The 56,798-nt window shown below is 67.5% G+C and carries 53 protein-coding genes (1 of these 53 running past the window's edge); 17 read left to right on the top strand and 36 right to left on the bottom strand.

Translation table 11 applies throughout. The features are described from left to right. From treY to CQY20_RS18195, 3 genes are all read left to right on the top strand, one after another. On the top strand, positions 1-2,039 hold the 3' portion of the coding sequence (treY, locus tag CQY20_RS18205) for a malto-oligosyltrehalose synthase (protein WP_097941484.1). The gene continues 259 nt to the left of window position 1, outside the view; 2,039 of the gene's 2,298 nt are visible here — the last part of the coding sequence; its start codon lies off the left edge, out of view; it ends in the stop codon at positions 2,037-2,039. Next, the gene (gene treZ / locus CQY20_RS18200) at positions 2,032-3,762 is read left to right on the top strand and encodes a malto-oligosyltrehalose trehalohydrolase (protein WP_097941483.1); all 1,731 of its coding nucleotides are present in this window, start codon (positions 2,032-2,034) and stop codon (positions 3,760-3,762) included. Before treY ends, treZ begins: the two co-directional genes overlap by 8 nt. A gap of 68 nt (positions 3,763-3,830) precedes the next feature. Further along, positions 3,831-4,280, top strand: coding sequence for a hypothetical protein (locus tag CQY20_RS18195; protein WP_097941482.1), 450 nt, complete (start codon positions 3,831-3,833; stop codon positions 4,278-4,280). Here the strand turns inward: CQY20_RS18195 and ilvA are convergent. Beyond that, positions 4,268-5,551: a threonine ammonia-lyase IlvA gene (ilvA, locus tag CQY20_RS18190; protein WP_097941481.1), complete on the bottom strand. Its 1,284-nt coding sequence runs from the start codon at positions 5,549-5,551 to the stop codon at positions 4,268-4,270. The two genes, CQY20_RS18195 and ilvA, sit on opposite strands and share 13 nt — an antisense overlap. Before the next feature lie 41 nt (positions 5,552-5,592). After that, positions 5,593-6,027, bottom strand: a complete 435-nt coding sequence (locus tag CQY20_RS18185) for a nitroreductase family deazaflavin-dependent oxidoreductase (RefSeq protein WP_097941480.1) — start codon at positions 6,025-6,027, stop codon at positions 5,593-5,595. A gap of 92 nt (positions 6,028-6,119) precedes the next feature. Between CQY20_RS18185 and CQY20_RS18180 the strand changes: the two genes are divergently transcribed. Beyond that, on the top strand, positions 6,120-6,314 hold the full coding sequence (locus CQY20_RS18180; RefSeq protein WP_097941479.1) for a hypothetical protein: 195 nt from the start codon (positions 6,120-6,122) through the stop codon (positions 6,312-6,314). On the opposite strand, the gene CQY20_RS18175 is transcribed toward CQY20_RS18180, so the two are convergent. Both CQY20_RS18175 and fadD11 read right to left on the bottom strand, forming a co-directional pair. After that, entirely contained in the window at positions 6,311-6,712 is a 402-nt protein-coding gene (locus tag CQY20_RS18175; RefSeq protein ID WP_097941478.1) for an SRPBCC family protein, read from the bottom strand. The two genes, CQY20_RS18180 and CQY20_RS18175, sit on opposite strands and share 4 nt — an antisense overlap. Next, a complete protein-coding gene (fadD11, locus tag CQY20_RS18170) occupies positions 6,709-8,532 on the bottom strand; it encodes a fatty acid--CoA ligase FadD11 (RefSeq protein WP_097941477.1) in 1,824 nt (607 codons plus the stop codon). Before fadD11 ends, CQY20_RS18175 begins: the two co-directional genes overlap by 4 nt. A 111-nt stretch (positions 8,533-8,643) precedes the next feature. On the opposite strand from fadD11, the gene CQY20_RS18165 reads away from it, so the two are divergent. After that, entirely contained in the window at positions 8,644-9,477 is an 834-nt protein-coding gene (locus CQY20_RS18165) for a class I SAM-dependent methyltransferase (protein ID WP_097941476.1), read from the top strand. Positions 9,478-9,609: 132 nt separating this feature from the next. Here the strand turns inward: CQY20_RS18165 and dnaE are convergent, their stop codons facing one another. The 7 genes from dnaE to lspA all read right to left on the bottom strand — a co-directional run bounded on the left by dnaE (position 9,610) and on the right by lspA (position 17,755). Beyond that, complete coding sequence (gene dnaE / locus CQY20_RS18160) at positions 9,610-13,140, bottom strand: DNA polymerase III subunit alpha (RefSeq protein WP_097941475.1); 3,531 nt, start codon at positions 13,138-13,140, stop codon at positions 9,610-9,612. 65 nt (positions 13,141-13,205) lie between these two features. Beyond that, positions 13,206-14,411 (bottom strand): RNA polymerase sigma factor, encoded by a 1,206-nt coding sequence (locus tag CQY20_RS18155; RefSeq protein WP_234816301.1) that lies wholly within the window; start codon positions 14,409-14,411, stop codon positions 13,206-13,208. Then, on the bottom strand, positions 14,411-14,899 hold the full coding sequence (locus CQY20_RS18150; protein ID WP_308494410.1) for a YciI family protein: 489 nt from the start codon (positions 14,897-14,899) through the stop codon (positions 14,411-14,413). Before CQY20_RS18150 ends, CQY20_RS18155 begins: the two co-directional genes overlap by 1 nt. Continuing rightward, the gene (locus CQY20_RS18145) at positions 14,899-15,255 is read right to left on the bottom strand and encodes a hypothetical protein (protein ID WP_097941473.1); all 357 of its coding nucleotides are present in this window, start codon (positions 15,253-15,255) and stop codon (positions 14,899-14,901) included. Before CQY20_RS18145 ends, CQY20_RS18150 begins: the two co-directional genes overlap by 1 nt. Positions 15,256-15,306: 51 nt before the next feature. Further along, positions 15,307-16,242: an EamA family transporter RarD gene (rarD, locus tag CQY20_RS18140; RefSeq protein WP_097941504.1), complete on the bottom strand. Its 936-nt coding sequence runs from the start codon at positions 16,240-16,242 to the stop codon at positions 15,307-15,309. Between the two features lie 23 nt (positions 16,243-16,265). Further along, complete coding sequence (locus CQY20_RS18135; protein WP_097941472.1) at positions 16,266-17,195, bottom strand: RluA family pseudouridine synthase; 930 nt, start codon at positions 17,193-17,195, stop codon at positions 16,266-16,268. Next, a complete protein-coding gene (gene lspA, locus CQY20_RS18130; protein WP_097941471.1) occupies positions 17,195-17,755 on the bottom strand; it encodes a signal peptidase II in 561 nt (186 codons plus the stop codon). The genes CQY20_RS18135 and lspA overlap by 1 nt, the downstream gene beginning before the upstream one ends. Positions 17,756-17,796: 41 nt before the next feature. Between lspA and CQY20_RS18125 the strand changes: the two genes are divergently transcribed. Beyond that, positions 17,797-18,738 (top strand): asparaginase, encoded by a 942-nt coding sequence (locus CQY20_RS18125; protein ID WP_234816300.1) that lies wholly within the window; start codon positions 17,797-17,799, stop codon positions 18,736-18,738. A gap of 88 nt (positions 18,739-18,826) precedes the next feature. Continuing rightward, a complete protein-coding gene (locus CQY20_RS18120; RefSeq protein ID WP_097941469.1) occupies positions 18,827-19,285 on the top strand; it encodes a hypothetical protein in 459 nt (152 codons plus the stop codon). On the opposite strand, the gene CQY20_RS18115 is transcribed toward CQY20_RS18120, so the two are convergent. Then, entirely contained in the window at positions 19,267-20,631 is a 1,365-nt protein-coding gene (locus CQY20_RS18115) for a DNA polymerase IV (RefSeq protein WP_097941468.1), read from the bottom strand. The two genes, CQY20_RS18120 and CQY20_RS18115, sit on opposite strands and share 19 nt — an antisense overlap. A gap of 33 nt (positions 20,632-20,664) precedes the next feature. On the opposite strand from CQY20_RS18115, the gene CQY20_RS18110 reads away from it, so the two are divergent. Next, the gene (locus CQY20_RS18110; RefSeq protein WP_133119084.1) at positions 20,665-21,387 is read left to right on the top strand and encodes a ferritin-like domain-containing protein; all 723 of its coding nucleotides are present in this window, start codon (positions 20,665-20,667) and stop codon (positions 21,385-21,387) included. A 4-nt stretch (positions 21,388-21,391) separates the two neighbouring features. Here the strand turns inward: CQY20_RS18110 and ileS are convergent, their stop codons facing one another. Together ileS and CQY20_RS18100 are read right to left on the bottom strand one after the other, a co-directional pair. Next, positions 21,392-24,544: an isoleucine--tRNA ligase gene (ileS, locus tag CQY20_RS18105; RefSeq protein ID WP_097941466.1), complete on the bottom strand. Its 3,153-nt coding sequence runs from the start codon at positions 24,542-24,544 to the stop codon at positions 21,392-21,394. A gap of 237 nt (positions 24,545-24,781) precedes the next feature. Next, entirely contained in the window at positions 24,782-25,375 is a 594-nt protein-coding gene (locus CQY20_RS18100; RefSeq protein ID WP_234816299.1) for a hypothetical protein, read from the bottom strand. Positions 25,376-25,510: 135 nt separating this feature from the next. On the opposite strand from CQY20_RS18100, the gene CQY20_RS18095 reads away from it, so the two are divergent. The 3 genes from CQY20_RS18095 to CQY20_RS18085 are packed head-to-tail and all read left to right on the top strand — an operon-like array spanning position 25,511 to position 28,042. Continuing rightward, complete coding sequence (locus tag CQY20_RS18095; RefSeq protein WP_234816298.1) at positions 25,511-25,861, top strand: helix-turn-helix domain-containing protein; 351 nt, start codon at positions 25,511-25,513, stop codon at positions 25,859-25,861. Between the two features lie 37 nt (positions 25,862-25,898). Further along, entirely contained in the window at positions 25,899-26,633 is a 735-nt protein-coding gene (locus CQY20_RS18090; protein WP_097941465.1) for a hypothetical protein, read from the top strand. Next, positions 26,609-28,042, top strand: a complete 1,434-nt coding sequence (locus CQY20_RS18085) for a type II NADH:quinone oxidoreductase NdhA (protein WP_097941464.1) — start codon at positions 26,609-26,611, stop codon at positions 28,040-28,042. Before CQY20_RS18090 ends, CQY20_RS18085 begins: the two co-directional genes overlap by 25 nt. Here the strand turns inward: CQY20_RS18085 and lipL are convergent. From lipL to mutA, 4 genes are all read right to left on the bottom strand, one after another. Further along, the gene (gene lipL / locus CQY20_RS18080) at positions 28,039-29,313 is read right to left on the bottom strand and encodes an esterase/beta-lactamase LipL (protein WP_234816297.1); all 1,275 of its coding nucleotides are present in this window, start codon (positions 29,311-29,313) and stop codon (positions 28,039-28,041) included. The genes CQY20_RS18085 and lipL overlap by 4 nt on opposite strands. A gap of 108 nt (positions 29,314-29,421) precedes the next feature. After that, positions 29,422-30,396: a methylmalonyl Co-A mutase-associated GTPase MeaB gene (meaB, locus tag CQY20_RS18075; protein WP_097941463.1), complete on the bottom strand. Its 975-nt coding sequence runs from the start codon at positions 30,394-30,396 to the stop codon at positions 29,422-29,424. A gap of 11 nt (positions 30,397-30,407) precedes the next feature. Continuing rightward, a complete protein-coding gene (gene scpA, locus CQY20_RS18070; RefSeq protein ID WP_097941462.1) occupies positions 30,408-32,660 on the bottom strand; it encodes a methylmalonyl-CoA mutase in 2,253 nt (750 codons plus the stop codon). Next, positions 32,660-34,510, bottom strand: a complete 1,851-nt coding sequence (gene mutA, locus CQY20_RS18065; protein ID WP_097941461.1) for a methylmalonyl-CoA mutase small subunit — start codon at positions 34,508-34,510, stop codon at positions 32,660-32,662. Before mutA ends, scpA begins: the two co-directional genes overlap by 1 nt. Positions 34,511-34,609: 99 nt before the next feature. On the opposite strand from mutA, the gene CQY20_RS18060 reads away from it, so the two are divergent. Beyond that, on the top strand, positions 34,610-35,356 hold the full coding sequence (locus CQY20_RS18060; RefSeq protein ID WP_097941460.1) for a TVP38/TMEM64 family protein: 747 nt from the start codon (positions 34,610-34,612) through the stop codon (positions 35,354-35,356). On the opposite strand, the gene CQY20_RS18055 is transcribed toward CQY20_RS18060, so the two are convergent. Beyond that, a complete protein-coding gene (locus CQY20_RS18055) occupies positions 35,353-36,576 on the bottom strand; it encodes an SPFH domain-containing protein (protein ID WP_097941459.1) in 1,224 nt (407 codons plus the stop codon). The two genes, CQY20_RS18060 and CQY20_RS18055, sit on opposite strands and share 4 nt — an antisense overlap. Positions 36,577-36,603: 27 nt before the next feature. After that, positions 36,604-37,035, bottom strand: coding sequence for an NfeD family protein (locus CQY20_RS18050; RefSeq protein WP_097941458.1), 432 nt, complete (start codon positions 37,033-37,035; stop codon positions 36,604-36,606). 59 nt (positions 37,036-37,094) lie between these two features. On the opposite strand from CQY20_RS18050, the gene CQY20_RS18045 reads away from it, so the two are divergent. Continuing rightward, positions 37,095-37,946 (top strand): Rv1486c family protein, encoded by an 852-nt coding sequence (locus CQY20_RS18045; protein WP_097941457.1) that lies wholly within the window; start codon positions 37,095-37,097, stop codon positions 37,944-37,946. Here CQY20_RS18045 and CQY20_RS18040 read toward each other — a convergent pair. The 9 genes from CQY20_RS18040 to CQY20_RS18000 form a co-directional block, all read right to left on the bottom strand. Then, entirely contained in the window at positions 37,943-38,947 is a 1,005-nt protein-coding gene (locus CQY20_RS18040; protein WP_097941456.1) for a ferrochelatase, read from the bottom strand. The genes CQY20_RS18045 and CQY20_RS18040 overlap by 4 nt on opposite strands. Next, on the bottom strand, positions 38,948-39,757 hold the full coding sequence (inhA, locus tag CQY20_RS18035) for an NADH-dependent enoyl-ACP reductase InhA (RefSeq protein WP_097941455.1): 810 nt from the start codon (positions 39,755-39,757) through the stop codon (positions 38,948-38,950). A 27-nt stretch (positions 39,758-39,784) separates the two neighbouring features. Next, positions 39,785-40,549, bottom strand: coding sequence for a 3-oxoacyl-ACP reductase FabG1 (gene fabG1, locus CQY20_RS18030; protein ID WP_097941454.1), 765 nt, complete (start codon positions 40,547-40,549; stop codon positions 39,785-39,787). A gap of 43 nt (positions 40,550-40,592) precedes the next feature. Beyond that, complete coding sequence (locus tag CQY20_RS18025) at positions 40,593-41,600, bottom strand: VWA domain-containing protein (RefSeq protein WP_097941453.1); 1,008 nt, start codon at positions 41,598-41,600, stop codon at positions 40,593-40,595. 34 nt (positions 41,601-41,634) lie between these two features. Beyond that, on the bottom strand, positions 41,635-42,585 hold the full coding sequence (locus CQY20_RS18020) for a DUF58 domain-containing protein (RefSeq protein WP_097941452.1): 951 nt from the start codon (positions 42,583-42,585) through the stop codon (positions 41,635-41,637). After that, positions 42,582-43,703 (bottom strand): chaperone MoxR1, encoded by a 1,122-nt coding sequence (moxR1, locus tag CQY20_RS18015; protein ID WP_097941451.1) that lies wholly within the window; start codon positions 43,701-43,703, stop codon positions 42,582-42,584. Before moxR1 ends, CQY20_RS18020 begins: the two co-directional genes overlap by 4 nt. Before the next feature lie 135 nt (positions 43,704-43,838). Beyond that, positions 43,839-44,555, bottom strand: coding sequence for an NlpC/P60 family peptidoglycan endopeptidase RipB (gene ripB, locus CQY20_RS18010; protein WP_371871082.1), 717 nt, complete (start codon positions 44,553-44,555; stop codon positions 43,839-43,841). Positions 44,556-44,568: 13 nt separating this feature from the next. Then, positions 44,569-45,990, bottom strand: a complete 1,422-nt coding sequence (gene ripA / locus CQY20_RS18005; RefSeq protein ID WP_097941450.1) for an NlpC/P60 family peptidoglycan endopeptidase RipA — start codon at positions 45,988-45,990, stop codon at positions 44,569-44,571. Between the two features lie 188 nt (positions 45,991-46,178). Continuing rightward, the gene (locus CQY20_RS18000; RefSeq protein WP_097941449.1) at positions 46,179-46,715 is read right to left on the bottom strand and encodes an Rv1476 family membrane protein; all 537 of its coding nucleotides are present in this window, start codon (positions 46,713-46,715) and stop codon (positions 46,179-46,181) included. Between the two features lie 161 nt (positions 46,716-46,876). On the opposite strand from CQY20_RS18000, the gene CQY20_RS17995 reads away from it, so the two are divergent. Together CQY20_RS17995 and CQY20_RS17990 are read left to right on the top strand one after the other, a co-directional pair. Beyond that, positions 46,877-49,687, top strand: a complete 2,811-nt coding sequence (locus CQY20_RS17995) for an aconitate hydratase (protein WP_097941448.1) — start codon at positions 46,877-46,879, stop codon at positions 49,685-49,687. 34 nt (positions 49,688-49,721) lie between these two features. After that, a complete protein-coding gene (locus CQY20_RS17990) occupies positions 49,722-50,285 on the top strand; it encodes a TetR/AcrR family transcriptional regulator (protein ID WP_097941447.1) in 564 nt (187 codons plus the stop codon). Here CQY20_RS17990 and CQY20_RS17985 read toward each other — a convergent pair whose 3' ends face one another. The 5 genes from CQY20_RS17985 to CQY20_RS17965 form a co-directional block, all read right to left on the bottom strand. Continuing rightward, complete coding sequence (locus CQY20_RS17985) at positions 50,286-50,483, bottom strand: helix-turn-helix domain-containing protein (RefSeq protein WP_097941499.1); 198 nt, start codon at positions 50,481-50,483, stop codon at positions 50,286-50,288. Between the two features lie 59 nt (positions 50,484-50,542). Next, positions 50,543-52,171: an ABC-F family ATP-binding cassette domain-containing protein gene (locus CQY20_RS17980; RefSeq protein WP_097941446.1), complete on the bottom strand. Its 1,629-nt coding sequence runs from the start codon at positions 52,169-52,171 to the stop codon at positions 50,543-50,545. A gap of 28 nt (positions 52,172-52,199) precedes the next feature. Further along, complete coding sequence (locus CQY20_RS17975; RefSeq protein ID WP_163700291.1) at positions 52,200-53,030, bottom strand: enoyl-CoA hydratase; 831 nt, start codon at positions 53,028-53,030, stop codon at positions 52,200-52,202. 48 nt (positions 53,031-53,078) lie between these two features. Further along, positions 53,079-53,447 carry a thioredoxin gene (gene trxA, locus CQY20_RS17970; protein ID WP_097941445.1) on the bottom strand — a complete coding sequence of 123 codons (369 nt, stop codon included), beginning with the start codon at positions 53,445-53,447 and terminating at the stop codon, positions 53,079-53,081. A 104-nt stretch (positions 53,448-53,551) separates the two neighbouring features. After that, positions 53,552-54,082 carry a CGNR zinc finger domain-containing protein gene (locus CQY20_RS17965; protein WP_097941444.1) on the bottom strand — a complete coding sequence of 177 codons (531 nt, stop codon included), beginning with the start codon at positions 54,080-54,082 and terminating at the stop codon, positions 53,552-53,554. 88 nt (positions 54,083-54,170) lie between these two features. On the opposite strand from CQY20_RS17965, the gene CQY20_RS17960 reads away from it, so the two are divergent. Beyond that, on the top strand, positions 54,171-55,058 hold the full coding sequence (locus CQY20_RS17960) for an alpha/beta fold hydrolase (RefSeq protein WP_097941443.1): 888 nt from the start codon (positions 54,171-54,173) through the stop codon (positions 55,056-55,058). Between the two features lie 21 nt (positions 55,059-55,079). After that, positions 55,080-55,757, top strand: a complete 678-nt coding sequence (locus tag CQY20_RS17955; RefSeq protein WP_097941497.1) for a haloacid dehalogenase type II — start codon at positions 55,080-55,082, stop codon at positions 55,755-55,757. Positions 55,758-55,763: 6 nt separating this feature from the next. Here CQY20_RS17955 and CQY20_RS17950 read toward each other — a convergent pair whose 3' ends face one another. Then, entirely contained in the window at positions 55,764-56,309 is a 546-nt protein-coding gene (locus CQY20_RS17950) for a hypothetical protein (protein WP_097941442.1), read from the bottom strand. 57 nt (positions 56,310-56,366) lie between these two features. Further along, positions 56,367-56,714, bottom strand: coding sequence for a metal-sulfur cluster assembly factor (locus tag CQY20_RS17945; protein ID WP_097941441.1), 348 nt, complete (start codon positions 56,712-56,714; stop codon positions 56,367-56,369). Positions 56,715-56,798: the final 84 nt, after the last annotated feature.

The following is a 56,798-nucleotide window of genomic DNA, read 5'->3' as shown; positions in this document are numbered from 1 at the left end:
TCGTCGACATCGTCCCCAACCACGTCGGTGTCGACCAGCCCGAGCAGAACCCGTGGTGGTGGGACGTCCTCAAACACGGCCGCGACTCGGCCTACGCGTCGTACTTCGACATCGACTGGGATCTGGACGGCGGCCGAATCGTGTTGCCGGTCCTCGGATCCGACGACGACGTCGACGACCTCGTGGTCGACGGCAGCGGGGCCGAACCGGTGTTGCGGCTCGGCGACCTCGCCTATCCCGTCGCGCCGGGAACGGGGTCGGGCACCGGCCGCGACGTGCACGACCGGCAGCACTACCGGCTGATCGGCTGGCGCAACGGCGTCTGCGGATATCGGCGGTTCTTCTCGATCACGTCGCTGGCCGGCCTGCGACAGGAGGACCGCGCGGTGTTCGACGCTACCCACGTCGAGGTGAAGCGCTGGTTCGACGAGGGCCTTGTCGACGGCGTGCGCATCGACCACCCCGACGGGTTGTCCGACCCGGCGGGCTATCTGACGTGGCTGCGCGAGATCACCGGGCCCGACGCCTGGATCGTGATCGAGAAGATCCTCGCCGTCGACGAACCGCTCGACCCGACCCTGCCGGTCGCGGGCACCACCGGCTACGACGCGCTGCGCGAAATCGGCGGCGTGTTCATCGACCAGAGCGGTGCGGGCCCGCTCACCGAACTCGTCAACTCGAGCGGCACCGACTACCACGCGATGCCCGAGCTGGCCCGCAGCCTCAAGGTGCATGCCGTCACCGACACGCTGGCCAGCGAGCTGAAGCGGCTGTGCCGAACCGTCACCGCCGCAACGGGTTTCGACGATCCACGGCTGCCTGACGCGGTGGGTGCGCTGCTGAGCCGGGTCAAGGTGTACCGGTCGGACTACCTCAACCTGTCCTCGGTGCTGCCGGTCGCGCTGGCGGAGACCGTCGCCGAGCAGCCGGACCTGGCCGAACCGCTGGCGGTGGTGTCCACCGCGGTGGCGAAGGACCGCGCCGCCGGTGTTCGTCTGCAGCAGTTGTGCGGCGCCGCGACCGCGAAGTCCATGGAGGACTGCCTGTTCTACCGCGACGCCCGGCTGGTGTCGCTGAACGAGGTCGGCGGCGAGCCTGACCGCTTCGGAGTGAGCGTGGCGGAGTTCCACCAGCGGGCCGCCGTGCGCGCGGCGCTGTGGCCGCAGGCGATGACGGCGCTGAGCACACACGACACCAAACGCGGTGAGGACGTCCGCGCGCGGATCGGGGTGCTGTCCCAGGTTCCGTCGCTGTGGGCCGAGTTCGTCGACGCATGGGAGAAGCGCACCCCGTCCCCGGACCCGATGACGGGAATATTCCTGTGGCAGAACATCTTCGGCGTATGGCCGCTCGACGGCAAGGTCACCGACGAGCTGCGCTCGCGGCTGCATGCCTACGCCGAGAAGGCGATACGGGAAGCCGCCGTGCACACCACGTGGAATGAGCCCGACAGCGACTTCGAATCCGCCGTCCACAGCTGGATCGACACGCTGATCGACGGCCCGATCGCCACCGAATTGACCTCGCTGGTGGGTCGGCTCGACGAACACGCCCGCAACGACAGCCTCGGCCAGAAGCTCATCGCGCTGACCGCGCCCGGGGTTCCCGACATCTACCAGGGCACCGAACTGGCCGACGACAGCCTTGTCGACCCGGACAACCGTCGGCCGGTGGACTATCAGGCCCGCCGTGACGCCCTGACCGCGGGACGAGAGCCCAAGATGCGCGCCGTGGCGGCCGCGCTGCGGCTGCGTCGGGAGAAGCCGGACACGTTTATCGCGGGCGGCCACACGCCCGTCCTCCCCGAAGGCCCTGCGGCCGAGCATGTCGTGGCGTTCGCTCGCGGTTCGGATGTGCTGACCGCGGCGACGCGCCACTCGGTCCGGCTGGCCGAAACGGGTTGGGGCGACACTCTGTTGACGCTGCCCTCTGGAACCTGGACAGACCGCATCTCCGGTGCGCAGTTCAGCGGGCGGGTGCCGGCCGCCGAACTGTTCGCCGAACTTCCCGTCGCCCTGCTGGAGCGTGTCCATGACTGAGTTCAAGGTGTGGGCGCCGCGACCGCAGAAAGTGCGGTTGGACGTCGACGGCACGGTGTATCCGATGACCCGATCCGACGACGGGTGGTGGAGCGCCGACGTCGACGCGCGCCCCGATGCCCGGTATGGCTTCATCCTCGACGACGACGCGAAGGCGCTGCCCGACCCACGCTCGCCGCGCCAGCCCGATGGCGTGCATGAGCGCTCCCAGCTGTGGCAGCCTGACCCTGGCGCATGGACCGACGACGACTGGCCCGGCCGGTCGATCGAAGGGCGCGCCATCTATGAACTCCATGTCGGCACGTTCACGCCGGAGGGGACGTTCGACTCGGCGATCGAAAAGCTGGACTACCTCGTCGATCTCGGCATCGACTTCGTCGAGCTGATGCCCGTCAACGCCTTCGGCGGCACGCACGGGTGGGGCTATGACGGCGTGCTCTGGTACGCCGTACACGAGCCCTACGGTGGGCCTGACGGGTTGGTGCGGCTCATCGACGCGTGTCACCGCCGCGGCCTCGGCGTGCTGATCGACGCGGTGTTCAACCACCTCGGCCCGTCAGGCAACTACCTGCCGAAGTTCGGGCCCTATCTGTCGACGGGCAGCAACCCGTGGGGCGAGTCGATCAACATTGCCGACGCGGACGCCGACGAGGTGCGCCGCTACATCATCGACTGCGCGCTGCGATGGATGCGCGACTTCCACGCAGACGGGCTGCGCCTTGATGCGGTGCATGCGCTCGTCGACACCACCGCGATTCACATACTCGAAGAGCTGGCCACCGAAACCGACGCGCTGGCGCAGCAATTGGGGCGGCCGCTGTCGTTGATCGCCGAAAGCGACAAGAATGACCCGCGTCTGATCACACCGCGTGACCGCGGCGGCTACGGGATGACCGCGCAGTGGGACGACGACATCCATCACGCGATTCACGCCGCGGTGTCGGGCGAACGTCAAGGCTACTACGACGATTTCGGATCGCTGGAGGCGTTGGCGAACACCCTCAAACACGGCTACTACCACGCGGGCACCTACTCGTCGTTTCGGCACCGGCGCCACGGCAGGCCGCTGGACACCGCGACCATCCCGGCCACCCGGCTGCTGGCCTACACGCTGACCCACGACCAGGTCGGCAACCGCGCCGTCGGCGACCGCCCGTCGCAGAACCTGACTTTCGGGCAGCTGGCGGTGAAGGCCGCGCTCGCGCTCGGATCGCCTTACACGGCAATGCTGTTCATGGGCGAAGAGTGGGGATCGTCGAGTCCGTTCCAGTTCTTCAGCAGCCATCCCGAGCCCGAACTGGCCAGGGCGACAGCCGAGGGCCGCAAGCGGGAATTCGCCGAACACGGTTGGGACGCCGACGCAATCCCCGATCCGCAGGATCCCGAGACGTTTCTGCGGTCGAAGCTGAACTGGGGCGAACTCGACGACGGAGACCACGCGCGGCTGCTGCGCACCTACCGCGAGCTGCTGGCGTTGCGGCGCAACGAGCCCGACATGGCCGACCCGTGGCTGGACCACCTGAAGATCGACTACGACGAGGAACAGCGCTGGATCGTCATGCACCGCGGGGCGCTGGCGATCGCCTGCAATCTCAACGCCGACGAGGTGACCGTGCCGGTGAGCGGCGAGGTCGTGCTGGCGTGGGGCGAGCCGGTCGTGTCCGGAGACGCGACGCGGCTGGAGGGGCATTCTTTCGCGATTCTGCGCGCAGTCAACTCCTGATCCACAGCGGGGCCGCGGCTGTGGATGAGTGACAACGGGCCCGCCCCTTCTGCGTCGATGATTCGTGGATGACTCATCAAGAGCTGCTTCCGATTCCACCCATTGAGACGGCGACGGATCCCGTGTACTCGCCCGCCGATCTGCGGCAGCGCTGGCGGGCGCTGATGGAGCCGCTCGGTTTTGCCGAACGTCTGCTCTGGGTCGGCTTCATCGGAGCCGACCGGCGGCTTTACAAGACGATGACGCAGATCCCGATGCCGGCACGGCCCCGGAAGGACTACGTCACCGACGTCGTCATCCGTCTGTACTGGGTTTTGTACAAATTCGAACCGGGCACCACCGCGGCCCTCTTGCTGACACGACCCGGCGTCGGCGGAATCTCGAAGCTGGACCGACAATGGGCAGCCATGTTGACAGACGTTGCCGCCGAGCGAGAGCTTGCGCTGGCGCCGCTCTTTCGGGCCAACGACGAATGCATCGTCGAACTCAAACCGGCGCCGCCGGATCAGAGCAGATAGCGATACGCCGGCGAGTCGGGTTCGAGCTTTTCGACGTGAATGTCGGATGCCTTCATCCGCTCGAGCAGGCCGTCCAGATCGGCGGCCGAACCCAGCTCGATGCCCACCAACGCCTCGCCGGTCTCGCGGTTGTTGCGTTTGACGTACTCGAACAGCGTGATGTCGTCATTCGGGCCGAGAACGGTGTCGAGGAAGCGGCGCAACGCGCCGGGTTCCTGCGGAAAGTCAACCAGGAAATAGTGTTTCAGCCCGAGGTGCACCAGCGAGCGTTCGAGGATCTCCCCGTACCGCGACACGTCGTTGTTCCCGCCGGAGATCAGGCACACCACCGTCGACCCCGGTTCGATGTCGGCCTCCAGCAACGCGGTCACCGACAGAGCGCCCGCCGGCTCGGCAATGATGCCCTCGTTCTGGTACAGGTCGAGCATCGCGGTGCACACCGCGCCCTCGTCGACCGTCGTGATCGACACCATGTCCCCCGCCGCGGCCAGCGCCGCGTAGGTCAGGTCGCCGGCGCGATTTACGGCGGCGCCGTCGACGAACTGATCGACGTGGTCCAGCGTGACCGGCTGACCGGCGGCCAGCGCCGCGATCATCGCTGCGGCTCCGGCCGGTTCGACGCCGAGCACCGACGTGCGGGTCGTCCGCTCGGCCAGATAGGTGGTGATGCCCGCGATGCAGCCACCGCCGCCGACCGGGACGATCACCAGGTCCGGCTCGTCGTCGAGTTGGTCGAGCAGTTCGACCGCGATGGTGCCCTGTCCGGCCATCGTGCGAACGTCGTCATAGGGCGGGACCAGGGTGGCGCCGGTGCGGGCGACGTCCTCGAGCGCGGCGGCGGCGGCCTCGTCGTAGGTCTTGCCGACGGGGATCAGCTCGATGAACTCGCGGCCGTGGTAGCGGATGCGGTCACGCTTCTGCTTGGGCGTCTTGGCCGGGACGTAGACGCGGCCGTGAATGCCCATCGAGCGGCACGCCATCGCGAAGCCCTGGGCGTGGTTGCCCGCCGACGAGCACACCACCCCTGCGGCGATCTCGGCCTGCGACAGCTGCCGCAGCAGGTTGTTGGCCCCGCGCAGCTTGTACGAGCGCACGGACTGGAGGTCTTCACGCTTCAGGTAGACCGTCGCCCCGGTGGCCTGCGACAGCCGCTCGCTGAACTCCAGCGGCGTCTGCGTCACCACGTCGGAAATTCGCTGAGCCGCGGCTTCGATGTCCGCCGCGGTCAGCGGCGGTGACGTGCGAGTGGGCCGGCTCAGTTCAGTGGTCACCGATCAATGGTGCCATCTGCGCGTTTTCCCGCCAAAACGGATTAGCTGACGGGCGTCAACACGAAGACCGGGATTTCACGGTCGGTCTTCTTCTGGTACTCGGCGTAGTCGGGCCAGACCTCGACGGCGCGTTTCCACCAGGTCGCCTTCTCGTCGCCGAAGACCTCGCGGGCGATGTATTCGCGGGTGGTGTCACCATCGCGCAGTTCGACGCGCGGGTTCTTCTTGACGTTGTAGTACCACACCGGGTTCTTGGGCGCGCCGCCCAGCGAGGCCACGACTGCGTACTCGCCGTTGTGCTCGACCCGCATCAGCGGGGTCTTGCGCAGCTTGCCGGTCTTGGCGCCGATGGTGGTCAGCACGACGACTGGCTTGCCATTGAGCTCAGCGGCGGCGGCGCCGGTTTGCTCGATCTTCTCGACGTGCTCGCGTGCCCAGTCCGACGTGCTCGGTTCGTATTCCCCTGTAAGTGGCATGCCCACACAATAGGCCGACACGCTGGGAAACCGAGCGGCCGGATTCAGTGTTTCGGCTGGCCGAAACTTGGCTTACGAGCTATCGTGAAACTATGACGGTAAGGGACGAAGTGCTCATTGCGGGCGTGCCCTGGCCGGCGTACAAGCTGGTGGCGCTGCTCGTCGGCGCCGTGGTACTGCTCGGCGTCGGCATCGTCACCATGAGCGCGGCACCGGCCGTGCTGACCGGCGCCGCAGCCGCCACCGGCGCGTGGGTGGGCCTGCGCGCGAAGGTCGAGCGCCGCTAGCGCTCCAGGAGCCGACGCAGCCGGTCCAGGTCGGCGGCGACCGTCGCCGCGTCGGACTCGAACTCCTCTTCGCTCATGCCGGGGCGCTGGCGGACGCTGAACACCACTTCGCAGCGGGCCTGCTCCTCGCCGGCAGGCACCACCCGCATCGGGTTGTAGACGGCCTCGCCGTTCGGCAGCCGCACGACGTGGTCGAGCACCCCGTACTCATTCGGCGGCGCGAACTCGATCGTCACTTCACCCATCGGCGAATCGGCGACCCAGCCGTCGGCGGTCTTGCGTAGGTCGCCCGCCGCGAGTCCCGACGCCCATTTGGGCAACTGCTCGGGGTCGCCGGCCACGGCGTAGGCGATATCGGGCGCGACGTCGATCCACACGCTGACATGCCGTGAGTTCATGTCGCCGCTCCCGCCGCTGCCTTGGGCTCATGGACGCCGTCTCTGATCTCCTGGGCGTAGAGGTCCTCGATCTCGGCGGCGTACTTCTCGTGGATCGGCTTGCGTTTGAGCTTCATCGTCAGCGTGATCTCGTCGCCGCCGGGCTCCCAGAACGTCGGCAGCACCCGGAACCGCTTGATCTGCTCCACCTTCGCCAGTTTCGTGTTGCCCTCGGCGACGCCTGCGGCGATCTCGGCGATGACGTCCGGGTGGCTGGCCAGCGCTTCGGGCGAGGCATCGGCGAGTCCTCGCTGCGTGGCGTAGGGCACCGCGGACTCGGCGTCGAGGACGATCAGCGCCGTGTTGTACGGGCGGGCGTCGCCGACCACGAGCACGACGCCGATCAGCGGGCACGCGGCCTTGATGGTGTTCTCGATGTTGGCGGGCGACATGTTTTTGCCCGCGGCGTTGATGATGAGTTCCTTCTTGCGGTCGACCACCGTGAGATAGCCGTCTTCATCCATCTCGAGGATGTCGCCGGTGTGCAGCCAGCCGTCCTCGTCGATGGCCTCCGCCGTCTTCTGCGGCTCCTTGCGGTACCCCTTCATCACCAGCGGGCCGCGGATCAGGAACTCGCCGTCGTCGGCGATGCGGCACTCCATGCCGGGCACCAGCTTGCCGACCGTGCCCAGCTTCGCCTCAGACGGGTGGCTGACGGCGGCGATGCAGCTGAGTTCCGACATGCCCCACACCTCGGAGATCGAAATGCCAAGCCCGGCAAAGAAAGCCAGCGTCTCCTTCGGAATCGGCGCGGCGCCCGACACCGCATGTCTGGTCTGGTCCAGGCCGATCTTCTCGCGGACCTTCGACAGCACCAGTTCGTCGGCCTGCACCCATTCCGCGGCGACGTCGTCGGGCACGGGTCCGCCGGCGAGCAGGGCGTCGGCTTTCTTGGCGGCCACCGACAGCCCCCACTGCAGGCCCATCCGCTTGGTCTCGTCAGGCTCGTTGGCGGCGGCGAATTCTATTGCGGCCTTGAGCTTTTCCCACACCCGTGGCACGGCGCCCCAAATCGTCGGGCGGACATCGGGCAGCGCTGCGGCGATCGCGCGGGGGTCGGCGACCGTGGTGATCTGCGTGCCGAAGACCTCCTGCAGGTACAGCGCACCCATCCGGTCGGCGATGTGGGCGGACGGCAGAAACGACGTGCTGCGGTCACCGAACCGCACGCCGAGCACGTCGTCGATGGCGTGCGCCTGAAACAGCAGATTGGCGTGCGTGGTCTCGACGCCTTTGGGGTTGCCGGTCGTTCCGGATGTGTAGATCAGCGTCGCTACGTCGTCGGGTTGCACAGCCCGCCAAGAGGATTCGAAATCGAAGTCGTCGACGCCAGCGGCAATGAGGTCGTCGACGCTCAGTGTGCCCTTCGGTGTTCCGTCGAGGCACACGATGTGCTCGATTTCGGCGCCGCTGGCGCGGATCCGGTCCACGTACTGCGCCTCGCAGATCACCACCTTGGTGTCGGCGTTGTCGAACACGTACACCAGCTGCTCGGCGGGCAGCGTGTTGTAGACGGAGAACGAGGTGGCGCCGACGTGCTGGGCGCCCACCTCGAGCGGATAGAACTCGACGCGGTTGGCCATCATCAGCGACACCGTGTCGCCGCGACGCACGCCGAGGCCGGCCAGCCCGGCCGCGACCCGCCGGACCTGCTCGGCGTACTCGCGCCAGGTCAGGGTCTGGGTGTCGCCGGGTGTGCGCAGCGCGATCGCATCCGGGTCGATCGCGGCGGTGCGTTGGAAGGCCTCGCACAGCGTGGCGGGCAGATCGGAGGTGCTCATGATGACAACTTAGAGACTCACCCTGTGAGGGTGGGCCGTTCTCGTAAGCTCAACGCGCTGAACGTCTTGGGGCCGATCGTTCAGCCAGGAAGCAGGAGTACGTTCGCCGCTATGGGCATCGCCACCACCGGCCTGTCGCCGGTCGAGCAGACCGCATTTCTCACCGTGTACGCCAGGGCGCTGGACAGCCGATGGCCCAAGCCGATCCTGGGCGACACCCTCGCCGACGAAGTGGTGGGCAAGATCGACTACGACTTCGCGGGGCTGGGCGTTCAGACCAGCGTGGTGTGCCAGACGGCGCTGCGCGCGAAAATGCTCGACGACCGAGTGCGCGACTTCGTGCGCAGGCATACCGATGCCGTCGTCGTCGACCTCGGCGCCGGGCTCGACAGCGGCTACTACCGGGTGGCTCCCCCGCCGACCGTGGACTGGTACAGCGTCGACCTGCCGGGCATCGCCGCGGTCCGCGACGAGGTGTTGCCTGCGGCGCCGCAATCGCACACGGTCGCGGCGTCATTGACCGACCGCGGCTGGCCCGACGGCATTCCCGCGGATCGCCCCACCATGCTGATCGCCGACGGGTTATTCGCTTTTCTCACCGAACCCGCGATCGTGGGCATCTTCAGGCGCATCACCGAGCATTTCGCTTCCGGTGAGCTTGCCTTCAACGACTACGGGCGGATCGGTTGGGTCAGCCGGGTGGCGATCAAGCTCTACCCGCAGAAGATGTTCAAGGACGTCGGCAGCCAGTTCGGCTATCCGGGGTTCAAGGACGCCCACTACCCGGAGACATGGAATCCTCGCATGCGGTTGATCGAAGAGGCCAGCCTCACTTACGCCCCTGAAGTGGATTTGTTCCCCGGCTGGATCAGGGTGATGTCGAAAATGGCGCGCTACAGCAAGACCGGACGCCGCAAGGCACGAATCCTGCGATACGCGTTCTAGTTTCGCCCGACCTCCCCTTGCCTGCCCCAGCCTCGTCGCCCCTATGCGCCGAACGTGAAGCATTTGCGAGTTTCAGGCCGATTTCCCACCAATTCTTCACGTTCGGCGCCGAAGAGCAGGCGGCCGCGGGTATCAGCCCAGGCAGCCGGGGCCCAGCAGCGCCTTGAGATCACCCATCAGCGCCGACGACGGCGACACCCGTAGCGACTGATCCAGCTCGAGTGTGGTGATGCGCTCGCCGCTGATCAGCCGCAGGTGCACCTGCGACGTTCCGGGGTGGCGCGCCAGCACCTGCTTGAGCGCGGTGACCTTCTCGATGGTGCATTGCCGTGTCGGCAGGCTGACCGCCAGCGGCCGATCCACCGAGGCGTTCGAAAAGTCCGGCACGATGAGGTCGTTGGCGATCAGGCAGATCCGGTCGTCCTGGATGCGGACCTTGGCGCTGATCAGCACCACCGCGTCGTCGACGACCTCGGCGCCGTAGCTGGAGTAGGTGTGCGGGAAGAACATCACCTCGACGCCGCCGGTGAGATCCTCCAATTGGGCTGAGGCCCACGGCATCCCATTCTTGTTGACGCGACGGTTCACGCCGGTGAGGATCCCGCCGACACGCACCTGGGCGTCGTTGGGCACATCGCCGTCGAGGATCGCCGGGATCTGCGTGTCGACCTGCGTGGCCAGCAGGTGCGCGACGCCGTTGAGCGGATGGCCCGACACGTACAGCCCGAGCATCTCGCGTTCCAGCGCGAGCTTGTGCTTGTCGTCCCACTCCTCGTCGGGGACTTTGATGGTGAACACCGCGTCGGTGGCGGTGTCGGCGCCGCCGAACAGGTCGAACTGCCCCATCGCCTCGGCCTTTTTGGTGCCGAGCACCGATTCGACGGCGTCGGAGTGCACCAAGAACAGCCCCTTGCGCGGATGCCCGAGCGAGTCGAACGCGCCCGCCTTGATCAGCGACTCGGTCACCTTCTTGTTGCACGGGCCGATGTCGATCTTGTTGAGGTAGTCGGAGAAGTCGACGAACTTGCCCTTGTCGGTGCGCGACTGAATCAGCGACGCAACGACATTGGCGCCGACGTTGCGCACCGCGCCGAGGCCGTAGCGGATGTCCTCGCCGACCGAGGCGAAGTTCAGGCTGGACTCGTTGACGTCGGGCGCCAGCACGGTGATGCCCAGCCTGCGGCAGTCGGCCAGATACACGGCGGCCTTGTCCTTGTCGTCGCCGACGGACGTCAGCAGCCCGGCCATGTACTCGGCCGGATAGTTCGCCTTCAGATACGCCGTCCAGTACGACACCAACCCGTACCCCGCGGCGTGCGACTTGTTGAACGCGTAGTCGGCGAACGGCAGCACGGTGTCCCACAGCGCCTTGATGGCGCCGGCCGAGAAACCGTTGGCCTTCATGCCTTCCGAGAAGCCCTCGTACTCCTTGTCGAGCACCTCACGCTTCTTCTTGCCCATGGCCTTGCGCAGAATGTCTGCTCGGGCGAGCGAGTAGCCTGCCACCTTCTGCGCGATCCGCATGATCTGCTCTTGGTAGACGATCAGGCCGTAGGTCTCCGACAGGATCTCCTCGAGCGGCTCGGCGAGTTCGGGGTGGATCGGCTTGATCGCCTGCCTGCCGTTCTTGCGGTCGGCGTAGTCGTTGTGGGCGTTCATGCCCATCGGGCCGGGCCGGTACAGCGCGATGACGGCGACGACGTCCTCGAACCCGGTCGGCTGCATGCGGCGCAGGAGGTCGCGCATGGGCCCGCCGTCGAGCTGGAACACGCCGAGAGTGTCGCCGCGGCCGAGCAATTCGTAGGTCTTGGGGTCGTCGAGCGGAACCGACTCCAGGTCGAGCTCGATGCCGCGGTTGGCCTGGATGTTTTCCAGCGCGTCGCCGATGATCGTCAGGTTGCGCAGGCCGAGGAAGTCCATCTTCAACAGGCCGATGGCCTCGCACGACGGATAGTCCCAGCCGGTGATGATCGCGCCGTCCTGCGGCCGCTTCCACAGCGGGATGGCTTCGGTCAGCGGCTCGGAGCTCATGATCACCGCGCACGCGTGCACGCCGGCGTTGCGGATCAGCCCCTCCAAACCGCGGGCCGTCTCGTAGATGGTGCGCACGTCGGGGTCGGTGTCGATCAGGCCGCGCACCTCGGCGGCTTCCTTGTACCGCTCGTGGGTGGGGTCGGTGATGCCCGCCAGCGGGATGTCCTTGGCCATGATCGGCGGCGGCAGCGCCTTGGTGATCCGGTCGGCGATCGCGAAACCGGGCTGGCCGTAATGGATTCGGGCGGCGTCCTTCAACGCCGCCTTCGTCTTGATGGTGCCGAACGTGATCACCTGCGCGACGCGGTCGTGGCCCCACTTGTCGGCGGCGTAGCGCACCATCTCGCCGCGCCGGCGGTCGTCGAAGTCGATGTCGATATCGGGCATGGAGGCGCGCTCGGGGTTCAGGAAGCGCTCGAACAGCAGCCCGTGCTCGATCGGGTCGATGTCGGTGATGCGCAGCGCGTAAGCGACCAGCGACCCTGCGGCCGACCCGCGGCCCGGCCCCACCCGGATGTCGACCGAGCGCGCGTAATTCACGAGGTCGGCGACGATGAGGAAGTACGACGGATAGCCCTTGGCGCAGATGACGTCGATCTCGTAGGCGGCGCGTTCGACGTACTGCGGCGGCACGCCGTCGGGGAAGCGGCGGCGCAGTCCGGCGTCGACCTCGTGGCGCAGCCACGACCCCGGGTCGTGTCCCTCGGGCACCGGGAAGACCGGCATACGGTCGCGCGGCGTCCACACGTCGGCGTAGGACTGCACGCGCTCGGCGATGAGCAGCGTCGCATCGCAGGCGCCGGGAATCTCGTCGTCCCACAGCGCGCGCATCTCGGCGGCTGACTTCAGGTAGTAGCCGTCGCCGTCGAATTTGAACCGGTTCGGGTCTGACAGGGTCTTGCCGGTCTGCACACACAGCAACGCCTCGTGGTTGTGGGCGGCGTCGCGGGTGACGTAGTGGCAGTCGTTGGTGGCCAGCGGCGGGATGTCGAGCTTGCGGCCGATCTCCAGCAGGCCCTCGCGGACCCGCCGCTCGATCGCCAGCCCGTGATCCATCAGCTCGAGGAAGTAGTTGTCCGCGCCGAAGATGTCGCGCCACTTCGCGGCCGACTCCAGTGCCTCCTTCTCGTGGCCCAGCCGCAGCCGTGTCTGGATTTCGCCGGACGGGCAGCCGGTGGTGGCGATGATGCCCGCGGCGTGCTCGGCGATGATCTCGGCGTCCATGCGCGCCCACTTGCCGAGCTGGCCCTCGAAGGACGCCAGCGACGACAGCTTGAACAGGTTGCGCACGCCCGTCGCGTTCTCCGCGATCATCGTCAGGTGGGTGTAAGAGCCACTGCCCGAGACGTCGTCGGACTTCTGGCTGGGATCGCCCCACAGGATGCGACGGGTGTCGAAGCGCGAGCCGGGCGCGATGTAGGCCTCGACGCCGATGATCGGCTTGATACCGGCCTCGGTGGCCGCGTTGTAGAACTCGCTGGCGCCGAACATGTTTCCGTGGTCGGTCATGCCGATCGCCGGCATCTCCAGCCGCTGCGCCTCGGCCAGCATCGGGCCGATTTTCGCGGCACCATCCAGCATCGAGTACTCGGTGTGGTTATGCAGGTGCACGAAGGACGACTGGTTCATAGGCACGCCAGTCTATGGCCGGGCACCGACGAGTTTCGGCGTGTCGCGGTGCGTGTCTTAGCGCTCTAGTGAAGCTCTAGTGAACGTTGCTGTTCACGGAGGTACGCCTCGACGCCGGGATCGCCGGTCAAGCCGATGGCCATGCGGTAGGCGTCGGCGGCCTCGGCGCTGCGGCCCGCCTCGGCCAACAGGTGCGCACGCGTGGTCCACGCGGGTCGAAAACGCTCGACGGCGGGTTGGGTGATCGCGTCGAGCTGCCGCAACCCCGCCTCGGGCCCGTCGATCTCCCCCTCGACGGCGGCCAACGCCACCGCGGCGCCGAGGGACGGCGCCACCCGCAGCAACGCGCGGTACAGCTTGCGCAACGCGGCCAGGTCGCGGGGTCGGGTGAAGTGCGCCGACTGGATCGCGGCCTCGTACTGGAAGCGGCCCGGCCTGCCGAAACCGTGAGCGCGCCGCAACAGTGCTTCGCCGCGCGCGATCAGCGCGATGTCCCACCGGGTGGTGTCCTGCCGGTCGAGCGGAACGAAGCAGCCGTCGGCGCCGCGTCGTGCGGGCCTGCGGGCTTGCGACAGGCAGATCAGCGCCGCCAAGCCGAGCACCTCCGGCTCGTCGGGCAGCAGTTCGGCGAGCACCAGCGACAGGTGCAGCGCCTCGGCGGACAGGGTTTCCAGCGGCGCCCCCTGCGGCACCAGCTGCCAGTCGATCGCGTACGCACCGTAGACGGCTTCGAGCACCGCGGGCAGCCGGGCGGCGAGGTCCTCGCGCTCGGGCAGCACGTACGGGATGCCCGCGTCGCGGATGCGCTTCTTGGCCCGCACCAGCCGCTGCGCCATCGCGGCGGGTTCGACCGCGAAGGCCTCGGCGATGGCGGTGGCCGTCACGCCGAGCACCACCTGCAGCATCAGCGGCGTGCGGACCTCCGGCGCAATGGCCGGGTGGGCGCACACCAACATCAGCTCCAGGCGGCGATCCGGGATCGCCGGCTCGTCGCCGACTTCGGTTGGGCTGTCATCGAATTCGGCGATCGGCCGCGTCATCCGGTAGGCATGCGATTTCCACATGTCGCGCATCCGGTTGCGGGCGACGGTCAGCAGCCAGGCCTCGGGGTCGGCGGGGATGCCGTCGTCGGGCCACCGTTTCAGCGCGCGCTCCACCGCGTCGGCGAGCGCGTCCTCGGCGGCGGCGATGTCGCGGGTGGGGGCGGCCAACAAGGCGAGTAGCCGACCATGGCACTCGCGTACCAGATCGGCTACCCGCTGTTGGACCACTAGGGCTGATACCACCCGCGTTCGGCGGCGTATGTCCGCGCCACCGGCCGGATTTCGATGGACCCCCAGCCGTTGGCCGGGTTGCGCTGCGCCCACTTGATCGCCTCGTCGAGGTTGTCGACCTCGATGACGAAGATGCCGCCGAGGCGTTCCCTGGTGTCGATGAACGGACCGTCCTGCACCTCGGGTGTGCCGTTGCGCGCGGTCACCGTCGTCGTGGCCATCACCGGTTCGAGCACCTCGGTGTCGATGAGCACGCCCGCCGCCGACAGGTCGTCGGCGTAGGCCTGGAACGCGGCCATGGCCGGGGCCATGTCCTCTTCGGTGAGCCCGAGCTCGCCGGCCTCCTGGTAGTGCATCAGCAGGCAGTACCGCATGGTGTCCTCCTCGGTGTCGTGTGTCAGCTTGACACCGTTGTGACGACTGGACTGCCGCTGAATCGACAGTTGGCGGCCGACGGGCCCGCGCAATACCGCAAGGGCGCCCATCAGAACGCCAGGCGGGACAGGATCACTCGGCGCGTCCAGTCCGGGTGAGGCGGCAGCGGCTGCGGGTTCAGCATGACCCGGTCCGGGCCGGGCGGCAGCGGCTGCGGGTTGAGCATGACCCGGTCCGGGCCGGGCGGCAGCGGCTGCGGGTTGAGCATGACCCGATCCGGGCCGGGCGGCAGAGGCTGCGGGTTGAGCATCACGATGTCGGCGTTGCGGGAGGGCACGCTCGGCATGTAGAGCGAATTCTCCTCGGCCGACGCGGTTGCGGCGTTGGCCATGGCGATGACGCCCGAGGCGGCGCCCGCGAGCAGGAAGAGGCCGACGCTGCGCCGAGCGGTGGTGCGAATGGACATGATGTTTCTCCTTTTCGGTGGTCGCCACCCCGGTTGGGCGACGTTCACCTGCTAGGAGTCGCGACGGCCCGGCGCTGTCACACTTTTTTCGGCACTTGTTGGACTTGTCTGCAGTTCGGCCCCGACGACGTCCTGGGGTGTGCGTCGTGCCCGCCGCACCGCATCGGCGGTGAACACCACCAGCGCCAGCCAGATCAGCACGAAGCCCAGCCACCGGCCGACCGGCATCGGTTCGTGTCCGACCAGCACGCCCCATGCCATCTGCAGGGCGGGATTGAGGTAGAACAGCAGGCCAAGCGTGACCATCGGAAGGCGCTGCGCGGCGGCCGAGAACAGCAGCAGCGGCGTCGCGGTGACCGGCCCGGCGATCATCATCAACACCGTGTGGCCCCACCCGTGGCTGGTGAAGTGCGACTGGTGGGTGACCTGCAGCCAGATGATGAAGCCGATGGAGATCGGCGATGCCCACAGCGTCTCGACTGCGACGCTGACCCGTGGATCGGCGTCGACCACCTTCTTGACCAAGCTGTACAGCGCGAACGTCACCGCGAGGATCAGCGCGATCCAGGGCACCTGACCGACCTCGGCGGTCAGGATCACCACCGCGCCGACGGCCAGTACCAGCGCCAACGACTGCCAGACGTTGACCCGCTCGCGGAAGATGACCACGCCGAGCGCCACGGTGACCAACGGATTGATGAAGTACCCGAGCGCCGCGTCGACGACGTGTCCGTGTGTGACGGACCAGATGTAGGTGCCCCAGTTCGTCGCGATGAGCGCCGACGCGGCCAGCAGTTGGAGCCAGGTCTTTGCGCGCATCCTGCGCAGATCGCCGAGCCTGCGCACCACGGCGAGAAGGATCACCAGTGCCACGGCACTCCACACGAACCGGTGGGCCAGCACCTCGGGCGCGGTCGCGGGAAGCAGCAACAGGAAGAACCCCGGGCACAGACCCCACCACACATTGGCGCCGACACCGAACAGCAGACCGGCGCGCCGCTGGCCCCCGCTCACAGTTCGTGGTTGCGCAGCATGTCAAGAGCGTGCTGCAGGTCGGAGGGGTAGGGACTGGTGATCTCCACGCGGCGACCATCGGCGGGATGCGCGAACGCCAACGACCGCGCGTGCAGCCATTGCCGTTCCAGCCCAAGCCGTTTCGCCAGCACCGGGTCGGCGCCATAGGTCAGGTCGCCTGCACACGGATGGTGCAATGCGGCGAAGTGCACCCGAATCTGGTGTGTGCGACCGGTTTCCAGTTCCACGTCGAGCAGACTGGCGGCCTGGTGTGCTTCCAGCGTGTCGTAGTGCGTGATGCTGTGCCTCCCGTCGCGTGTGACGGCGAATTTCCAGTCGTGTCCGCGATGCCTGCCGATGGGCGCGTCGATGGTGCCGCTGGTTGGATCCGGATGTCCTTGCACCAGAGCGTGATACCTCTTCTCCACCGTGCGCTGCTTGAACGCCCGCTTGAGCACGGTGTAGGCGCGCTCGGACAGCGCAACCACCATCACGCCAGAGGTTCCGACGTCGAGCCGGTGCACGATGCCTTGTCGTTCGTGGATGCCCGAGGTGGAGATGCGGAATCCGGCCGCGGCCAGCCCGCCGAGCACCGTCGGCCCTTCCCATCCCACGGTGGCGTGGGCGGCCACTCCCGCCGGTTTGTCGACGGCCACGATGTCGTCGTCGGAGTACAGGATCGTCATCCCCTCGATGGCGACGGGCGTATTCTGCGGCGCCGCGGGGGGTTCGGGCAGCCGCACCTCCAGCCACGCGCCCGCCGTCAGCCGGTCGGATTTGCCGACGCGGGTGCCGTCCAGCTCGACGCCGCCTTCTTCGGCCAGCGTCGCGGCCGCGGTGCGGGACAGGCCGAGGAGGCGGGACAGCCCGGCGTCGACCCGCATGCCGGCCAGTCCCTCGGGAACGGGCATCGACTTGGTGCCCATCAGGAGGGTTCGGCCTTCCGCCTGCCTGGGGTGTCGAAGTCGAAGCCGAACAGCGACAGCGCGACCAGAAGGATCGCGCCGCCGACCACCGCCGGGTCGGCGACGTTGAACACCGGCCACCAGCCGATGGACAGGAAGTCGACGACATGGCCCTGCAGCGGCCCCGGTGAGCGGAAGAACCGGTCCACGAGGTTGCCCAACGCCCCGCCGAGGATCATGCCGAGACCGATCGCCCACCACGGCGACACCAGCCGCCTGCCCATCCAGATGATGCCGACCACCACGGCGCTGGCGATCAGCGTCAGCACCCACGTGTAGCCCGTCGCCATCGAGAACGCGGCGCCGGAGTTGCGCACCAGGGTCCAGGTGACGGTGTCGCCGATGATCGACACCGGCTGGCCGGGCGTGAGCAGGTTGACCGCCAGCACCTTGGTGACGATGTCGAGCGCCAACACGACCGATGCGACCGTCACCAGCAGCCGGGTCCGGCGCCGAGGCTTCGGCTGCTCGTCCTGCCCAGCGGTCAGCGGCTCGCTCGAATGGGCCGATTCATCAGTCACTCTCCCATCATTCCAAAGGTCGGCTTTGCGATGATGAGGGCGTGAGCCGCCTCGTCGTCATCACCACCGGCGGGACGATCGCCAGCAACGTCGGCGATGACGGCGTCAAACGACCGACCACCAGCGGTGTCGAGCTGGTGTCCGGGCTGCAAGGGCCTCACGTCGAGGTGATCGACCTGATGTCGCTGGACAGTTCGCAGCTGACGCCTGCCGATTGGGACTCGATGCGCACGGCGGTCGCCGCGGTCGCTACGCCGTCACGCGCCGACGGTGTGGTGGTCACGCACGGCACCGACACCATGGAGGAAACGGCGCTCTGGCTGGAGCTGACCTACGACGGCGCACTGCCCGTCGTGCTCACCGGCGCGCAGCGCAGCGCCGACGCGCCCGACGCCGACGGCCCGCGGAATCTGCGCGACGCGCTGGCCGTCGCGGCCGATCCACGTTCGCGCGGCCTCGGCGTTCTGGTCAGCTTCGCAGGCACGGTGTGGCAACCGCTCGGGTTGCACAAGGTGGCAACGGCCGACCTCACGGGGTTTGACGGGGTCGCCGTCGGGGCCGTCGCCGACGGACGCTTCACCCAGCACGGCGCCAAGCAGCGGCCGTTCTTCGGAGCGCTGCCCAGCGCCGACGCGCCACGCGTCGACATCCTCGCGGTGTATCCGGGCGCCGACGGTGTGGCGCTGGACGCGTGCGTGCGGGCAGGCGCGCGGGGCGTGGTCCTGGAGGCGTTGGGGGCGGGCAACGCGGGCGCGGCGATGATCGAGGCGGTGCGGCGGCACTGCCGCGACGGCGTGGAGGTGGCGGTGTCGACCCGCGTCCCCGGCGGTAAGGTCGGCGCCGGGTACGGGCCGGGTCGCGATCTGGTGGACGCCGGCGCGGTGATGGTGCCACGCCTGCGGCCGCCGCAGGCCCGTGTGCTGGTGATGGCCGCTTTGGCGAGCGGCTCACCGGTCAATGACGTGATAGCCCAATGGGGCTGATGGACGGGAGCCCAATGGGGCTGATGGACGGGAGCCCAATGGGGCTGAATGGACGGGAGCCCGGCGGGGCTGACGAGGGGAGGGTGACATGCGCAGAGCCGTCATCGTGGCCGCTGTGGCATTCGTCGGTTTGTCCGTTGCGCAGAGCGCCGCTGCGGAACCGCCGCACGACCACAACGACATCCGCGAATACCCGCTCGCGCAAGGGAATTACACCACCGACACCGATTACGCCCACAAATTCTTCAAGACGCCCGATGGACGGCACTGCGGGATCGGCCCGAACGGCGGGCCGGTCGGGTGTGACGCGGTGCCCACCGATGCGCCGCCCGGCACCAACCAGGTCGTCGTCAACAGCTGGGGGCCCGCGGAGTACCGGCACTCCGACACGCCGTCGTTCACCCGCGACGTCGATGTCCTACCCGAGGGGTGCCGGTTGGAGAACTGGGGCGCCACGTGTGCCGTCGAGCATCAGGGCACGGTGCATTGCGAGACCTACGACGACCACGGCTTCGTCGTCGCCGCCACCTACGGAGAGCTCTGGTAGCGGTTCAACTCGCTGACGTGTTCCGGCCAGTCCAGGCTGTCGACCGGGTTGGCGCGCTCGATCTCGGGCGTGCTGTCGGGAAATGTGCGCACGGGACCCGGCCCGGTGCTTCGGGTCTCGAAGCGCACGGTCATCACGCCGTGCCCGGCGCCCTGAATCCAGCCGTGCCCGTAATCGGGGTGGCTGACGTCGTCGCCGATCCGCCAGGCCGAGGCGCGCTCGGTGGCTTCGGTCAACGTCTGCGGCAATCCGGTGGCAGGCACGTCCTCGGCGATCAACTCCAGGTCGGGAAACAGCGACTCCTGGCGCACTTCGGACAGGCCCGAAAAGCCAACGCCGACAAGGCGAATCGGCCCCACTTCCACCGGGTCCAGCAGCAGCCGCCTGGCCATTGCGATCAGTGTCGCGGCGTCGGTGGTGGCGTACGGCAGGGTCGCTGAGCGGGTCAGGATGCTCATGTCGGCCTTCCGCAGCTTGACGGTGACCGTGCGCGCGCCGCGGCCGTCCTTCTCGAGGCGGGCGTGCGCATGCTCGCCGATCGGCCCCACCGCTTCGCGCAGTTGATCCAGCGTCGTCAAGTCCTGCGGGAAGGTGGACTCGGCGCTGATCTGCTTGGCGGGCCCGTTCTCCGCGACCGGCCGATCGTCGATGCCGCGGGCCAGCCGATGCAGTGCGGGCCCGACGGTTCCGCCGAGGATGTTGGCCGCCTCGGCGTCCGAGAGCGCCGCGAACGCGCCGATGGTCTCGATGCCCAGCCGATGCAGCTTCTCCTCGGCGACCGGGCCGATCCCCCACAGCCGCCGCACCGGCAGACCGGCCAGCAGCCGCGTCTCCTCGTCGCGGGCCACCACGCGGATGCCGTCGGGTTTGGCCAGCCCGGAGGCGATCTTGGCGATCTGTTTCCCCGATCCCGCACCGACCGAGGCGACCAGCCCCGTCACGTCGCGGATCTTGGCCCGCAGCGCCTCGCAGAACGCCTGCACGTCGCGCTCGCCGGCCCCGGCCAGCTCGGCGGGCTCGCCGAACGCCTCGTCGTAGGACAGCTGCTCGAGCACCGGCACGGTTTCTCTGACCGTGTCGAGCACGCGGCGGCTGGCCACCCCGTAGACCACACCGCGCGGCGGCAGCACCACGGCGGTCGCGCCGACGAGCCTGCGGGCCTGATGCATGGGCATGGCCGATCGGGCGCCGTAGACGCGCGATTCGTAGCTGGCGCCCGCGACCACGCCGCGGCCGCCCAACCCGCCGACGAGCACCGGTCGCCCGCGCAGCGTCGGGCGGGTCAGTTGCTCGACCGACGCGAAGAATGCGTCCATGTCGAGGTGCAACACCCAACGCGCAGCCACAACTGCCGATGCTAAGGCGCTAGCGTGGCCGCCATGACTCAACAGGTCGCCTTCGCCAGCTGGGTCGACCACTTCCGGAAAAACGAACAGGTGCACGCCGAGACCGACGCGGCGATCCCGTTCGACAAGCCATGCGAGATCGGTGAAGCGCTGCGGCGCCCGCTGATCGACTCGATCCGGCGTTTCCAGCTCGGCGAAAGCGGCGACGGCGAGCAACTGCTGCGCAAGGCAGCGCGCGCGGGTGATACCGAATATTGGCAAGCGGCAGAACTTTTCGTGGCCGAAGAGCAGCAGCATGCGGCACTGCTACTGCGCCTGCTCGGCTATCTCGGCGGCCAACCGATGCGCAAACACTGGTCCGATGCGGTGTTCGTGCGCCTGCGCAGGCTGATGGGGCTGCGCACGGAGTTGATGGTGCTGGCCGTCGCCGAGGTGGTCGCGCTGTCGTACTACGGCGGGCTGGCCGGCGCGGGCCCCGATCCCGTGGTGCGCGCGGTAGCGGCCCGCATCGTCGCAGACGAACACCCGCACGTGCGGTTCCAGCGGGACCGATTGCGCGCAGGTTTCGCCGACGCACGCCCGCCGACGCGGGCGGTGGCGTTGGCCTTCTGGTGGCTGACCGCGATCGGCGCGACGACGGTGGTCGCCGTCGACCACGGCCGGTTGCTCGATGCGATCGGCTACCGGCGCACCCGCTTCATCCGCGACGTGCTCGCCGACTTCGCGACGCTGGCCGCCGCCGTGCTGCGCCGCTGACCGCTCAGGCGCTGTGCTCGATGCGCCGCAGGCGGAACGGATAGTTCTGGCCGATGACCCCCGTCGCCCAGTCACCGTCTGCGGCGGGCGGTGTCAGGCTGGGATCGGTTTTGATCGTGAACTGTGTGGCCAGCAGCTCGCCCGCGATCAGGTCGCTCAGCTCGTCGCGCCAACCGTCCGGGTAGCCGTCGATGGTCAACTCGAGCTCGATGCGGTCGCCGATGTCGAGGCCGGCGCGCCGCCGGGCCTCCTGCAGCTCGCGGATCATGTCGCGGGCCCAGCCCTCGGCTTCCAACTCCGGAGTCACGGTGGCGTCGAGCACCACCAGGCCCGATCCCTCCGGCAGCGCTGCGGTGTACTCGGGGTCGGCGGCCACCAGCCGCGAGCTGAACTCGTGCGGCTGCAGCACCGCGGGACCGGCGGTCAGTGTGCCGTCGGGGTTGAGCACCCCTTGGCCGGCCTTGACGGCCTTGATCGCGGCCTGCACGTCCTTGCCGAGACGCGGACCGGCCTCGCGCGCGTTGACGGTCAGCTCGAAGCGCCCGTAGGCGGCGATGTCGTCGGTCAACTCGACATGCTTGACGTTCAACTCGTCGGCGAGCAGATCCACGAACGGCTCCAGCCGCTGCGGATTCTCAACCGCCACAGTAAGTTTCGGTAGCGGCAGCCGCACCCGCAGCTTCTTCGCCTTGCGCAGCGACGACGCCGCCGACGCCACCTCGCGGACCTGGTCCATGGTCGCCACCAGTTCGGCGTCGTGCGGCAGGTCACCCGACTCGGGCCAGTCGGTCAGATGCACGGAACGTTCGCCGGTGATGCCGCGCCAGATCACCTCGGTGGTCAACGGCAGCAGCGGCGCCGCCAACCGGGCGGTCATCTCCAGCACGGTGTGCAGCGTGTCGATGGCATCGGGATCTTCCTCCCAGAACCGCGAACGCGACCGGCGCACATACCAATTCGTCAGCGCCTCGGTGAACTGCCGCAACTCGTCGCAGGCGCCGGAGATGTCGCACACGTCCATCGACTCGGTCAGGTCGTCGCGCAGCTTGGCCAGCTTGGCCAGGATGTAGCGGTCCAGCACGTGCTTGGAATCGGTGCGCCAGGTGCCCTTCTTCGGCGCATAGAGCGCAAGGAACGTGTAGGCGTTCCAGAACGGCAGCAGCACCTGGCGAACGCCATCGCGGATGCCCTGCTCGGTGACGATCAGGTTGCCGCCGCGCAGGATCGGCGATGCCATCAGAAACCACCGCATGGCGTCGGAGCCGTCGCGGTCGAAAACCTCTGTGACGTCGGGGTAATTGCGCAACGACTTGCTCATCTTCTGGCCGTCGTTACCCAACACGATGCCGTGCGCCACGCACGTCCGGAACGCCGGCTTGTCGAACAGGGCGGTGGCCAGCACGTGCAAGGTGTAGAACCATCCCCTGGTCTGCCCGATGTATTCGACGATGAAGTCGCCGGGGAAATGCGACTCGAACCATTCGGTGTTCCCGAACGGATAGTGCACCTGCGCGTACGGCATGGAGCCCGAGTCGAACCAGACGTCGAACACGTCGGGGATGCGCCGCATCGTCGACTTGCCGGTCGGGTCATCGGGATTGGGCCGGGTCAGTTCGTCGATGTAGGGCCGGTGCAGGTTGTCGGGGCGCACTCCGAAGTCGCGCTCGAGCTCGTCGAGACTTCCGTACACGTCGATGCGCGGATAGGCAGGGTCGTCGGAGATCCACACCGGAATCGGTGTGCCCCAGTAGCGATTTCGCGAGATCGACCAGTCGCGGGCGCCCTGCAACCACTTGCCGAACTGGCCGTCTTTGACGTGCTCCGGATACCAGGTGATCTGCTGGTTGAGCTCGACCATGCGGTCGCGGAACGAGCTGACCTTCACAAACCACGACGACACCGCGCGGTAGATCAGCGGATTACGGCACCGCCAGCAGTGCGGGTATGAGTGTTCGTAGGTCTCGTGGCGCAGCAGCACCGCGCCGTTCTGCGCGGCCGAGCCGGTGCCGTTCTTCAGGTCGCGGATGATCTGCGGGTTGGCGTCGAACACGTGCTGGCCGGTGTAATCGGGCACCGTCTCGTCGAACCGGCCCCGCGCGTCCACCGGGGTGACCGCAACGATGTCGGCCGCCTGGGCCGTGGCCATGTCGTCCTCGCCGTATGCCGGCGACATGTGCACCAGCCCTGTGCCGTCCTCGGTCGACACGAAGTCGCCGGGCAGCACCTGAAAACTGTTGGGCGCGTTGAGGAAATACGGGAACGGCGGCAGATAGCGGGTACCGACCAGATCTGCGCCGCGGTAGGTGGCCACGATCTCGGGCTCGTCTCCGAACTCCCTGGCGTAGGCCGCCAGACGGGCCTGCGCGAGCACGTAGCGCCGCTCCCCCGACTTCACCACCACGTAGTCGATGTCCGGGTTGACCGCCACCGCCTGGTTGGACGGCAACGTCCACGGTGTGGTCGTCCAGATCAACAGGTACGCATCGGCCAACGGCCCGTCGGTGACCTTCAACCCGACGGTGATCGCGGGATCCTGGCGGCTCTGGTAGACATCGTCGTCCATCCGCAGTTCGTGGCTGGACAGCGGTGTCTCGTCGTTCCAGCAGTACGGCAGGACGCGGTACCCCTCATAGGCAAGGCCCTTGTCCCACAACTGTTTGAACGCCCAGATCACCGACTCCATGAACGACAGATCGAGTGTCTTGTAGTCGTTGTCGAAGTCGACCCAGCGGGCCTGCCGGGTGACGTAGGCCCGCCACTCGTTGGTGTAGCGCAGCACCGACGCGCGGCAGGCATCGTTGAACTTCTCGATGCCCATCTCGTCGATCTGGGACTTGTCGGTGATGCCGAGTTGGCGTTGCACCTCGAGTTCGGCGGGCAGGCCGTGGGTGTCCCAGCCGAAACGGCGCTCCACCTTGTAGCCGCGCATCGTGCGGTACCGCGGCACGATGTCCTTGACATAGCCGGTGAGCAGGTGGCCGTAGTGCGGCAGGCCGTTGGCGAACGGCGGCCCGTCGTAGAACACGAATTCCGGGGCACCTTCGCGGCGCTCGATGCTGGCGCGGAAGGTGTCGTCGCTCGCCCAGTACTGCAGGACCTCGGCCTCCAGCGCCGGGAAGTTGGGCGCGCCGCCTGCCTGCTTCGGATAGGTGCTCACGGTCCTACGTCGTCTCCATGCCAGTTGTCGTCTTTGGCACGGGGACGACGACGCGCCGGTGCGCGAGCGCCGCGGTACCACCCCGCTTGCGCACGAGTGTGCGCCGCTTCGTTCACGGCTGTGACGGGCCTACCCGTTCGGGTCTACTGCGTCCCGACGTCGGATGCGTCTGGACGGTTCTTCCGAAGGCTCCCCGGTGATGGCCGGATCAGCGCCGATGCCTCGGATTCTACCGGCTCAGTGGCCGACGGCGATCTGGGTGTCCGGCTGCGGCGTCGCTTCCGACGTCAGTTCGATCAGCGCCAGCGGCAGCTGCTCGGCCAGCTCCTCCACGGTCTGGCGGTCGAAGCTGCGGGTGTCGTACCACCAGTCCAGCTGGACCAGGCCTGCGGCGCGGTAGATGCGCAGCTCGAGGGCGTGCCGGAGGCCGGGATCGGGCGCCAGGTAGGAGAAGTAGATCTCCGACGGGGGCGTCGCGGCGATCTTCGGAGCGGACGTGCCCGCAGCCAATGCCCGATGCACGGCGGCCAGTGTCTCGGTCGCGGTGGCAAGGCCGGCCGAGGTGCACGCCAACGGAACCGCGCCGCGGTGGCCTGCGACGTCGACGCTGACGACGCCCTCGCCGATGGTCCTGGCGATCGCCAGGCCGAGCGCGCCGAGCAGGATCTCCTCCGCTTTGACGCCGAGATACCATTCCGCGCCGTCGAGTTCGGCGCTGAGAGTGCTGTCCAGAGGTGCGGCGATTTTCGCCAGATCCGCCTGCTGGGGGGCGCTGGCGGCTTCGTGGTCGGCGATGCGGAGGGGGCTGCTGGCAAATCCTGCAATCAACATGAGCTAACGGTACGTGTCGTGTCCCAAAATTGGGAGACATCTCCCACAACTGTGACACCTACGTCAATTTCAGCAACCCTCTGCGGGCCCCGAATGGCGCTGCCCAATGGCGAGATGAGGGTCTACAGTGAGACCGTGCCACGTACAGATGAGAACGGTCGCCAGCTCAAAGCCCTGCTCGACTATCTTCTCGACGGCGAGGTCGACGCCAAAGACATCTACGATGCACTCGGCGTGTCTAGCAGCACGTACTACCGCCGGATCAAGGAAGACGGCTATCCCGACGCCGAGGAGCTGCGGCGGGTGGCCGATCGGTTCGGCCTGTCCTATCCCGATCTGCAGATCCGGTTTGGACTGATGAGCCACGAAGAAGTGCAGAGCTATTTCGAGTCGACCGGTGCGACTGTGGCAACCGCGGAAACCCGGCGCGTACGCCCGCCACGCCTGTCAGAATTGAAGCCTCGCGCGGACGCGCCGCCCCTATAAGATTTGCTGGAACCACTTCAGCGCAAAGGCAAGACCCATGGCCCTCGCAACTCTCCTGGTGATCACGCTGGCGTGTATCGCATGGAGTTTGTGGATTCGGCGCGTCACGTGGACATGCCGGTGGGAGGTTGCTGCCACCCTCAACATCGCGCTGCAGGGCGCGGCCGTGCTGCTGATGTCGCCGTGGGCATCGGAGACGCTCGGCCGCTGGCTCCACACGCTGACCGGTAAGTGGAACCTCGAGGATTACATCGGCCACGACTGCTACATCGTCGCCGCGTCCGCGGTCATCTACAACACGCTGGGCCGGCTGGCCGACGACGATGCCATGCAGCGGTCGTTCAAGCAGTACGTGGAGCGCCCGGCCACGCTCTGCATACCGTTGCTGCTGGTGACGTTCTCGATCGGTAACGGCGCCAAGATGTACGCAGCGGACTTCTTCACCGTCCCGACCGACTTCTGGCTGAACCTGTACTGGCTGCTGCTGTGCGGCACCCTCATCTACCTGTTGTCCTACGGCATCCGGGCCACCCTCGTGCTGCGCCGGGACCCACGCTCGCGCACCATCGCCAACTTCTACCTGGTCGCCTCGCTGTGCGGCATCCTGGCCTGCGTGGTACGCATCGTCACCGCGTACGTGACCCCCCTGCAGACGATCACCGGAAGCAACCTGGTCTGGCTGTTCGCCTGCCTGTGCGGCGCCGGTTTCGCGCTGGCGTCGGCGCGCTCGTGGCGGATAAAGACCCGTTGGTTCACGAAGGTGCCGCACTGAACCGCACCGAGGGCCGCCACAGGGTCGTGATCATCGGATCCGGCTTCGGCGGTCTGCAGGCGGCTAAAAGCCTCAAGCGCTCCGACGTCGACGTCACGCTGATTTCGAAGACGACCAGCCACCTGTTCCAGCCCCTGCTCTACCAGGTCGCCACCGGCATCCTGTCCGAAGGCGAGATCGCGCCGACCACCCGCCTGGTGCTGCGCAAGCAGAAGAACGTCCGGGTGATGCTCGGCGAGGTGGTGGCCATCGACCTGGCCGCCAAGACCGTCACCTCGAAGCTGATGGCGATGCAGACCGTCGTGCCGTTCGACAGCCTCATCGTCGCCGCCGGTGCGCAGCAGTCGTACTTCGGCAACGACCAGTTCGCGACCTTCGCCCCCGGCATGAAGACCATCGACGACGCGCTCGAGCTGCGCGGCCGAATCCTCGGCGCGTTCGAGGCCGCGGAGGTGGCCACCGACCACGCCGAACGCGAACGCCGGTTGACCTTCGTCGTCGTCGGCGGCGGACCGACCGGCGTCGAGTTGGCGGGCCAGATCGCCGAACTCGCCGAGCGCACACTGGCCGGCGCGTTCCGCACGATCACCCCGAGCGAGTGCCGGGTGATCCTCGTCGAGGGCGCCGGCGCATTGATCCCGCCGATGGGGCCCAAGCTGGGCGCGATAGCGCAGCGGCGGCTCGAGAAGCTGGGCGTCGAGATAAGGCTCGACTCGCTGGTGACCAACGTCGACTACACGGGCGTCACCGTCAAGCACAAAGAGGGCGACGAGGAGCGGATCGACTGCGCCTGCAAGGTCTGGTCGGCCGGCGTGCAGGCCAGCCCGCTCGGGCTGATGATCGCCGAGCAGACCGACGGCACCCAGACCGACCGCGCGGGCCGCGTCGTGGTCGAACCCGACCTGACCGTCAAGGGCCACCCGAACGTCTTCGTGATCGGCGACCTGATGTCGGTGCCCGGCGTGCCCGGAATGGCGCAGGGCGCGCTGCAGGGCGCCAAATACGCCGCCGCGGTGATCAAGCGGTCGGTGGCCGGACGGGACGACCCGGCCAACCGCGCGCCGTTCAAGTACTTCGACAAGGGCAGCATGGCGACCGTGTCACGGTTCAGCGCCGTCGCCCAGATCGGCAAGGTGGAGTTCGGCGGCTTCATCGCCTGGCTGGCGTGGCTGGTGCTGCACCTGGTCTATCTCGTCGGGTACAAGAACCGGTTCACCACGCTCATCAACTGGTTCATCACCTTCATCAGCCACAGCCGCGGCCAGATGGCCATCACCAGCCAGATGATCTACGCCAGGCTGGCGATGGACATGCTGGCCAACCAGCACAACCGGCCGGCGCAGCAGTCGGCGCTGGCCGCGGTCGAAGAGGCCGAGAAGCTCGAACGGGAACGAGGCGCCCAGCGCTAGCCGGCGACGGTACGCGGTTCGGAGATGAACGGCGCGCCGAACTCGGGCACCGGCCGGTACCCGCGTCGGCGCGCGGCCGCGGCGCCGCGCCGCAGTAGCGCCGCGGTGGCCACGAACCCGGCCTGGTCGGCCACCAGGAACGGGGTGACCAGCCGGTTGTGCACGTAGCCGAACGACATTCCGGTGGACGGGTCGGCCCAGCCGAGCGATCCCCCCAACCCGGCATGGCCGAAACCGGGCATCACGCCGGGCAGCGGGATGGAGTGATACCCGAGGTGAAATGCCATGGGGAAGAAGATGTTCCGGTCCGGCCAGAGACTCGGCTTGCCGAGCAGGCTGGCCGCGAGCTCGGTGGACAGGAACTGCTTGCCGTCGATGCGGCCTGCGCAGGCGATCGCCGCATACATCTTGGCCAGGCCGCGCGCGGTGGCCACCCCGTTGGCCGCGGGAATCTCGCTGTCCAGGAACGGGGTATCGCCCATCACCACCTGGCGCATGCCGGGAAAGTAGAGCGCGCCGATGCCGCCGGAGTACTGCAGGGCCGCCAGCCGTGGGGCGATGCGGTCGACGATCGGGTTGGAGTATCTGAGCTGCGGGACGATGATCTGCGCGGCCGTCGTCGGCGAGCCTGCGGGCGGGCGGCCCAGATGCAGGCCGTCGGTGTTGAGCGGCTCGGCCAGCTCCTCGCGGATCAGTTCGCGCATGCCCTTGCCGGTGACGGCCCGCGCCAGCCCCGACATCAACCAGCCGTAGGTCAGCGCGTGGTAGGCGGCCTTGCCGTAGAGCACCTTGTTGACCGGCGCGGCGGCCAGCCGCTCCTCCATCCTGACGTGGTCCATCAGGTCGGCCTTGGTGACGCCGTTGAGCTGGGAGAGCCCCGCACGGTGCCGCATGATGTCGCGGACGGTGATCTTGTCCTTGCCGTTGGCGCCGAACTCCGGCCAGTACTCGGCGACGGGAGCGTCGTAGTCGATCAGCGCACGGTCGGCCAGCCGGTGAATGACCGTCGAGGCCATGCCCTTGGTCGCGGAGAACACCATCGCGCCGGTGTCGGCGGTCCAGTGCCTGGCGCCGCGGCGATCGGACCATCCAGTCCACACGTCGACGACGGGTTCGCCGTCGAGGTAGACGCACAGTGCTCCACCGCCGAAGCGGGGTCCGGGAAACATCGCGGAGAAGGCCCGCACCGCGCAGGTGAAGTGCGGGTCGGCTGCGCCTTGCACGCCGTGCGGGAGCGTTGCGCTGCGACTCCCACCGTCACTGTCGTTCACAATGCATGTAATTTACCCGGCACCCCGGCAAATAATCTGGCCGTTACCAATCCGTTAGTCCATCGCATGTCAGCGCCATCGAGCCGCCACCTGACAGCAATGTTTGGGTCAACCCGCCGCGGCGTCGAGGATCTGCTGCGCGCCCAGCGTCGGGGTCAGTTCGCCCTCGCGCACCGCGCGCTCGACATCGGCGCGGATCTTGCGAACCTCGGGGCTGGCGAACACACGGTCCAAGACGGCGTCGCGCACCATCTGCCACATCCAGTCGACCTGTTGGGCGCTGCGCCTTGCCTCGAACTGCCCGGCCTCGGTGAGCACCTGACGGTGCTTGAGCACGGCGTCCCACAATTCGGTCAGGCCGGTGCCCTCCAGCGCGCTCATCGTCAGAACCGGTGGGCGCCACAGTGTTTCGCGCGGATAGATGAGACGGATCACGCCGGTCAGCTCGCGGGCTGCCGCCTTGGCCTCGACGACGTAGTCGCCGTCGGCCTTGTTGACCACGACGATGTCGGCAAGCTCCAGCACGCCCTTCTTGATGCCCTGCAGCTGGTCGCCGGTGCGGGCCAGGGTGAGGAAGACGAACGTGTCGACCATGTTGGCGACGGCCGTCTCGGACTGCCCGACGCCGACGGTCTCGACAAGGATCACGTCGAAGCCGGCGGCTTCGAGCAGCACCATGGTCTCCCTGGTCGCCTTGGCGACGCCACCCAGCGTGCCCGAGGTGGGCGACGGGCGGATGTAGGCGTCGGGGTGCAGGGCCAGCCGCGGCATGCGGGTCTTGTCGCCGAGGATGGAGCCGCCGCTGCGCGTGGATGACGGGTCGACGGCCAACACCGCCACGCGGTGACCCTGGTCGATCAGGTGCATGCCGAGCGCCTCGATGGTCGTCGACTTGCCGACGCCGGGTACGCCGGTGATGCCGACGTGCATCGCGCTGCCGGCCTCCGGCATCAGCTCCATCAGCAGCTGCTGCGCCTGCTCGCGGTGGTCGGCCCTGGTGGATTCGACCAGGGTGATGGCCCGCGGCAACGCGGCGCGATCACGGTTGCGGACCGCGGCGGCCAGATCGTCGATGTAAGCCATCCGGTCGGGTGTTACTTCAGCTCGTAACCCGAGCGCTCGGCCAGCTTGTGCAGCAGCCCGATCGCGGCATCGGCGATCACCGTGCCCGGCGGGAAGATTGCTGCCGCGCCCGCGGCGTAGAGCTCGTCGAAGTCGTTGGGCGGGATGACACCGCCGACGACGATCATGATGTCGGGACGGCCGGCCTTCTCCAGCGCCTCGCGCAGCGCCGGCACCAGGGTCAGATGCCCGGCGGCCAGCGACGACACACCCACGACGTGCACGTCGTTGTCGACGGCCTGGCGGGCGACCTCTTCGGGTGTGGAGAACAACGAGCCGACGTCGACGTCGAAACCGATGTCGGCGAACGCGGTCGCGATGACCTTCTGGCCGCGGTCGTGCCCGTCCTGCCCCATCTTGGCGACCAGGATGCGGGGCCTGCGGCCGTCGGCCTCGGCGAACTTCTGCACTAACTCGCTGGCGCTGGCGATGTTGCTGACCTTTCCGACTTCGTCGCGGTAGACGCCGGCGATGGTACGGATCTCGGCCTCATGGCGACCCCAAACACGCTCGAGCGCCGCGGAGATCTCGCCGACGGTGGCCTTGGCGCGGGCGGCGTTGATGGAAAGCTCGAGCAGGTTGCCGGACCCTGCCGCGGCGTTGCTCAGGTCGTCGAGGGCGGCGTCGACGGCGGCCTGGTCGCGCTCGACGCGCAGCTTCTCCAGCTTGGCGATCTGCTCGGCGCGCACGCGGCTGTTCTCGACCTTGAGCACCTCGATCTCGTGGTCGTCTTCCACCCGGTACTTGTTGACCCCGATCACCGGTTGCTGGCCGGAATCGATGCGGGCCTGGGTGCGGGCGGCCGCCTCCTCGATGCGCATTTTCGGAATGCCGTCATCGATGGCTTGGGCCATGCCGCCGTGCTCATCGACCTCGCGGAGGTGCGCGCGCACCCGCTCGGCGAGCTGGTGGGTGAGCCACTCCACGTAGTAGGAGCCGCCCCACGGGTCGATCGGCCTTGTGGTGCCCGACTCCTGCTGCAGTAGCAGCTGCGTGTTGCGCGCGATCCTGGCGGAGAAGTCGGTGGGCAGCGCCAGCGCCTCGTCGAGGGCGTTGGTGTGCAGCGACTGGGTGTGGCCCTGGGTGGCTGCCATCGCCTCGATGCAGGTGCGCGCGACGTTGTTGAACGGATCCTGCGCCGTCAGCGACCAGCCGGAGGTCTGCGAATGTGTGCGCAGCGAAAGCGATTTCGGGTCCTTCGGGTCGAACTGGGCGACCAGTTCGCTCCACAGCAGCCGGCCCGCCCGCAGCTTGGCGACCTCCATGAAGAAGTTCATCCCGATGCCCCAGAAGAAGGACAGCCGCGGGGCGAACTTGTCGATCGAAAGGCCCGCGTCCAGTCCCGCCTTGATGTATTCGACGCCGTCGGCCAACGTGTACGCCAGCTCCAGATCCGCTGTGGCACCAGCTTCTTGGATGTGGTACCCGGAGATCGAGATCGAGTTGAACTTCGGCATCCGCGCGCTGGTGTAGGCGAAGATGTCGGAGATGATCCGCATCGACGGCTTCGGCGGGTAGATGTAGGTGTTGCGGACCATGAACTCTTTGAGGATGTCGTTCTGGATGGTCCCCGCCAGCTTCTCCGGCGGCACCCCCTGCTCCTCGGCGGCCACCACGTACAGCGCGAGGATCGGCAGCACGGCGCCGTTCATCGTCATCGACACGCTCACCGAGCCGAGGTCGATGCCGTCGAACAGCTGCCGCATGTCGAGGATGGAATCGATTGCCACACCGGCCATTCCGACGTCGCCGGCCACCCGTGGATGGTCGGAGTCGTAGCCGCGGTGGGTAGCCAGGTCGAAGGCCACCGACAGGCCCTTCTGGCCGGCGGCCAGGTTGCGCCGGTAGAACGCGTTGGATTCGGCGGCGGTGGAGAACCCGGCGTACTGCCGAATGGTCCACGGCTGGTTGACATACATCGTCGGGTACGGCCCACGCACGTAGGGCGCGATCCCCGGGAACGAGTCGAGCGGGTAGCCCGCCTGCACGGCGGCGTCGCGGTCGGCGCCGATGTAGACCGGCTTGACGTTGATGGCTTCCGGGGTGGACCAGTCGAGCTGCTCGGGTGTGTAACCGTGCGCCTTCGCCGCAGCGGCGACATAGGCGCCGACGGCCGCCTCGGTGGCCGGTGCGGCGACACGGTCGCTGCGCAGCGGAACGTCGGCGAAGCTGCCGATGCCGTTGGTGTTGGCAGCTGCTGCGCCGGCGACGTCGTTGACAGTCATCAGGCCCCCAATTGCGTAAGCAGAACCGACAGGACTGCGACGGCATCGATCTTGGCCGTCAGGTAGTCGTCCGGCTTGGAATCGGCCGCGGCGACCGCTTCTTCCGGCCCGGCCAGCAGCACCCGCGACACCCCAGCCTTGCGCGCGGCCTCGACGACGGCGGGCGCTTCGGCCCCGTACCGGGCGTCGGTGCCGCAGATCACGGCGATGTCGGGCCCGCCGGCCGCGGACACAGCGGCGGCCACGGCTGCGGCGTCGACGCTGCCGGGGTTAACGGCCTCGATGCCGCCCGACGCCAGCAGGTTTGTGGCGAAGGTGGCGCGGATGTTGTGCTCGGCGAGCGGGCCGAGCGGCAGCAGCAACACCTTCGGCCGCGTCCCCGTCTTCTCCAGGTACGCGTCGGAGCGGTCGCGCAGCGCTTCGAACCCGGCGGCGTAACGCTGCACGATGCTGGTTGAATCCCGTTGCGGCAGCGGCGGTTCAGCCATGTTGGGGTACTCGTTGACTCCGGTGAGTGCGGTGCGCCGGTGGCTGATGTCATCGAGGCGCCGGTCCCGGACAGCGGCGATCTCCGCGGCGATGAACTCCCGCGCTTCGGCGAAGCCGCCGCGCGCCTCGATCTGCTGGAACTGCTGCCATGCGGTTTCGGCGAGTTGCTCGGTGAGATCCTCGACGTACCAGGAGCCGCCCGCGGGGTCCTGCACCTGCCCCAGGTGGGACTCCTCGAGCAGCAACAGCTGGGTGTTGCGGGCGATGCGACGGGCGAATCCCGTTGACGTCCCTGGCATCCCGCCGGGGATGGCGGCGTCGAACGGTTGCACCAGCACGGTGTCCGCGCCGCCGATGCCCGCCCCGAATGCGGCCACCGTGGTGCGCAGCATGTTCACCCACGGATCGCGCTGGGCCATCATCGCCATCGACGTGACCGCATGCACACGGGCCGCGCCTGCATCGGGCGCACCCACCACTTCGGCCACTCGGGCCCAAAGGCGGCGCAGCACACGGAATTTGACGATCGTCATGAACTGGTCGTCGTCTGCGGCGAGCCGGAAGCTGATCTGCTGCAGGGCCTCTGGCGGCGTGAGACCGGCTTCGGTGAGCGAGCGCAGATAAGCCACACCGGCGGCCACCGTGCCCGCCAACTCCCACGACGCGTTGGCGCCGAGGTTGTGCAGCGCGGGTCCGTCGACGGTGATCGCCCGCACTCCCCCGGCATAGCCGGTGAGCTTTGCCGCGGTCGCGACGACGTCGGAGACATCGGGGGCGGTTCGCCGGCTCAGCGGCGCGGTCAGCGGGTCGGCGCCCAGGTCGATCTTCAGCCGGGAGCGCTGATCGTCGTCGAAGTCGGTCAGCAGCGGCAGCACCGTCGTCGCGGCGGCCGCGAAGTCGGCACCTGCGTCCAGGATCAGCGGCACGAGGTCGAGGAACACCCCGTCGAGCAGGCGGTCCAGGTCGCCGGCCGCAACGCCGTCGCGCCCGCCGACCCGCACCGACAGTGCGGAGACGCCCTCGGTCAGTGCGACCAGGATCGCCCCGTTGCCGTCGGCGACCGATTTCTGGCCTGCGACGGGAAACGCCTCGGCGACTTTCCACCCGGATTTGATGTCGCGCAGCGCGTCGCCGCCGCGCACGAACGGCCATTCGCCGGGCAGCGGCGGCTCGGGCAGCGCGTCCAGGCGGGTGTACAGCGCGCGGATCGGGAAGCCTTCATAGGTCGGCGAATCCAGCAGCCGCTCGGGCTCCGGCGGCAGGTCGGCGGGGTCACGCCGAGTCGTCTTCGCCAACACTCCCGCGACGGCGAAGCGCCACTGCTCATTCAATTGCTGCAAGCCCGAATCCTGCACGTCCATCAGGCTAAATGATCCCCATCGGGCCAGTTTGCGCCGGGCAGGCGACGCGGCATCCTGCCGAAGCGAGCAATCTCCTCCGATTCCGTACTCTTGGGAAGCGTGAAGTCCGTCGTCAGCACCCTTGCTGCAGTGCGCGCCGCGGTGATCTCGACGGCAAAGCAGATCCCCCGGCGGCAGTTGGCCGCCATCACCGCGACGATTGTGATTCTGGTCGCAATCTTGGTGCTGGTGCCCCGGCCGGGCGCCGTGCAGCTGCGCGACTGGGCGACGTCGGTCGGGCCGTGGTTTCCGCTGGCCTTCCTGGCCGCCCACATCGTGGTCACAGTCTTCCCGTTCCCGCGCACCGCGTTCACGTTGGCGTCGGGCCTGCTGTTCGGTCCCCTGCTCGGCGTCCTCATCGCGGTCGCGGCCAGCACGGTGAGCGCGGTCGTCGCCCTCCTCCTGGTGCGCTGGGCGGGCTGGCGGCTGAACCGCCTGGTGCCGCATCCGCGGGTGGCCAGCCTCGACATCCGGCTGCGGCAGCGCGGGTGGCCGACGATGATGTCGATGCGGCTGATCCCGGCGGTGCCCTTCTCCGTGCTGAACTACGCCGCAGGCGCATCCGCCGTGCGGGCGTGGCCGTACACGTGGGCCACGTTGGCGGGGCTGCTGCCCGGCACCGCGGCCGTCGTCATCCTCGGCGACGCGCTGACCAACCACATCAATCCGCTTCTGATCGCGGTGTCGTTGTTCACCGCGAGCCTCGGGATCGCGGGCCTGCTCTACGAGATCCGCACCTACCCGCAGCACCATCCGGCCGACGCCGAAAAGGCGGAGTCCACCGAGGAACCGGCCATCACCGGCTAGAGATCGCCGCTGCCGCTGTGGCGGCCGCCTTGGGCCGAGTCGATCGGCTGTTGCGGCGGCTGGTTGAACTGCACGGGCGCGGTCACGCTCTGCTGGGTTCCGGGGATGGCGCCCTGCACCGGTGCCCGCGCCTCGGCCTCGGCCTTGGCGACCGCCTGCGCGATCGCGGGATCGGTCTCGGTGGAGAACCAGTCGGCGACCTCGTCCGAGTCGTCCTCTGGCTTCGGCAGATCTCCCTCGACGGGTGACGGCTGGAACCGAAACACCCCGTCTTCGCCGGGAGCGCCGAGAAGCTTAGTGAAGCCCTGCAGCGCCTGCCCGAAGTCGCTGGGCACCAGCCAGACCTTGTTCGCCTCGCCCTTGGCCATCTCCGGCAGCGTCTGCAGATACTGATAGGCCAGCAGTTCCGGTGTCGGCCGTGCCGCTTTGATCGCCGCGAACGTCTTCTCGATCGCCTTCGCCTGGCCCTGTGCCTGGTAGTACTGCGCGGCGCGTTCACCCTGGGCTCGCAGCATGCGCGACTGCCGGTCGGCCTCGGCGGCCAGGATCGCGGCTTGCTTGGCGCCCTCGGCCGCCAGGATCTGCGCCTGCTTCTGGCCTTCGGCCTGCTTGATGGCCGCCTCCCGGCTGCCCTCGGCGGTCAGGATCATCGCGCGCTTCTCGCGGTCGGCGCGCATCTGTTTTTCCATCGAGTCCTGAATGCTCGGCGGCGGGTCGATGGCGCGCAGTTCCACCCGCGCCACGCGCAGACCCCAGCGGTTGGTGGCCTCATCCAGCACACCGCGCAGCGCGGTGTTGATCTGGTCGCGCGAGGTCAGCGTCTGCTCCAGCGTCATGCCGCCGACCAGGTTGCGCAGCGTCGTGGTGGTCAGCTGTTCGACGCCGACGATGTAGTTGCTGATCTGGTACACCGCGGCCTGCGGATTGGTGACCTGGAAGTAGACGACGGTGTCGATGGCCACCGTCAGGTTGTCCTCGGTGATCACCGGTTGCGGTGGAAACGACACCACGCGTTCACGGAGGTCGACGCGGGCGCGGATCTTGTCGATGAACGGAATCAGCAACGTCAACTGGCCGCTGACGGTGCGGCTGTAGCGGCCCAGCCGTTCGATGACGGCCGCTTCGGCCTGCGGGATCAGCGCGATCGACTTGGCCACGATGATGGCCGCGAACACGACCAACACGCCGACCAGTACGAGTCCGGCCACGGCACCTTCCATTGCGGTTCCTTCCGTAGTTGCCCAGGCTTAGACGACTTTTTGAACTACCGCGGTGGCGCCATCGATCTGCACGACGGTGACCTGGTCGCCCGGTTCGTACACATCGTTGTCGTTGAGCGGCCGCGCGGTCCAGATTTCGCCGTCGAGTTTCACCTGGCCTTCATGGCGGGCCACCCGGTCGAGCACCAGCGCGCTCTTGCCCTCCAGCTCCTTGGGCCGGTCGGGTAGCCCGGTGCCTGCGATGAAACGCTTCTTCAGCGCGGGCCGAACGAGAACCAGAAGCAGCACCGAGACGACGAGAAAGACGATTCCGTCGATCACGTAGTTGTCGAATATCAGGTTCGACCCGACCGCGGCCAGCGCCCCGCCGCTGAGCATCAGTAAGAACAGGTCGCCGGTCAACGCTTCCGCCCCGGCCAGACCCAGCGCGGCGATGAGCCAGATCAACCAAACAGGCATATCGCCAGCCTAACGCGTAGTCGGCCGTGGCAGCGGCAAACAACTAGACTGCGAGCATCATGTGGTGTCCAAGTGTTTCGCTGTCTGTCTGGGCCAATGCGTGGCTCGCGGGCGCGGCTGCCCCCGACGACGTTCTGGATGCGCTATCGCAATGGGCGCCAAAGCATTCGGTGACCGCGTATGACGCCGTGGCGGCGGGACGCACCGGGCTGCCCTGGCCGGACGTGAACCACTTCGGAACCATGTCGCTGCTGCAGACGCTGCGCAGCGCCGCCGAAAAGCCCACCGGGACACCCGCGATCTCGGTCGCGCTGCCCGTGCCCGGCGATGTCCGCGGCCTGCCCGCGGGAACCCAGTTCCAGCGCGACGCCATCACCGCGGGTGAGGCGATCATCGTCGACGGCGGACCCGGTGCGACGGGCGTCGGCCTGGTTCCCGACTTCGAGTTCGACGAATCCGACGCCTACGACGACGGCGAAGCCGAAGTGTGCGCGCTCAACTGGACGGTGTACTCCGTGCCGGATGTGCCGATCCAAGAGCACGTCGATCTCGGCGAGGCCGAGTTCGCGCTGCGGTCTGCGGTGCGGTCGGCGGCTGACGCACTCGGCGCGCTGCGCGCCGAGGCAGGCGGCATGGATCTCGCCGACCCCCGCAAGCTCGTCCAGCAGGTGATGGAGTCATCGCGTCGGCACCGGGCGCCCGATCACGCGCCGTCACGCGCGCTGCGGGTGTTGGAGAACGCGGCGCACATCGACGCGATCGTCACTGTCAGTTCGGGTTTGATGCCGATCGGACTGCAGAGTTCGTCGGAGGCCCAGATCGCCAACGACGCGCTGCGACCGTTGTCCGGGGTGGTGCGCTCGGCCCGGCTCGCCGCCGTCAACGCGATCCTGTATTCGGCCTGGCGTTAGTCGCACGCCGCGGTGCAAGGCTTGCCGTCAATCGAGAAGCCTTGCAGCGGAGGCGCTTCGGCGGCGGTGACGCGAACCGGTTCACGCCCCTCGCGCAGCTCGTCGATCAGGTCGACGATCAGCCGCGCGAAGCGGCGGTCGGCATTCGGGGTGGCCGCCCTGGCGAAGGCCATTCCGTAGCCTTCGGCCTGCTCGCGCAGCTCGGTGTCCAGATCCCAGACCACCTCGATGTGGTCGGCGACGAAACCGATCGGGCAGACGATGACGGCCTTGGTGCCCGCGTCGGCGAGCGCCGAGAGGTGGTCGGCCACATCGGGTTCCAGCCACGGCACCTGAGGCGGGCCTGACCGCGACTGCCACACCTGGTCGTAGTCGGCGTAGCCGGCTTGCTCGGCGACGAGCCGCGCCGCGTGGGCCACCTGGCGGGCGTACAGGTCGTCGCCGCACCGGGAACGGGCCGACAGCGGAATGGAATGCGCGGTGAACACCAGCCTGGCCTGGCCGCGCACGTCGTCGGGAAGGCTGTTGGCCGCGGCGCCGATCGCCTCGGCGAACATCGTCACGAACGTCGGGTGGTCGAAGAACTGGCGCAGCTTGACCAGTTCGGGCGCTCCTTCTCCTGCCGCCGCGCGGGCGCGGGCGATGTCCTCGACGTACTGCCTGCAGCTGGAGTATCCGCCCCACGCCGATGTCGCGAATACGGCGGCGCGGCGAACGCCGTTGTCCCGCATCGACGCAACCGCGTCCTCGACGTAGGGCGTCCAGTTGCGGTTGCCGAAGTAGACGGGAAGGTCGGTCTCGTCGCGCAGTTGCTCGATCAGTGCGCGGTTGATGCCGTTGATCGGTGAGACGCCGCCGAAGTGCAGGTAGTGTTCGGCCACCGACTCCAGCCGCTCCCGCGGGATCCCCCTGCCGCGGGTGACGTTCTCGAGGAACGGCATGACGTGCTCGGGCGCCTCCGGTCCGCCGAAGGACAGCAGCAGAAGCGCATCGAACTCCATCTACAGCAGCTGTGTGTGCGCGCCGCCGTCAGCGTAGACCACCGTGCCCGTGGTGGCGGGCAGCCAGTCGGAGAGCAGGGCACACACCGTCTTGGCGACGGGCGTGGGGTCCTTCATGTTCCAGCCGATCGGCGCACGCTGATCCCAACCCTCTTCGAGCAACTGCATCTGGCCGCTGGCCTCCTCGCCGAGCGCGCCACCGACGATCGCGCTCATCGCCAACGTCCGGATAGGGCCTGCCGCAACGAGATTGGACCGCACCCCGGACTTGCCCGCTTCGCGCGCGACGAACCGGTTCACCGACTCCAGCGCGCTCTTGGCCACCGTCATCCAGTTGTAGGCAGGCATGGCGCGGGAGGGGTCGAAGTCCATGCCGACGATGCTGCCGCCGGGGTTCATGATCGGCAGGAGTGCCTTGGCCAGCGCCGCATAGGAATACGCCGAGATGTGGATGCCCTTGGACACGTCCTCGTACGGCGCGTCGAGGAAGGGGTTGATGCCCATGCCGCTCGGCGGCATGTAGCCGATCGAGTGGACCACGCCGTCGAGCTTGTTGCCCTCTCCGATCACCTCGGTCACCCGGTCGGCCAGCGTGTTGAGGTGTTGGTCGTTCTGCACGTCGAGTTCCAGCAGCGGCGCCTTCTGCGGCAGCCGGTCGGCGATGCGCTGGATCAGCCGCAGCCGGTCGAAGCCGGTCAGCACCAACTCCGCACCCGCCTCCTGGGCAACCTTGGCGATGTAGAACGCGATCGACGAGTCGGTGATGATCCCGGTGACGAGTATGCGCTTGCCCTCAAGCAGACCTGACATGTGAAAGTTCCTCTTTCTGTTAGAGATTCAGTGGCCCATGCCCATGCCGCCGTCGACCGGGATCACGGCGCCCGAGATGTAGCTGGCGTCTTCGGACGCCAGGAAGCTGACGACGCCGGCCACCTCGTTGACGGTGCCGGTCCGTTTGGCGGGCACGAATGCCAGTGCCCCCTCCTGAATTCGCTCGTCCAGCGCGCGGGTCATGTCGGTGTCGATGTAGCCCGGCGCAACGACGTTGGCGGTGACACCGGCCTTCGTCACCTCCCTGGCGATGGAGCGGGCCATTCCGATCAGCCCCGCCTTGGAGGCCGCGTAGTTGGCCTGGTTGCCGACGCCCCACATGCCCGACACCGAACCGATGAAGATCAACCGGCCGAACCGCCTGCGCAGCATGCTGCGGGATGCGCGCTGGGCCACCCGAAACGCTCCGGTCAGGTTCGCGTCGATGACCTTCTCGAACTTCTCCACCGTCATCCGCATCAGGAATGCGTCCGCGGCGAGGCCGGCGTTGGCCACCACCACCTCGACCGGGCCCTGGTGTTCCTCGACTTGCGTGAAGGCGCGGTCGACGGCCTCGGTGTCGGTGATGTCACACTCGACCCCGAACAGTCCCTCGGGCACCCCGGAGCCGCGATGCGTGGCGGCCACCTTGTGACCGTCTTGCGCGAGCCGCTGGGCGATGGCCAGTCCTATACCCCGGTTGCCTCCGGTGACGAGCACCGAACGCGAAACGAAAGGCGGGCGGGCACCGATCGGTTGGCCGGCAGTCTCCCCTTCAGTCGAGTGAGTCATGACCGCCAACTTAACGTGTGTCGGCCATTCTTAAGAAATCGCCTTAGTTGGGCAATCGACGGTTGATCAGTAGCGCTGCCAGCGCCGCCAATGCCAGCACCAGCGCGCCGAGCCGCAGCCAGCCCACGCTGGCGTCGCCCTTGATCGTCTCGTAGCCGATCTGCTGCTGTAGGTCCGCATACACCTGGCGCAGCTGATCCAGGCTGGAGGCGGTGAAGGCCTCGCCACCGGACAGCTCGGCGATCTTGCGCAGCATGTCGTCGTCGACGGGCACCGGCTGACGCTGGTCGTTGATCTCGACGTAGCCGTAGGGCGTGCCGAACGAAATGGTCGAAATCGGCACGCCTTGGTCCTTGGCCGTACGGGCCGCGGTGAACGCGCCCTTCGGGTTGTCCGGGTTCGACGGCACCGTCTCCTTGCCGTCGGAGAACAACACGATGCGCGCGGGCGGTGGCTCGTCACCGCCGCCGATCACCGCGCCGACGGTCGCGATGGCCTGCAGCGCGGTGAAGATGCCTTCACCGGTGGCGGTGCGGTCGGCCAACTGCAACTTGTCGATCGCGTTCTTGGTGGCCTCGCGGTTGGTGGTCGGCGACACCAGCACGGTGGCGGTGCCCGCGTAGGAGATCAGCCCCAGGTTGATGCCCGGTGTGAGCTCGTCGGCGAACTGTTTGGACGCTTCCTGCGCTGCGGCAAGGCGATTGGGCGACACGTCGGTCGCGCGCATCGACTGCGACACGTCGATCACCAGCATCACCACCGCGCGGTTGCGCGGGATCCGCACGTCGTGGGTCGGGCCCGCCATCGCCACGGTCAGCAGCACCAGTGACAGCACCAGCAGGATGGCGGGCAGATGACGCCAGCGGCTAGGTCGTTTGGGCGCAACGCTTTCCAGCAGTTCCATGTTGGCGAAGCGCAGCATCCGCCGCTGCCGGGCCAGCTGCACGACGATGTAGAGCGCGGCCAGCCCGATCACGACGAGCAGGAACAGGAAGAACCACTTGTGTTCGAAGCCCGAGAGGCTCATCGGGCCGAGCAACGGCAATGTCATGTGGCAGTTGTCATTTCGGTTGTGTCAGGAGGGCTCAGGAGGGCCGCCCGGCTAGCGCCCCTCGGCGCCGGTTGGCCACGAACCGGACCACGTCGGCGATCCAGTCCCGGTCGGTGCGCAGCGTCAGCAGTGGCGCGTCGCAGCGGCGCAGGGTGCGGGCCACCTCGGCACGGTGCGCGGCGGCGGCCTTCTCGAAGTCCGCACGAAGCTGTTCGTCGATGGTGAATTCACGGGTGACGCCCGTTTCGGTGTCCTGGAGGATGACGTCGCCGACGGGCGGCAGTTCGACGTCGCGCGGGTCGATGATCTCGATGCCGAGCACCTCATGGCGCCCGGCGATGGCCCGCAGCGGACGCTCCCAGTTGATCGGCCCGAGGAAGTCGCTGATGATCACGGCCATCCCGCGGCGCCGCTCCGGCCTGCGCAGCGCGTCGATCGCGGCGGCCAGATCGCCGCGCACCCCCAGCGGCGCCTTCGGCGTGGTGGCGATCGCGCGCAGCAACTGCTGCTCGTGCATGCGACCCGACAGCGCAGGCACACGCCGCATGGTGTCGCCGTTGGAGATCACCGCGCCGAGACGGTTTCCGCCGCCGCTGTTGAGGAAGGCGATCGCGGCCGCGGCCGCCACCGCCAGGTCACGCTTCTCGCACCCGGTGGTGCCGAAGTCGAGGCTGGCCGAGACGTCGACCACCAGCCATGTCTCCAGCTCCCGGTCGGCGATCATCTGCCGCACGTGCGGGGTGGTCGTGCGGGCGGTGACCGACCAGTCCATCCGTCGCACGTCGTCGCCGGGCTGATAGATCCGCGACTCCCCCGGCTCGGATCCCGGTCCGGGCAGCAGCCCGAGGTGGTCACCGTGCAGCACCCCGTCCAGCTTGCGCCGCACCGTCAACTCGAGTTTGCGCAGCGCCGCCGTCAGCGCAGGGTCACGGATCTCCCCGCGCTTCAGCGACGGCAGATCGACGTTGCGTCCGGAAGTAGTCACCGACCACTAGCCGCGGTCGCTGCGGTGGGCACAACGGGCGGCACCGAATGGCCCTGCTGCGGAATGGCATTCACCTGAGGCAGCGCCACGGTTTGCAGGATCCGGCCGATCACGGTCTCCGGCGAGATCTCGTCGGCAAGCGCGTCGTAGGTCAACACCAGCCGGTGCCGCAGCACGTCGGGGATGACCTCGACGACGTCCTGCGGGATGACGTAGTCGCGGCCGCGCACCAATGCCAGCGCGCGGGAGGCGGCGATGATGCCCAGGGACGCGCGGGGCGAGGCGCCGTAGGCGATCCATGCCTTGGCGTCGGGCATGCCGAACTTTTCCGGCTGCCGGGTCGCGGTGACGACGCGCACGACGTAGTCGACCAGCGCGTGGTGGACGAACGTGTTGGCCGCGACGTCCTGCAGGCGCAGCAGATCGCCCGGGTTGAGGATCTGCTTGGGCTCCGGCGGCTTGACGCCCATCCTGTAGACGATCTCGCGCTCCTCCTCCGGGGAGGGGTAGTCGATGTTGAGCTTGAACAGGAAGCGGTCGCGCTGCGCCTCGGGCAGGGCGTACACGCCTTCCTGCTCGATCGGGTTCTGGGTGGCCATCACCAGGAACGGCGCCGGCAGCGGGAAGGTCTTACCACCGATGGAGATCTTGCGTTCGGCCATGACCTCCAGCAGCGCCGACTGCACCTTGGCGGGCGCGCGGTTGATCTCGTCGGCGAGCAGGAAGTTGACCACCACCGGGCCGAGCTCGATGTCGAACTCCTCCTTGCCCTGGCGGTAGATCCTGGTGCCGATGATGTCGGTGGGCACCAGGTCGGGGGTGAACTGGATGCGGGCGAACGTGCCGCCGACCACCTTGGCGAACGTCTCCACGGCCAGCGTCTTGGCCACGCCGGGCACACCCTCGAGCAGCACGTGTCCCTTGGCGAGCAGCCCGACCAGCATGCGCTCGACGAGCTGATCCTGGCCGACGATGATGCGCTTGACCTCGAAGACTGCCCGTTCCAGCGTGTGCACCTCGTTTTGCAGGCTCCCCGAGTTCGCGGGCGGCGGCGGTGCAGCGTGAGTATTCGGGGGATAACCCTGCGCCGGGCCTTGCGGCCCACCTGCTGACGTCATCAACGATCCTCTATGCGTTGTAGTTCAAAGGCGCAGGTCATGCGCCGCGGGCGGGGTGCCCGTCGTCAACTATTCCAGGCAGTACGGAATCCGTCGACGTTGCCCGGGACTGCTCAGCGTCCGCTCAGCCCGCACTCAGGATTCGATGATCCTGGCGAGATAAGGCTGAAGGCCGGCCGTGCGCAGCGGGCTGACGGTCACTTTCCCTGCGCTGCTGGAGGCTTCCAGCATCTTGCCGCCACCAAGATAGATCGCGACGTGCTGGCTGCCGCCGGGACCCCAGAACAACAGGTCGCCGCGCTTGGCCTGCGATTGCGGCACCTTGCGGCCGGTGTTGTACTGATCGCCCGAGTACTTCGGGATCAGCACGCCCACGCCCGCGAAGGCGAACTGGGTGAACCCGGAGCAGTCATAGCCGACGGTGTTGGCGCCGGAGTCGACCCCCTTGCTGGGCCCTTTCGGCGTGCCGCCTCCCCATGAATACGGCACGCCGATCTGCGAGGCCCCGCGGCGGATCACATACTCGATGGCCTGTGGTCCGCGGACTCGGCCGACTCCGACGCCTGCACTGCTTGCACCCGCATTGGTGCTGCCGCCCAGACCGATGCTCTGGAGGAACTTCTGGCCCAGACTCTGGGTGGTCTGAATGGCCAGCTGAGTCGCCTCGAACGACGCGTTGGCGATCGCGACGGGGTCACCGGGAGCGCCGGCGCTGAGAATCTTCGGCAGCGTCGGATCCCATTGGCCGTCATCGGGTGCCGCCGTCGACGGCACCGCGAGCCCGATCGCCATCGCCACCGCCGCAAGCAGCGGAACAAGGACGGCGGAGCAGCGTAAAACCTTGTGGCGCAATGAATTCACCAAGTCACCATTCGATGTATCGGACGACGTAAGGGGTCATGCCACTGGTGCGCACCGGCGAAATCTTGACGTGCGAACCGGTGTAGGGCGCCTCGATCATCTGGTTGTTGCCCAGGTAGAGCGTCACGTGCTGACTACCGCCTGGCCCGTAGAAGATGACATCGCCGCGCCGCATCTGCGACGACGGGATCTTGCGCCCCATGTCGTACTGCGAACCCGAGTAGTGCGGCAGCTTGATGCCGACACCGGCAAACGCGTACAGGATCAGCCCGGAGCAGTCGAAACCGACTGTGCCCGCGCCTTGGTCGATGCCGCGGCTGGGTCCCGCGGCGTTGCCGCCGCCCCATGAGTACGGCACACCGAGCTGCGACATCGCCCGCTGGATCACGTACTCGCTGGCCTGCCTACCGTAGACGCGAGGTATCGCACCGTTGGTGTAGCCGCTCGGCGTCGGCAGAATTCCCAACTTGCGCAGGAAGTTTCGGCCCATGTCGGCGGTGACCTGTGCCGAGCTGGACGAAATGCCCAGCACCGTGTTGATGATCGCGATCGGGTCGCCGCTGACGAACGCGCTCGGGATCGCAGGCAGCGTGGGATCCCACAGGCTCTGGTCCCAATTGCCTGCCGCCGGCGTCGGCGCCTGCGGTGCGCGATCCCAGTTGCTCGACGAATTAGCCTGCGGCTGAGTGGGTTTCGCCTGGGTTGCGGCCGAAGTCGACCACGTGCGAGCTTCGGCGAGTTTGGCCTGTGCGGCCTTGCGCTCGGCGGTGAGCTTGTCCAATTCCGCCTGCTGATCGCGGAAGGTCTGCTGCGCATCCCTCAGCGCCGCGACCGCCGCGTCCTGGCTGGCCTGCGCGTCGGCGACGGCCTGATCGGCCTTCTGCTTTGCCAGCCGCGCCGCCGACTCCTTGTTGACCTGTTCGGTGCGGGCCCGCTGCAGGTTCTCGACCACCTGCTGGACGTTGGTGGTCAGCGCTTGGCCCGCCGACGCCGTCGCCAGAATCGCGTCGGGGTCGGTGGCGGTCAGGTAGGAGCTCGCCGGGCCGTTGACATACATCGACGCCGCGAACGTGTCGAAGCGTTGCTGGGCCGCCTCGATCGCCGCGGTGGCGTCTTCCACGGCCCGCCTGCTGGCGTCCACCTCGCGCTGCGCCGCCGCCGCATTGTCACGAGCGGTCTGCACGTCGACGATGGCCTTGTTGACGCTCTCCTGCTTGGCCTGCACGGCAGCGCCAAGGTCCTGCAGCTTCTGATTCACGTTTGCGATCGCCGCGACAAGCGAGCCGACCGAGTCCGCGCCACTGGGTTCTGCCGTTGCCAGCCCTCCGCCGGAGAACGTCAAAACAAGCAGCATCCCGATGATCAGCGGAGCCGCGCAGGCCCTACCGAACACCCGGGACGCGAGGGCGCGAGGGGTGCGTCTCATTCGACTGGAATCTCCTCGCAGAAGTCACACAAACAACAGTTGCACCATTGAGTACTTCTGCACCGTACGTCACAACTGACGCTGAGGAAACTGTAGTCACAAACTACATATCTGTAATTCCAGAGGATGTGACCGAATAGTGATATTCGAATTCGAAGTCGGCCGGCTGGCCGACGTTATGCCGTGTTTTATTCGGACGCTTGTGCGTCCGTTTCGACCGCGGCGCGTTTGCTGCGGACCTGCAGGAATCGGGTCGCGACGGCGGCGGCGAATACGGCCGAGACGACAAAGATGGTGAATGCCGTCCAGTCAAAGTGAGGCGTGGTCAACTCGCTCACGAAATTCTTCGTGGATTGCACCGGGTCGCCGTTCTTGGCGAGGTCTTGACCCGCCTCCAATGTCACCCGATCGAATTTCGGGCTATAGGTCCCCGCCCATGACGGACTCATCGCCAGCACCGTCGAACCCGGGTAGGCCTCGCCGACCTCGGTGGCGATGTCGCGCAGCGGTGTGTCGATCGGCGGGTTGTTCGCGATGAAGACGACCTTGAGGTCGATGCCTTGGTCGTGGGCGTCGTTGATCACCTGGCGTAACTCGGCAACCTGGTCGGCCTTGTCGGGGGGCACGCTGATCCCGTCGTCGCCCACGTCTGCAATAACTTGGTTGATGTCGACGTCGGGCGGGATATACGTCGGTAGGAACGGGAGCACGTGCGGTCCTGTCACGACAGAAACCGTACGCGATGGCGGCCTCGGCGGGTGGCAGCACGCACCGCCGAGGACGAGACTGAACCCCGTCGCGCTTGCTTTACAGGACAAGCGTACTGTTAGAGTAGAAGCGCCGCAGACACAGCCCGTCGCGGCGAGGATATTTATCGGGAGTTGATGTGAGCAGCAAAGATTCGTCTCAAAACTCGTTCGATGCCCGTTCCACCCTGAAGGTCGGGGACAAGAGCTACGAGATCTATCGACTTGACGCGGTGCCCGGCACCGAGAAGCTCCCCTACAGCCTCACGGTCCTCGCCGAGAACCTGCTGCGCACCGAGGACGGTGCCAACATCACCAAGGAGCACATCGAGGCGATCGCCAACTGGGATCCGAAGGCCGAGCCCAGCGTCGAGATCCAATTCACCCCCGCGCGGGTGATCATGCAGGACTTCACCGGCGTGCCGTGCATCGTCGACCTGGCCACCATGCGGGAGGCCGTCGCGGCACTCGGCGGCGACCCCAACAAGGTCAACCCGCTGGCGCCCGCCGACCTGGTGATCGACCATTCCGTCATCGCCGACCTCTTCGGGCGGGAAGACGCCTTCGAGCGCAACGTGGAGATCGAGTACCAGCGCAACGGCGAGCGCTACCAGTTCCTGCGCTGGGGTCAGGGCGCCTTCAACGACTTCAAGGTGGTGCCGCCGGGGACCGGCATCGTGCACCAGGTCAACATCGAATACCTGGCCTCGGTCGTGATGAACCGCGACGGGGTCGCCTACCCGGACACCTGCGTGGGCACCGACAGCCACACCACGATGGAGAACGGTCTCGGCGTGCTGGGATGGGGCGTCGGCGGCATCGAGGCCGAGGCCGCGATGCTCGGCCAGCCGGTGTCGATGCTCATCCCCCGCGTCGTCGGCTTCAAGCTGACCGGCGAGCGCAGGCCCGGCGTCACCGCCACCGACGTGGTGCTGACCGTCACCGAGATGCTGCGCAAGCACGGCGTGGTCGGCAAGTTCGTCGAGTTCTACGGCAACGGCGTCGCCGAGGTGCCGCTGGCCAACCGCGCCACCCTGGGCAACATGAGTCCCGAATTCGGTTCGACCGCAGCAATTTTCCCGATCGACGAGGTCACGATCGAGTATCTGAAGATGACCGGCCGCAGCGACGAGCAGGTGGCGCTGGTCGAGGCTTATGCCAAGGAGCAGGGCATGTGGCACGACCCGCAGCGCGAGCCGGAGTACTCCGAGTACATCGAGCTGGACCTGGCCGACGTGGTGCCGTCGATCGCCGGACCGAAGCGACCGCAGGACCGCATCGCGCTCGACGACGCGAAGACCGCGTTCCGCAAGGACATTCACAACTACGTCGAGGAGAACCTTCCCGCGCCGGAGACCAAGCTCGACGAGGCCGTCGAGGAGAGCTTCCCGGCCAGCGACCCCGCGGTGCTGACCTTCGCGGACAACGGCGGCGAGCCCGCGCACTCCGCCGCCACGGGCGCAGAGGGCCGTCCGACCAAGCCGGTCAAGGTCAGCTCCCCCGAGCGGGGCGAGTTCGTCATCGACCACGGCGCGGTCGTCATCGCGGCGATCACGTCGTGCACCAACACCTCCAACCCCGAGGTGATGCTCGGCGCGGCGCTGCTCGCGCGCAACGCCGTCGAGAAGGGCCTGCAGTCCAAGCCGTGGGTCAAGACGACGCTGGCGCCGGGCTCCCAGGTGGTCACCGATTACTACGAAAAGGCCGGGCTGCTGCCGTATCTGGAGAAGCTCGGGTTCTACCTCGTCGGCTACGGCTGCACCACGTGCATCGGCAACAGCGGCCCGCTGCCCGACGAGATCAGCAAGGCCGTCAACGACAACGACCTCTCGGTGACCGCCGTCCTGTCGGGCAACCGCAACTTCGAGGGCCGCATCAATCCCGACGTGAAGATGAACTATCTGGCGTCACCGCCGCTGGTCATCGCCTATGCACTGGCCGGCACGATGGACTTCGACTTCGAGCAGGATCCGCTCGGCACCGACGCCGGCGGCAACCCGGTGTTCTTGAAGGACATCTGGCCGTCGCAGAAGGACATCAACGACACCATCGCCTCGGCGATCAACACCGAGATGTTCACCAAGAACTACGCCGATGTGTTCAAGGGCGACGACCGCTGGCGCAACCTGCCGACGCCGAGCGGCAACACGTTTGAGTGGGACCCGAACTCGACGTATGTCCGCAAGCCGCCGTACTTCGACGGCATGCCCGCCGAGCCGGAGCCGGTGGCCGACATCAAGGGCGCCCGAGTGCTGGCCCTGCTGGGCGATTCGGTGACCACCGACCACATCTCCCCCGCGGGCAGCATCAAGCCGGGCACACCCGCCGCGCAGTACCTCGACGAGCATGGAGTCGACCGCAAGGACTACAACTCCTACGGTTCGCGGCGCGGTAACCACGAGGTGATGATCCGCGGTACCTTCGCCAACATCCGGCTGCGCAACCAGCTGCTCGACGACGTGTCCGGCGGCTACACCCGCGACTTCACCAAGGGCGGCGAGCAGGCGTTCATCTACGACGCTGCGCAAAATTATGCGGCGCAAGGGATTCCGCTAGTCGTGCTGGGCGGCAAGGAGTACGGTTCGGGTTCGTCGCGCGACTGGGCGGCCAAGGGCACGCGGCTGCTCGGTGTGCGGGCGGTCATCGCCGAGTCGTTCGAGCGCATCCACCGCTCCAACCTCATCGGCATGGGCGTCATCCCGCTGCAGTTCCCGGAGGGCGAGTCGGCAGCTTCGCTGAGGCTGGACGGCACGGAGACATACGACATCACCGGCATCGAGGCGCTCAACGACGGCACGACGCCGCGGACGGTGCACGTGAAGGCGGCGAAGGAGGACGGCTCGGCGGTGGAGTTCGACGCTGTCGTGCGCATCGACACCCCCGGCGAGGCCGACTACTACCGCAACGGCGGCATCCTGCAGTACGTGCTGCGCAACATGCTCAAGTCGTAGGCGCAGACGCTCGCGCGAGAAAAGGACGCCTCAGGTGCCCCGGGTAACCGACGACCATCTGGCGGCGCGTCGCCGTCAGATCCTCGACGGTGCCCGGAGGTGCTTCGCCGAGTACGGCTACGACAAGGCCACCGTGCGCCGGTTGGAGCAGACCATCGGGCTGTCGCGCGGCGCGATCTTCCACCACTTCCGCGACAAGGACACGTTGTTCTTCGAACTGGCGCATGAAGACGCCGAGCGGATGGCGGAGGTCGCGTCGCGCGAAGGGCTCATCCAGGTCATGCGCGACATGCTCGCCGCGCCCGAACAGTTCGACTGGTTGGCCACCCGGTTGGAGATCGCGCGCAAGCTGCGCAACGACCCGGCGTTCAACAAGGGGTGGTCAGAGCGTTCCGCTGAACTGTCCACGGCCACGACGGAGCGGCTGCGCAGACAAAAGCTGGCCGGGCGGCTGCGCGACGACGTGCCCAGCGACGTCCTGCACACCTACCTCGACCTGGTGCTCGACGGCCTGGTGGCACGACTGGCCTCAGGTGACGACCCCGAAAAGCTCAGCGCCGTACTGGACCTCGTCGAGTCGTCCGTGCGTCAGCAGTAGCTAGCGCGCGGTTGCTTTGGTCCGGTGGTTGGGACCACCACGACTACGCATCGTGGTACCCGACTCGCGCAGCATGCTGTGAATCGAACCGTACGAACGACCCGTCCGCGCCACCAGAGCACGGATGCTGGCTCCCCCCTCGTAGGCCGACCGCAGCTCCTTCAACAGGTCTTCGCGCGACTTGTTCGGTTTTTTCATCGACACCTCCCCGCTGTGATGTACCGATGAGTACCCAGGGTAGAAGAGCCGAAACAGTTTTAAGCCAGTTCGATCAGGTCCGCGTACTCTTCTGACCAGAAGTCCTCGGTACCGTCGGGAAGCAGCACGACGCGCTGTGGTTCGAGCGCCTCGGCCGCGCCGGGATCGTGAGTCACCAGCACCACCGCGCCTCGGTAACTGCGCAGCGCATCCAGCACTTGTTCACGCGACGCGGGATCGAGATTGTTGGTCGGCTCGTCGAGCAACAACACGTTGGCCGCCGATGCGACGAGCCCGGCCAGCGCCAGCCGGGTCTTCTCGCCGCCGGACAGTGTGCCCGCAGGCTGATCGAGCTGCGGGCCGCTGAACATGAACGCGCCCAACAACCCTCGCAGATCCTGCTCGCCGGTGTCGGGTGCGGCGTGGCGGATGTTCTCCCACACCGTGGCGAGGTCGTCGAGCGTGTCGTGCTCCTGGGCGAAGTAGCCGATCTTGAGCCCATGCCCCGGTTCCAGCACTCCCCTGTCGGGTGTTTCGACGCCGGCCAACAGCCGCAGCAACGTGGTCTTGCCCGCGCCGTTGAGCCCGAGCACCACCACGCGCGAGCCGCGGTCGATCGCCAGATCGACGCCGGTGAACACCTCCAGTGAGCCGTAGGTCTTGGTCAGGTCCTTCGCTACCAGCGGGGTCCGCCCGCACGGGGCGGGGCTGGGGAATTTGATGCGGGCCACCTTGTCGGCCACCGGCTCATCATCGAGAGCCGCCATCATCCGATCGGCGCGACGCAACATGTTTTGCGCGGCAACGGCTTTCGTTGCCTTGGCCCCCATCTTGGCGGCCTGGGCGCGCAGCGCGGAGGCCTTGCGTTCGGCGTTGGCACGCTCGCGGCGGCGGCGCTGTTCGTCGGTGGCGCGCGCATCGAGGTACTTCTGCCACGACATGTTGTAGACGTCGACTTCGCCGCGCACCGCGTCGAGGAACCACACCCGGTTCACGACGTCGGCGAGCAGGTCGACGTTGTGGCTGATCATCACAAGGCCGCCAGTGTGGTTCTGCAGGAAGTCGCGCAGCCAGCCGATCGAGTCGGCGTCGAGGTGGTTGGTCGGCTCGTCGAGCAGCAGTGTCGTCGACGAACCCGACCCGGTGTCGGAGGCCGCGAACAAAATGCGCGCGAGTTCCACGCGGCGGCGCTGGCCACCGGAGAGGGTGCGCAGCGGCTGCGTCAACACCCGTTCGGGCAGCCCGAGGCTGGCGCAGATGCGGCTGGCCTCGCTCTCGGCGCCGTATCCGCCCAGCGCGGCGAACCGCTCCTCGAGCTGACCGTATCGGCGCACCGCACGGTCGCGGACGGCATCGTCGGCCGTCTCGGCCATCAGCGCCTGCTGCTTCTCCAGGTCGGCCAGCAGCGTGTCGAGGCCACGCGCCGACAGCACGCGGTCGCGGGCCAGGGTGTCGAGATTGCCTTCCTTGGGATCCTGTGGCAGATAACCGATGTCGCCGCTGCGGGTGATGGTGCCCGCGTAGGGCTCACCCTCGCCGGCCAGGATGCGCATGGTCGTGGTCTTGCCCGCGCCGTTTCGGCCGACCAGCCCGATGCGGTCACCCGGCTGCACGCGCAGCGCGGTGCCGTCGGTTGACAGCAGCGTGCGCGCGCCTGCGCGGACCTCGAGGTCCGTTGCGGTGATCACGCTGCCGTCTCCCTATCCATTGCGTGCGCTATTTGTCGTCGGTAAAGACTGGGGCCCGCTTCTCGACGCGCGCGGCGACCGCTTCCTCGAAGTTGGCGGTGAGCAGACGCACGAAGAGTTGTCCGAGGCCCTCGGCCTGCATGTGCCCTTCCAGGCTAGCGGCGTCAAGTCCAGCCCACAGTGTGCGTTTGGTCAACTCAATTCCCGGCCGAGAGAACGCGGCGATGCGCTCGGCCATCCCGTAGCAGGTCTCCAGCAGCTGGTCACCGGGCACGGTGCGCGACACCAGGCCGATCCGCTCGGCCTCCTCAGCGTCGACGTCGCGGCCGGTCAGCATCATTTCGAACGCCCGCGACGTGCCGATCGCCTTGGGCAGCAGGTAGCTGAGCCCCAGTTCGCTGGCGGTCAGCCCGTTGTTGATGCCGGCCGCGCGGAAGTAGGCGCCGTCGGCGGCCACCCGGATGTCGGCAGCCAACGCCAGGCACAGTCCTCCGCCGATGGCGGCGCCGTTGACCGCGGCGATGACCGGTTGATGCATCTTGCGCAGGGCCAGGATCACGTCATCGAGGACTTCCATCGAGCGCAGCGCGAACGTGGGCCGGGTCAGCCCGTCGACGTGCGGCACCGATCCGGCGGACTTGTGGTCGGCGCCTGATGAGAAGCCCCGTCCCGCTCCGGTCAGCACGACCGCACGGACGGAGTTGTCGTAGGTCAACTCCCCCAGCACCGCCCGCAGCGGCACCATGACGTCGAACGCCATGGAGTTCATCCGCTCGGGGCGATTCAGCGTCACCAGGGCCACGCCGGGGCGGGGACGGCTTACGAGGACGAAGTCGCTTTGCTCGGTCACGGACTGCACGCTATCGCGTGCGCGGTCCGGTCATCCCGCGGAACTGTTGGTGAGGCGTCAGCCCTGGTCGCCGTCGTTCTGCGCGGCGATCGCGGCGTCGATGTCGAAAGCCTTGATCTGTTGCACGAGATCCTCAAGGGCCGCCGGCGGCAGCGCCCCGGCCTGGTTGAACACCAGCTTGCCCTTCTTGAACGCCATCAGCGTCGGAATCGAACGAATGTCGGCCGCGGCGGCGAGCTGTTGCTCGGCTTCGGTGTCGACCTTGGCGTGCACGATGTCCGGATGTTTCTCGGCCGACTGGGCGAACGTCGGCGCGAACGCGCGACACGGCCCACACCACGACGCCCAGAAGTCCACCAGCACGATCTCGTTGTCGTTGATGGTGTCGTTGAATTCGGCCGCGGTGATATCTCGGGTGGTGGTCACAGCTCTCCTAACGCCTGCGTCTGACTGTGTGTTCCCACTATGCGGCCTGAGGAATCCCGCCGCCGCCCTTCGGGCGATCTTGGACCATCCGCACCTGGATACGCCTAGCCCTGCGGGTTCTCCGAGGAGTGCGCGCGGCGGTAGTGCCGTCGAGCCTTCATCCGGTTGCCGCAGATCGCCATCGAGCACCAGCGCGCGGTGTTGGGCTTGCTGCGGTCGATCAGAAAGAGCCTGCACTCGATGTTGGCGCACGGCCGCAGTCGCCCCGGGCTGGTGACCCGCAGCGCGTCCCATGCGAGCACCGCACGCACCGCGCCCACCGGTGTCCCCTCGGTTGTCAGGTGCCAGTCGATTCCGTCGCGCGACGCCGTCGGCCGCAGTGCCGCAGATGTCACGAAACGGCGAAGTACGGCAGCACTTTTCTCGCCGCGCACGACGGCCTGCAGCGCAGCGCGGGCATCGAGAAGTGCCGCCAGTTCAGCCTCGGTCGGCGCGAGCCCGTGTGCGCGCATCCACCGCCGCGCTGCGTTCAACTGCGCGAGGTCGTCACGCGGGACGCCGTCGACCACGGGTGTGGAGTTGAGCAGTTCGAGCAGGAATTGTTCGTCCTGTGCGCCCACTGCAACCAGCTTCATGTGTCTAACCTCCAAACGACTATTGACAGGTTAGCGGCTCGGGCGTTGAATGTGCACTAACCAGTAAATCTGTCCTAGGGAGTTAGCCATGCCGGCTGTTCATCACCGCTACGCCACCGTCGCCGGACACCAGATCTTCTACCGGGAGGCCGGGGACCCGGATGCGCCGGCGATCGTGCTGCTGCACGGTTTTCCGACCAGTTCGTTCATGTTCCGCGAGCTGATCCCCCGGCTCGCCGACCGCTATCACGTCATCGCACCCGATCACCTCGGCTTCGGCCTGTCGGCGGCACCGCCGGTCACCGATTTCGACTACTCCTTCGATGCGCTGACCGATCTCACCGAAGGACTGCTCGACGAACTGGGCCTGCGCCGCTTCGCGATCTATGTGCAGGATTACGGCGCACCGATCGGATGGCGATTGGCGCTACGACGCCCGCAGGCGATCACCGCCATCGTCACCCAGAACGGCAACGGATACGACGACGGCTTCGTCGAAGACTTCTGGCGGACCGTCTGGGACTACCAGCGTGAGCAGACACCGCAAACCGAGGCGGGTGTCCGCACCGCACTGGACGTCGAAGCGATCAAGTGGCAGTACGTCACCGGCGTCGCCGACGAGTCACTGGTCAGCCCCGACACCTGGATTCACGACGCCGCCCTGGTCGGCAGGCGCGGCAACGACGAGATCCAACTGGCGCTGTTCCGCGACTACGCAACGAATCCGCCGCTGTATCCCGCTCTGCACGAATATCTGCGCACGAGCAGGGTTCCGGTGCTTGCGGTGTGGGGGCAGAACGACCCGATCTTCGGCCCCGACGGCGCACGCGCTTTCGGCAAAGACGCACCGGACGCCGAGATCCACCTGCTCGACGGGGGCCACTTCCTGCTCGAAACCGCGGTCGACGAGGTGTCGGATCTCATCCGTGACTTCCTGCGACGCGTGAGCGCGCGAAGCGCAGGGCGCCGACGCTAGAGCCCGTGAGAGAGTGTGGTCATGCCGGCAGCCAACCGTCCATCGGTTCTGGTGTTCGACGTCAACGAGACACTGCTCGACATCGAAGCACTGCGACCACACTTCCACCGGATATTCGGCGACGCCGGCGTCGTCCGCGAATGGTACGGCCAGTTGATCCTGTACTCGATGACGGTGACCATGTCGGGCCGCTACACCGACTTCTCGACGCTGTCGCGGGCGGTGTTGCAGATGATGTCCGACTTCCACCATGTGTCGATGACCGACGAGGACCTCAACGACCTCGGCACGGCCATTCGGACGATGCCGGCGCACGGCGACGTCGCCGACGGACTGCGCATGCTGGCCGATAACGGGTATCGGCTTGTCACACTGACGAATTCGCCGCCACACGCAGGCGCTACACCGGTGGACAACGCGGGCCTTTCCGGATTCTTCGAGCGTCAGTTCAGCGTCGACTCGCAGCGGGCTTTCAAGCCGGCGCCGCAGCTCTACACCGGAGTCGCAACGCAATTGGGGGTGCCCGCCTCGGACTGCATGATGATCTCCTGCCACGCGTGGGACACGCTCGGCGCCCAGGCAGCCGGACTCGCTGGCGCGCTCATCACCCGCCCGGGTAACGCGCCGCTGGCTGTCCCCGCCCTGCCGCAGCCAGATGTGATCGCCACGGACCTGGTGGATTTGGCGAGCCAGCTCTGAGGCCGTTCAGGATGCCTGCCGGGCCAACTCCGCGGCGCGGTCCGTATTGACAAGCAGCGCTTGCTGTTTGCGCGGCCACCAGAAGATCTCGAGCGCCAGCAGGATCAGGTAGATGGCCGACGCGATCGCGTTGCCCCACGAACCGTACGCGGTGTCCCACAACGCCGTCCCGACCGCGACGACCAACACGAACCAGAGGAGCCACCGCAGTGGTCTCGCATCAGCCGCGGCGGCGTGCATGCCGTCGCGGTACTCGATCAGCGCTGGCGCCAGTTGTACCTCGCCGATCTCCTCGCCGGTGCGAGCGGTGCGCGCGACCTGCTCACGCTGCGATCCGGTCAGGTTCGCGGCGGCGGGCCAGTAACGGGACATCCGCCGTGTCATCCACCCGCCGTAAAAGATGGCGAGGATGACGAACACGATGACGCCGACGAGGAGAAAGCCCGAGTCGAGCCATGCCAGCATCCCCAGGCTCCCGCCGCAGGCAAGTCCGAGCAGCACGCCGCGCAGCACCGGGTCGAATCGCCACACGAAGGCCGGCACCGTCACCATTGGGCGATTGTGACGGGTTTCGCGCGATTTTGACCGGCAACCGGCCAAACTGGCCGTTTAGACGGTGAAGCCCAATGCGCGCAGTTGCTCGCGGCCTTCCTCGGTGATCTTGTCCGGGCCCCACGGCGGGTTCCACACCCAGTTGATCTTGATGTCGTTGACGAGCCCCGCCCCGATCAACGCGGTGCGCGACTGATCTTCGATCACGTCGGTCAGCGGGCACGCCGCCGAGGTCAGCGTCATGTCGATCAACGCAACCTTGCCTGCGTCACTGTCTTCCACGTTGAGGTCATAGACCAGGCCGAGGTCCACCACGTTGATGCCGAGTTCCGGGTCGACGACATCGCGCATCGCCTCCTCGAGATCGGCCAGAAACTCCTGGTCAGGCACTGCGGTGTCGCTCATCGACTATCCTTACCTTTCTTGAAGGGTGTTTGGGGTCGTCGGCCTTAGGCTTCGAATCACCCAGGGATGTCGGGTATGGCTTTC

This window comes from Mycolicibacterium agri, assembly GCF_002553505.1.
GTDB classification, from domain to species: Bacteria; Actinomycetota; Actinomycetes; order Mycobacteriales; family Mycobacteriaceae; genus Mycobacterium; species Mycobacterium agri.
Note: the sequence above shows the minus strand (reverse complement) of the source record. Positions and strands in the feature narration are given on the sequence as shown.

Excerpts from the sequence above, each read along its gene's own strand:
- treZ (WP_097941483.1), top strand. The coding sequence starts at position 2,032 with ATGACTGAGTTCAAGGTGTGGGCGCCGCGACCGCAGAAAGTGCGGTTG.
- CQY20_RS18195 (WP_097941482.1), top strand. The coding sequence starts at position 3,831 with ATGACTCATCAAGAGCTGCTTCCGATTCCACCCATTGAGACGGCGACG.
- CQY20_RS18185 (WP_097941480.1), bottom strand. The coding sequence starts at position 6,027 with ATGCCACTTACAGGGGAATACGAACCGAGCACGTCGGACTGGGCACGC.
- CQY20_RS18180 (WP_097941479.1), top strand. The coding sequence starts at position 6,120 with ATGACGGTAAGGGACGAAGTGCTCATTGCGGGCGTGCCCTGGCCGGCG.
- CQY20_RS18175 (WP_097941478.1), bottom strand. The coding sequence starts at position 6,712 with ATGAACTCACGGCATGTCAGCGTGTGGATCGACGTCGCGCCCGATATC.
- fadD11 (WP_097941477.1), bottom strand. The coding sequence starts at position 8,532 with ATGAGCACCTCCGATCTGCCCGCCACGCTGTGCGAGGCCTTCCAACGC.
- CQY20_RS18165 (WP_097941476.1), top strand. The coding sequence starts at position 8,644 with ATGGGCATCGCCACCACCGGCCTGTCGCCGGTCGAGCAGACCGCATTT.
- dnaE (WP_097941475.1), bottom strand. The coding sequence starts at position 13,140 with ATGAACCAGTCGTCCTTCGTGCACCTGCATAACCACACCGAGTACTCG.
- CQY20_RS18150 (WP_308494410.1), bottom strand. The coding sequence starts at position 14,899 with ATGGGCGCCCTTGCGGTATTGCGCGGGCCCGTCGGCCGCCAACTGTCG.
- CQY20_RS18145 (WP_097941473.1), bottom strand. The coding sequence starts at position 15,255 with ATGTCCATTCGCACCACCGCTCGGCGCAGCGTCGGCCTCTTCCTGCTC.
- CQY20_RS18135 (WP_097941472.1), bottom strand. The coding sequence starts at position 17,195 with ATGGGCACCAAGTCGATGCCCGTTCCCGAGGGACTGGCCGGCATGCGG.
- CQY20_RS18120 (WP_097941469.1), top strand. The coding sequence starts at position 18,827 with ATGCGCAGAGCCGTCATCGTGGCCGCTGTGGCATTCGTCGGTTTGTCC.
- CQY20_RS18110 (WP_133119084.1), top strand. The coding sequence starts at position 20,665 with ATGACTCAACAGGTCGCCTTCGCCAGCTGGGTCGACCACTTCCGGAAA.
- CQY20_RS18100 (WP_234816299.1), bottom strand. The coding sequence starts at position 25,375 with ATGTTGATTGCAGGATTTGCCAGCAGCCCCCTCCGCATCGCCGACCAC.
- CQY20_RS18090 (WP_097941465.1), top strand. The coding sequence starts at position 25,899 with ATGGCCCTCGCAACTCTCCTGGTGATCACGCTGGCGTGTATCGCATGG.
- meaB (WP_097941463.1), bottom strand. The coding sequence starts at position 30,396 with ATGGCTTACATCGACGATCTGGCCGCCGCGGTCCGCAACCGTGATCGC.
- scpA (WP_097941462.1), bottom strand. The coding sequence starts at position 32,660 with ATGACTGTCAACGACGTCGCCGGCGCAGCAGCTGCCAACACCAACGGC.
- mutA (WP_097941461.1), bottom strand. The coding sequence starts at position 34,510 with ATGGACGTGCAGGATTCGGGCTTGCAGCAATTGAATGAGCAGTGGCGC.
- CQY20_RS18055 (WP_097941459.1), bottom strand. The coding sequence starts at position 36,576 with ATGGAAGGTGCCGTGGCCGGACTCGTACTGGTCGGCGTGTTGGTCGTG.
- CQY20_RS18050 (WP_097941458.1), bottom strand. The coding sequence starts at position 37,035 with ATGCCTGTTTGGTTGATCTGGCTCATCGCCGCGCTGGGTCTGGCCGGG.
- CQY20_RS18045 (WP_097941457.1), top strand. The coding sequence starts at position 37,095 with ATGTGGTGTCCAAGTGTTTCGCTGTCTGTCTGGGCCAATGCGTGGCTC.
- CQY20_RS18040 (WP_097941456.1), bottom strand. The coding sequence starts at position 38,947 with ATGGAGTTCGATGCGCTTCTGCTGCTGTCCTTCGGCGGACCGGAGGCG.
- inhA (WP_097941455.1), bottom strand. The coding sequence starts at position 39,757 with ATGTCAGGTCTGCTTGAGGGCAAGCGCATACTCGTCACCGGGATCATC.
- fabG1 (WP_097941454.1), bottom strand. The coding sequence starts at position 40,549 with ATGACTCACTCGACTGAAGGGGAGACTGCCGGCCAACCGATCGGTGCC.
- CQY20_RS18025 (WP_097941453.1), bottom strand. The coding sequence starts at position 41,600 with ATGACATTGCCGTTGCTCGGCCCGATGAGCCTCTCGGGCTTCGAACAC.
- moxR1 (WP_097941451.1), bottom strand. The coding sequence starts at position 43,703 with ATGACGTCAGCAGGTGGGCCGCAAGGCCCGGCGCAGGGTTATCCCCCG.
- ripA (WP_097941450.1), bottom strand. The coding sequence starts at position 45,990 with ATGAGACGCACCCCTCGCGCCCTCGCGTCCCGGGTGTTCGGTAGGGCC.
- CQY20_RS17985 (WP_097941499.1), bottom strand. The coding sequence starts at position 50,483 with ATGAAAAAACCGAACAAGTCGCGCGAAGACCTGTTGAAGGAGCTGCGG.
- CQY20_RS17965 (WP_097941444.1), bottom strand. The coding sequence starts at position 54,082 with ATGAAGCTGGTTGCAGTGGGCGCACAGGACGAACAATTCCTGCTCGAA.
- CQY20_RS17960 (WP_097941443.1), top strand. The coding sequence starts at position 54,171 with ATGCCGGCTGTTCATCACCGCTACGCCACCGTCGCCGGACACCAGATC.
- CQY20_RS17955 (WP_097941497.1), top strand. The coding sequence starts at position 55,080 with ATGCCGGCAGCCAACCGTCCATCGGTTCTGGTGTTCGACGTCAACGAG.
- CQY20_RS17950 (WP_097941442.1), bottom strand. The coding sequence starts at position 56,309 with ATGGTGACGGTGCCGGCCTTCGTGTGGCGATTCGACCCGGTGCTGCGC.
- CQY20_RS17945 (WP_097941441.1), bottom strand. The coding sequence starts at position 56,714 with ATGAGCGACACCGCAGTGCCTGACCAGGAGTTTCTGGCCGATCTCGAG.